This is a genomic window from Acinetobacter sp. SH024 (assembly GCF_000163635.1).
In the GTDB taxonomy this organism is placed as follows: domain Bacteria; phylum Pseudomonadota; class Gammaproteobacteria; order Pseudomonadales; family Moraxellaceae; genus Acinetobacter; species Acinetobacter pittii.
Map to the genome: position 1 here is coordinate 247,553 of NZ_GG753602.1, position 57,671 is coordinate 305,223.

Annotated in this window: 57 protein-coding genes and 1 pseudogene (1 of these 58 cut by a window edge); 23 read left to right on the top strand and 35 right to left on the bottom strand. The window is 39.5% G+C overall.

All coding sequences use genetic code 11. The features are described from left to right. Positions 1 to 28: 28 nt before the first annotated feature. Entirely contained in the window at positions 29 to 436 is a 408-nt protein-coding gene (locus HMPREF0013_RS17710) for a hypothetical protein (RefSeq protein ID WP_002115010.1), read from the bottom strand. Between the two features lie 169 nt (positions 437 to 605). Here HMPREF0013_RS17710 and HMPREF0013_RS17715 point away from each other — a divergent pair, with 169 nt between their 5' ends. Next, entirely contained in the window at positions 606 to 980 is a 375-nt protein-coding gene (locus HMPREF0013_RS17715; RefSeq protein ID WP_002114916.1) for a lysozyme inhibitor LprI family protein, read from the top strand. A gap of 51 nt (positions 981 to 1,031) precedes the next feature. On the opposite strand, the gene infA is transcribed toward HMPREF0013_RS17715, so the two are convergent. Then, positions 1,032 to 1,253, bottom strand: coding sequence for a translation initiation factor IF-1 (gene infA, locus HMPREF0013_RS17720; protein ID WP_001284370.1), 222 nt, complete (start codon positions 1,251 to 1,253; stop codon positions 1,032 to 1,034). 263 nt (positions 1,254 to 1,516) lie between these two features. On the opposite strand from infA, the gene HMPREF0013_RS17725 reads away from it, so the two are divergent. Continuing rightward, a complete protein-coding gene (locus tag HMPREF0013_RS17725; RefSeq protein ID WP_005066032.1) occupies positions 1,517 to 2,527 on the top strand; it encodes an AraC family transcriptional regulator in 1,011 nt (336 codons plus the stop codon). A 26-nt stretch (positions 2,528 to 2,553) separates the two neighbouring features. Here the strand turns inward: HMPREF0013_RS17725 and truA are convergent, their stop codons facing one another. From truA to asd, 5 genes are all read right to left on the bottom strand, one after another. Continuing rightward, positions 2,554 to 3,351, bottom strand: a complete 798-nt coding sequence (gene truA / locus HMPREF0013_RS17730) for a tRNA pseudouridine(38-40) synthase TruA (RefSeq protein WP_002114912.1) — start codon at positions 3,349 to 3,351, stop codon at positions 2,554 to 2,556. A gap of 20 nt (positions 3,352 to 3,371) precedes the next feature. After that, positions 3,372 to 4,337, bottom strand: coding sequence for an asparaginase (locus HMPREF0013_RS17735; RefSeq protein ID WP_002114731.1), 966 nt, complete (start codon positions 4,335 to 4,337; stop codon positions 3,372 to 3,374). Positions 4,338 to 4,395: 58 nt separating this feature from the next. Continuing rightward, complete coding sequence (locus tag HMPREF0013_RS17740; RefSeq protein ID WP_005804196.1) at positions 4,396 to 5,661, bottom strand: hypothetical protein; 1,266 nt, start codon at positions 5,659 to 5,661, stop codon at positions 4,396 to 4,398. 59 nt (positions 5,662 to 5,720) lie between these two features. Further along, positions 5,721 to 7,070, bottom strand: a complete 1,350-nt coding sequence (locus HMPREF0013_RS17745; protein ID WP_002114694.1) for a FimV family protein — start codon at positions 7,068 to 7,070, stop codon at positions 5,721 to 5,723. A gap of 148 nt (positions 7,071 to 7,218) precedes the next feature. After that, positions 7,219 to 8,337, bottom strand: a complete 1,119-nt coding sequence (gene asd, locus HMPREF0013_RS17750) for an aspartate-semialdehyde dehydrogenase (RefSeq protein ID WP_002114781.1) — start codon at positions 8,335 to 8,337, stop codon at positions 7,219 to 7,221. Positions 8,338 to 8,524: 187 nt separating this feature from the next. Between asd and HMPREF0013_RS17755 the strand changes: the two genes are divergently transcribed. Together HMPREF0013_RS17755 and gltP are read left to right on the top strand one after the other, a co-directional pair. After that, on the top strand, positions 8,525 to 9,634 hold the full coding sequence (locus HMPREF0013_RS17755; RefSeq protein ID WP_002114840.1) for an endonuclease/exonuclease/phosphatase family protein: 1,110 nt from the start codon (positions 8,525 to 8,527) through the stop codon (positions 9,632 to 9,634). 699 nt (positions 9,635 to 10,333) lie between these two features. Continuing rightward, positions 10,334 to 11,620, top strand: a complete 1,287-nt coding sequence (gltP, locus tag HMPREF0013_RS17760) for a glutamate/aspartate:proton symporter GltP (RefSeq protein WP_002114864.1) — start codon at positions 10,334 to 10,336, stop codon at positions 11,618 to 11,620. 55 nt (positions 11,621 to 11,675) lie between these two features. On the opposite strand, the gene HMPREF0013_RS17765 is transcribed toward gltP, so the two are convergent. From HMPREF0013_RS17765 to HMPREF0013_RS17780, 4 genes are all read right to left on the bottom strand, one after another. Continuing rightward, a complete protein-coding gene (locus HMPREF0013_RS17765) occupies positions 11,676 to 12,776 on the bottom strand; it encodes a glycosyltransferase family 4 protein (RefSeq protein WP_002115037.1) in 1,101 nt (366 codons plus the stop codon). Between the two features lie 265 nt (positions 12,777 to 13,041). After that, positions 13,042 to 13,977: a lauroyl acyltransferase gene (locus HMPREF0013_RS17770; RefSeq protein ID WP_002115058.1), complete on the bottom strand. Its 936-nt coding sequence runs from the start codon at positions 13,975 to 13,977 to the stop codon at positions 13,042 to 13,044. A 110-nt stretch (positions 13,978 to 14,087) separates the two neighbouring features. Further along, positions 14,088 to 14,720 carry a LysE family translocator gene (locus HMPREF0013_RS17775; protein WP_002114897.1) on the bottom strand — a complete coding sequence of 211 codons (633 nt, stop codon included), beginning with the start codon at positions 14,718 to 14,720 and terminating at the stop codon, positions 14,088 to 14,090. A 227-nt stretch (positions 14,721 to 14,947) separates the two neighbouring features. Continuing rightward, positions 14,948 to 16,858 carry an ATP-binding cassette domain-containing protein gene (locus HMPREF0013_RS17780; protein ID WP_002114959.1) on the bottom strand — a complete coding sequence of 637 codons (1,911 nt, stop codon included), beginning with the start codon at positions 16,856 to 16,858 and terminating at the stop codon, positions 14,948 to 14,950. A 32-nt stretch (positions 16,859 to 16,890) separates the two neighbouring features. Here HMPREF0013_RS17780 and HMPREF0013_RS17785 point away from each other — a divergent pair, with 32 nt between their 5' ends. Next, complete coding sequence (locus HMPREF0013_RS17785; protein ID WP_002115104.1) at positions 16,891 to 17,136, top strand: SlyX family protein; 246 nt, start codon at positions 16,891 to 16,893, stop codon at positions 17,134 to 17,136. 54 nt (positions 17,137 to 17,190) lie between these two features. On the opposite strand, the gene HMPREF0013_RS17790 is transcribed toward HMPREF0013_RS17785, so the two are convergent. Continuing rightward, positions 17,191 to 18,201 (bottom strand): zinc-binding alcohol dehydrogenase family protein, encoded by a 1,011-nt coding sequence (locus tag HMPREF0013_RS17790; RefSeq protein WP_002114797.1) that lies wholly within the window; start codon positions 18,199 to 18,201, stop codon positions 17,191 to 17,193. A gap of 99 nt (positions 18,202 to 18,300) precedes the next feature. Between HMPREF0013_RS17790 and HMPREF0013_RS17795 the strand changes: the two genes are divergently transcribed. From HMPREF0013_RS17795 to HMPREF0013_RS17840, 10 genes are all read left to right on the top strand, one after another. Then, the gene (locus HMPREF0013_RS17795; protein WP_002115061.1) at positions 18,301 to 18,678 is read left to right on the top strand and encodes a winged helix-turn-helix transcriptional regulator; all 378 of its coding nucleotides are present in this window, start codon (positions 18,301 to 18,303) and stop codon (positions 18,676 to 18,678) included. Positions 18,679 to 18,826: 148 nt separating this feature from the next. Next, positions 18,827 to 19,276, top strand: coding sequence for a hypothetical protein (locus tag HMPREF0013_RS17800; RefSeq protein ID WP_002114763.1), 450 nt, complete (start codon positions 18,827 to 18,829; stop codon positions 19,274 to 19,276). A gap of 35 nt (positions 19,277 to 19,311) precedes the next feature. Continuing rightward, complete coding sequence (gene topA / locus HMPREF0013_RS17805) at positions 19,312 to 21,948, top strand: type I DNA topoisomerase (protein ID WP_002115027.1); 2,637 nt, start codon at positions 19,312 to 19,314, stop codon at positions 21,946 to 21,948. Positions 21,949 to 22,037: 89 nt separating this feature from the next. After that, positions 22,038 to 22,796, top strand: a complete 759-nt coding sequence (locus HMPREF0013_RS17810; RefSeq protein ID WP_005066068.1) for a hypothetical protein — start codon at positions 22,038 to 22,040, stop codon at positions 22,794 to 22,796. 135 nt (positions 22,797 to 22,931) lie between these two features. Further along, entirely contained in the window at positions 22,932 to 23,504 is a 573-nt protein-coding gene (locus HMPREF0013_RS17815; protein ID WP_002114940.1) for an HdeD family acid-resistance protein, read from the top strand. A 114-nt stretch (positions 23,505 to 23,618) separates the two neighbouring features. Then, positions 23,619 to 25,598, top strand: coding sequence for an ATP-dependent helicase (locus tag HMPREF0013_RS17820; protein WP_002114708.1), 1,980 nt, complete (start codon positions 23,619 to 23,621; stop codon positions 25,596 to 25,598). A 73-nt stretch (positions 25,599 to 25,671) separates the two neighbouring features. Next, positions 25,672 to 25,911, top strand: coding sequence for an RNA recognition motif domain-containing protein (locus tag HMPREF0013_RS17825; RefSeq protein ID WP_002115113.1), 240 nt, complete (start codon positions 25,672 to 25,674; stop codon positions 25,909 to 25,911). A gap of 9 nt (positions 25,912 to 25,920) precedes the next feature. Next, a complete protein-coding gene (locus HMPREF0013_RS17830; RefSeq protein WP_002115036.1) occupies positions 25,921 to 26,283 on the top strand; it encodes an ASCH domain-containing protein in 363 nt (120 codons plus the stop codon). An 80-nt stretch (positions 26,284 to 26,363) separates the two neighbouring features. Further along, positions 26,364 to 26,867 carry a DUF6586 family protein gene (locus HMPREF0013_RS17835; RefSeq protein ID WP_005066079.1) on the top strand — a complete coding sequence of 168 codons (504 nt, stop codon included), beginning with the start codon at positions 26,364 to 26,366 and terminating at the stop codon, positions 26,865 to 26,867. 112 nt (positions 26,868 to 26,979) lie between these two features. Next, a complete protein-coding gene (locus tag HMPREF0013_RS17840; RefSeq protein ID WP_002114792.1) occupies positions 26,980 to 27,258 on the top strand; it encodes a hypothetical protein in 279 nt (92 codons plus the stop codon). Between the two features lie 35 nt (positions 27,259 to 27,293). On the opposite strand, the gene HMPREF0013_RS17845 is transcribed toward HMPREF0013_RS17840, so the two are convergent. The 4 genes from HMPREF0013_RS17845 to HMPREF0013_RS17860 form a co-directional block, all read right to left on the bottom strand. After that, positions 27,294 to 29,003: a cation:proton antiporter gene (locus HMPREF0013_RS17845; protein WP_002115151.1), complete on the bottom strand. Its 1,710-nt coding sequence runs from the start codon at positions 29,001 to 29,003 to the stop codon at positions 27,294 to 27,296. 147 nt (positions 29,004 to 29,150) lie between these two features. Continuing rightward, positions 29,151 to 29,306: a 50S ribosomal protein L33 gene (rpmG, locus tag HMPREF0013_RS17850; RefSeq protein WP_001205031.1), complete on the bottom strand. Its 156-nt coding sequence runs from the start codon at positions 29,304 to 29,306 to the stop codon at positions 29,151 to 29,153. A gap of 12 nt (positions 29,307 to 29,318) precedes the next feature. Further along, a complete protein-coding gene (rpmB, locus tag HMPREF0013_RS17855; RefSeq protein ID WP_000048256.1) occupies positions 29,319 to 29,555 on the bottom strand; it encodes a 50S ribosomal protein L28 in 237 nt (78 codons plus the stop codon). Positions 29,556 to 29,722: 167 nt separating this feature from the next. Then, a complete protein-coding gene (locus HMPREF0013_RS17860; RefSeq protein WP_002115149.1) occupies positions 29,723 to 31,171 on the bottom strand; it encodes a coniferyl aldehyde dehydrogenase in 1,449 nt (482 codons plus the stop codon). A 112-nt stretch (positions 31,172 to 31,283) separates the two neighbouring features. On the opposite strand from HMPREF0013_RS17860, the gene HMPREF0013_RS17865 reads away from it, so the two are divergent. The 5 genes from HMPREF0013_RS17865 to HMPREF0013_RS17885 all read left to right on the top strand — a co-directional run bounded on the left by HMPREF0013_RS17865 (position 31,284) and on the right by HMPREF0013_RS17885 (position 35,113). Further along, on the top strand, positions 31,284 to 31,976 hold the full coding sequence (locus HMPREF0013_RS17865) for a TetR/AcrR family transcriptional regulator (RefSeq protein WP_002114968.1): 693 nt from the start codon (positions 31,284 to 31,286) through the stop codon (positions 31,974 to 31,976). A gap of 74 nt (positions 31,977 to 32,050) precedes the next feature. Continuing rightward, positions 32,051 to 32,914, top strand: a complete 864-nt coding sequence (gene purU / locus HMPREF0013_RS17870) for a formyltetrahydrofolate deformylase (protein WP_019768007.1) — start codon at positions 32,051 to 32,053, stop codon at positions 32,912 to 32,914. Between the two features lie 381 nt (positions 32,915 to 33,295). Continuing rightward, positions 33,296 to 34,045 carry an energy transducer TonB gene (locus HMPREF0013_RS17875; protein ID WP_002114938.1) on the top strand — a complete coding sequence of 250 codons (750 nt, stop codon included), beginning with the start codon at positions 33,296 to 33,298 and terminating at the stop codon, positions 34,043 to 34,045. 43 nt (positions 34,046 to 34,088) lie between these two features. Next, complete coding sequence (locus HMPREF0013_RS17880) at positions 34,089 to 34,709, top strand: MotA/TolQ/ExbB proton channel family protein (RefSeq protein ID WP_001011664.1); 621 nt, start codon at positions 34,089 to 34,091, stop codon at positions 34,707 to 34,709. After that, positions 34,709 to 35,113, top strand: a complete 405-nt coding sequence (locus tag HMPREF0013_RS17885) for an ExbD/TolR family protein (protein ID WP_000885432.1) — start codon at positions 34,709 to 34,711, stop codon at positions 35,111 to 35,113. Before HMPREF0013_RS17880 ends, HMPREF0013_RS17885 begins: the two co-directional genes overlap by 1 nt. Positions 35,114 to 35,170: 57 nt before the next feature. Here the strand turns inward: HMPREF0013_RS17885 and msrA are convergent, their stop codons facing one another. From msrA to lgt, 7 genes and pseudogenes are all read right to left on the bottom strand, one after another. After that, a complete protein-coding gene (gene msrA / locus HMPREF0013_RS17890; protein WP_002114706.1) occupies positions 35,171 to 35,695 on the bottom strand; it encodes a peptide-methionine (S)-S-oxide reductase MsrA in 525 nt (174 codons plus the stop codon). A gap of 100 nt (positions 35,696 to 35,795) precedes the next feature. After that, positions 35,796 to 36,851, bottom strand: a complete 1,056-nt coding sequence (locus HMPREF0013_RS17895; RefSeq protein ID WP_002115155.1) for a DUF4105 domain-containing protein — start codon at positions 36,849 to 36,851, stop codon at positions 35,796 to 35,798. A 14-nt stretch (positions 36,852 to 36,865) separates the two neighbouring features. After that, on the bottom strand, positions 36,866 to 37,375 hold the full coding sequence (locus HMPREF0013_RS17900) for a dihydrofolate reductase (protein WP_002114723.1): 510 nt from the start codon (positions 37,373 to 37,375) through the stop codon (positions 36,866 to 36,868). A gap of 44 nt (positions 37,376 to 37,419) precedes the next feature. Continuing rightward, positions 37,420 to 38,262: a thymidylate synthase gene (gene thyA / locus HMPREF0013_RS17905; protein ID WP_002115009.1), complete on the bottom strand. Its 843-nt coding sequence runs from the start codon at positions 38,260 to 38,262 to the stop codon at positions 37,420 to 37,422. A gap of 146 nt (positions 38,263 to 38,408) precedes the next feature. Beyond that, positions 38,409 to 38,796: pseudogene (locus HMPREF0013_RS0105570) on the bottom strand (hypothetical protein); the annotation flags it as partial. A 9-nt stretch (positions 38,797 to 38,805) separates the two neighbouring features. Further along, complete coding sequence (locus tag HMPREF0013_RS17910) at positions 38,806 to 39,165, bottom strand: hypothetical protein (protein ID WP_002115133.1); 360 nt, start codon at positions 39,163 to 39,165, stop codon at positions 38,806 to 38,808. 80 nt (positions 39,166 to 39,245) lie between these two features. Further along, on the bottom strand, positions 39,246 to 40,064 hold the full coding sequence (lgt, locus tag HMPREF0013_RS17915) for a prolipoprotein diacylglyceryl transferase (protein WP_002114980.1): 819 nt from the start codon (positions 40,062 to 40,064) through the stop codon (positions 39,246 to 39,248). A 93-nt stretch (positions 40,065 to 40,157) separates the two neighbouring features. Between lgt and HMPREF0013_RS17920 the strand changes: the two genes are divergently transcribed. Continuing rightward, the gene (locus HMPREF0013_RS17920) at positions 40,158 to 40,937 is read left to right on the top strand and encodes an NRDE family protein (protein ID WP_002114777.1); all 780 of its coding nucleotides are present in this window, start codon (positions 40,158 to 40,160) and stop codon (positions 40,935 to 40,937) included. A 47-nt stretch (positions 40,938 to 40,984) separates the two neighbouring features. On the opposite strand, the gene HMPREF0013_RS17925 is transcribed toward HMPREF0013_RS17920, so the two are convergent. The 5 genes from HMPREF0013_RS17925 to HMPREF0013_RS17945 all read right to left on the bottom strand — a co-directional run bounded on the left by HMPREF0013_RS17925 (position 40,985) and on the right by HMPREF0013_RS17945 (position 47,087). Beyond that, complete coding sequence (locus HMPREF0013_RS17925) at positions 40,985 to 43,318, bottom strand: PhoX family protein (RefSeq protein WP_002115117.1); 2,334 nt, start codon at positions 43,316 to 43,318, stop codon at positions 40,985 to 40,987. A gap of 205 nt (positions 43,319 to 43,523) precedes the next feature. Continuing rightward, positions 43,524 to 45,476, bottom strand: coding sequence for a PhoX family protein (locus HMPREF0013_RS17930; protein ID WP_002114895.1), 1,953 nt, complete (start codon positions 45,474 to 45,476; stop codon positions 43,524 to 43,526). 175 nt (positions 45,477 to 45,651) lie between these two features. Beyond that, positions 45,652 to 46,422 (bottom strand): twin-arginine translocase subunit TatC, encoded by a 771-nt coding sequence (gene tatC / locus HMPREF0013_RS17935; RefSeq protein ID WP_002114673.1) that lies wholly within the window; start codon positions 46,420 to 46,422, stop codon positions 45,652 to 45,654. Beyond that, positions 46,419 to 46,856 (bottom strand): Sec-independent protein translocase protein TatB, encoded by a 438-nt coding sequence (gene tatB, locus HMPREF0013_RS17940; RefSeq protein WP_002114889.1) that lies wholly within the window; start codon positions 46,854 to 46,856, stop codon positions 46,419 to 46,421. Before tatB ends, tatC begins: the two co-directional genes overlap by 4 nt. A 12-nt stretch (positions 46,857 to 46,868) precedes the next feature. After that, positions 46,869 to 47,087 carry a Sec-independent protein translocase subunit TatA gene (locus HMPREF0013_RS17945; RefSeq protein ID WP_002114991.1) on the bottom strand — a complete coding sequence of 73 codons (219 nt, stop codon included), beginning with the start codon at positions 47,085 to 47,087 and terminating at the stop codon, positions 46,869 to 46,871. A 252-nt stretch (positions 47,088 to 47,339) separates the two neighbouring features. Between HMPREF0013_RS17945 and HMPREF0013_RS17950 the strand changes: the two genes are divergently transcribed. Further along, a complete protein-coding gene (locus tag HMPREF0013_RS17950) occupies positions 47,340 to 48,215 on the top strand; it encodes an AEC family transporter (protein ID WP_002114690.1) in 876 nt (291 codons plus the stop codon). 192 nt (positions 48,216 to 48,407) lie between these two features. Here HMPREF0013_RS17950 and rdgB read toward each other — a convergent pair whose 3' ends face one another. The 7 genes from rdgB to HMPREF0013_RS17985 all read right to left on the bottom strand — a co-directional run bounded on the left by rdgB (position 48,408) and on the right by HMPREF0013_RS17985 (position 56,863). Then, complete coding sequence (gene rdgB / locus HMPREF0013_RS17955) at positions 48,408 to 49,034, bottom strand: RdgB/HAM1 family non-canonical purine NTP pyrophosphatase (protein ID WP_002114893.1); 627 nt, start codon at positions 49,032 to 49,034, stop codon at positions 48,408 to 48,410. Between the two features lie 174 nt (positions 49,035 to 49,208). Continuing rightward, positions 49,209 to 49,796 carry a tetratricopeptide repeat protein gene (locus HMPREF0013_RS17960; RefSeq protein ID WP_005804213.1) on the bottom strand — a complete coding sequence of 196 codons (588 nt, stop codon included), beginning with the start codon at positions 49,794 to 49,796 and terminating at the stop codon, positions 49,209 to 49,211. Continuing rightward, positions 49,793 to 50,386 (bottom strand): methionine biosynthesis protein MetW, encoded by a 594-nt coding sequence (gene metW, locus HMPREF0013_RS17965; RefSeq protein ID WP_001217230.1) that lies wholly within the window; start codon positions 50,384 to 50,386, stop codon positions 49,793 to 49,795. The genes HMPREF0013_RS17960 and metW overlap by 4 nt, the downstream gene beginning before the upstream one ends. Then, on the bottom strand, positions 50,386 to 51,546 hold the full coding sequence (metX, locus tag HMPREF0013_RS17970; protein WP_002114709.1) for a homoserine O-succinyltransferase MetX: 1,161 nt from the start codon (positions 51,544 to 51,546) through the stop codon (positions 50,386 to 50,388). The genes metW and metX overlap by 1 nt, the downstream gene beginning before the upstream one ends. Positions 51,547 to 51,629: 83 nt before the next feature. Next, entirely contained in the window at positions 51,630 to 53,327 is a 1,698-nt protein-coding gene (gene leuA / locus HMPREF0013_RS17975; protein WP_002114718.1) for a 2-isopropylmalate synthase, read from the bottom strand. A 458-nt stretch (positions 53,328 to 53,785) separates the two neighbouring features. Then, complete coding sequence (locus HMPREF0013_RS17980; RefSeq protein WP_002114934.1) at positions 53,786 to 54,469, bottom strand: Fe2+-dependent dioxygenase; 684 nt, start codon at positions 54,467 to 54,469, stop codon at positions 53,786 to 53,788. Between the two features lie 105 nt (positions 54,470 to 54,574). Then, on the bottom strand, positions 54,575 to 56,863 hold the full coding sequence (locus HMPREF0013_RS17985; protein WP_002115056.1) for a TonB-dependent receptor: 2,289 nt from the start codon (positions 56,861 to 56,863) through the stop codon (positions 54,575 to 54,577). A gap of 415 nt (positions 56,864 to 57,278) precedes the next feature. Here HMPREF0013_RS17985 and tig point away from each other — a divergent pair, with 415 nt between their 5' ends. Then, positions 57,279 to 57,671, top strand: partial view of a trigger factor gene (gene tig, locus HMPREF0013_RS17990; RefSeq protein WP_002114878.1) — the 5' portion only. The gene runs 942 nt beyond the window's last position; 393 of the gene's 1,335 nt are visible here — the first part of the coding sequence; the start codon lies at positions 57,279 to 57,281; its stop codon lies beyond the right edge, outside the window.

Below are 57,671 nucleotides of genomic sequence, written 5' to 3' on the forward strand. Positions count from 1 at the left end.
TTGAGCTGCGTTTTTTTGTGCTGATGTTTTAACAGGCTTTACCTTCATATTGAATTGACTCGGCAATGTCATTTTTAAGCTGGAAAATCACTTTGCAATTGAAATTAATATCATAAGAATTACCGCTCAGATTTCCTGATTGGACAGGAATAGAGCTTCCTCTCATATCAACATTACTCACCATCGGAATTGGAATGCTTAAAGGACGCAAAATCGTATAGATGAGCTGATTGGATGTTTTTTGCGGTGTATTGGCGACTTGAAAACCAAGACTAGGTAGATTGATATCTTGTTGAATGGTCGCAGAGGATTTACCTAAAAAGCCTTTTAAATATTCCTGTAAATCTACGGATTGACGTGGGTGGCTAGCACAACCGTTAAGACAAATAATGATGAAAGATAATAAGCCAATTTGGCAGCGGGTATATATGTTCATTTTTCTCACTATATGAAATTATATTTATTATTAAAGAACAATAGGTTGTATTTACAAGCTTGTAAAGCAAAAAAGGAGGATTAAGATAAATGGAGAATAAGTTTATTTAGAGATTCATACTAATATTCAAAAGGCTTTATAATTATTTTGTAAAAAACTTAAGGAAAACATGATGAAAAAAATATTTTTTGCATTTTTATGCAGCTTTGGCGTGACTTCAGTCTATGCAGATAACTGTGATAGTGCCCGCAATACTTACGATGATATTTACTGTACAAATAAAATTTATGCGAGTGCTGATGCTGATCTGAATAAGAATTATCAAGCACTGCGAGTAAAGTTAAACACCGCGCAGAAAAATATTCTTAAGAAGTCTCAGCTTGCATGGATACGTCAACGTGATGCCGAGTGTACAGATTCAAATAGGAATAGTGTAGACGTGCAATGTCGTTTACAGACAACGCAAGAAAGAAACCATTGGCTGCAAGAAAGATTGCGTGAATGCCAAACGGTGGGATGTAAAACCAGTCGCTTAAGTGAATAAATAACGCAATAAAAAAGCCACATCATAAAGTGGCTTTTTTGCATTCACTAATTAGCGAGCACGGTACGTAATACGACCTTTAGTTAAGTCATATGGAGTCATTTCGACTTTTACACTGTCGCCAGTAAGAATACGAATATAGTGTTTACGCATTTTACCAGAAATGTGTGCAATAACTTCGTGACCGTTTTCAAGACGTACACGGAACATCGTATTAGGAAGCGTTTCGGTGACAACGCCTTCGAACTCAATGAGTTCCTCTTTATTGGCCATAGCCTACCTGATGATCAAATTGGAAAGGCGCAAATTATAGTCAATTTTTTTAAAAAAAACAAGATAGACACACTTCTGCTAAAGCATCTGGTTAAAGTATGACTAATAAAAAAAGATGTAATTTTTTTCACAAAAGAAGTGTAATTCTGTTGTCAGTTTGGTCAATCAACGCTAATCTAAAATCATAGTTATTAGGGACTGTTAATTGCATAAAGGTCAACAGCCCTAAATATCAATGAAGTATCTACATGGAAGGGCACTGCGTGGGTCAGCTAACAGATGCATCAGTTGTATTACGCTTTGGCTACCAAGCGATTCGTCGTGCGGGTTTGCCAACAGAAGAAATATTAACCAAAGCGGGAGTTGCTTTAAATCAGGTCGATACCAATGCACGTACACCGTTAAGTGCACAGTACGCCTTTTGGACTGCCGCTCAGGAAGTCAGTAAAGATCCAGACATCGGTCTGCATTTAGGTGAACATTTGCCTTTGTATCGAGGGCAGGTGATTGAACATCTATTTATTAGTAGTGAAACCTTTGGTGAAGGCTTAAAACGAGCCTTAGCTTATCAACGACTGATTAGTGATGCATTTGATGCAAAACTAGTCGTTGAAGAAGGACGTTGTTATTTAACCAATGGCGAACAGATTGGTGCTGACAATCTCGTCAATCGTCATTTCTCTGAATGTGCGATTTCGGGCGTGCTTAGATTTTTTAAGTTCATTACTGAAGGACAATTTCATCCTATCTTCATCGATTTTAATTTTAGCGAAGGAGCTTCTGAGGATGAATATTTCCGTGTATTTGGCTGCCCAGTTAGCTTAGGTCAGAAAGAGACACGTTTATATTTTGACCCAGCTATTTTAGATTTTCAGCTTTGGCAGGCAGAGCCTGAGTTATTGCAATTGCATGAGCAGCTCGCAATTGAGAAATTGCAGGAATTGGCCCGCTATGATTTAGTGGGTGAGGTTCGTCGTGCGATTGGTTCGACACTTGAAAGTGGAGAAACAACTTTAGAGACGGTTGCTGCTCAGTTGAATATTACGCCGCGTCGTTTACGTACTCAGCTCAGTGAGGCAAATACCAGTTTTCAACAAATACTTTCTGACTATCGTTGTCGTTTGGCTAAAAAGCTTTTGGCAAATACCAATGAGAGTGTTGAACGTATTGTGTATTTAACTGGTTTCTCTGAACCAAGTACGTTCTATCGTGCATTTAAGCGTTGGACGAATGAAACACCTGTGGAATACCGTAAGCGTAAGCAGCATCGCTAGATAAGTATATGTAAAGTTGGCTAAGCTTACTCAGGTAAGTTTAGCCAATGTGGTCCAAGTGGTGGCTGCGGCAAATCAAACTGCTCAGGATAATTACAATGAATAAAATAAAGGCCATCGGGTGGGGCGGTTACCCCAGCTGCCTTACGATCCTGCGCCGCAAACATTGCATCGATATGATCAATCTCATACATACCTTGACCAATTTCGAGTAAGCAACCGACAATATTACGCACCATATGATGTAAAAAACCATCTGCTTGAATATCTAAAACTAAATAGCGTCCATGTTCAAATAAACGGCAATGTTTTACATGTCGAACAGGCTGGTTTGATTGGCATGCTGCTGCGCGGAAAGTTTCAAAGTTATGCGTTCCTTCGAACTTACTAGCAGCTTTAATCATCTTTTGCACGTCTAGCTTTTGGTAAATGTACGTAACTTGCTTGTGTAATAGTGCTGGGCGATGCGGTGCGTTATAGATGATATAGCGGTAACGTCGAGCAGTCGCTTTAAAGCGGGCATGAAAATTTTCATCCATCAGTTTAATCCACTGAATGGAAATATCTTTAGGTAGTTGACTATTTGCCCCTCTTAACCACCCCGTTTCTGGACGAATAGCGTTCGTGTCAAAGTGCGCCACCATATTTGTTGCATGTACTCCCGCATCAGTACGACCCGCACCGTGAAGTACAATGGGCTCATCTGCAATTTTACTCAGTACACGCTCGATCGTTTCCTGAACGCTGGCAACGCCTGGCTGTTGTGTTTGCCAACCTCGGTATTGAACTCCGCTAAATTCAATACCGACCGCATAACGTTGCATAGCTTTACCTCTATTTAATGCTAATTTTCATTCCAATGGCTGAGCCATTGTTCTGGGCTTGGGTATTTTAAATAGATTTGAAGTGCTTTTGCATAGAGATCTGCATGGCTATGAGCATCACTGATGACAATTTTTGCAGTTTTGGCCCATGCACTAATCGCATAACGTTGATCAATACCACCGAATGTCACCTGAGTGGTAAGAATTGGAACACAGCCACGTGCGTAAAGCTCATCTAATGTTGCGAGTAATTCTTGGTTTACTGCAATATTGCCAGTACCAAAACCTTGTAACACTAAAAAGTGTGGTGGGGCTGAAAGTAAGTGACGTAATTGTTGTACTAAGTGCTGTGTTGCAATGGGTTGCATCATCCAGTTTAAAATCTGGAAGGAAGCAGCTCGTTCAATTTGGGCATCTTGTACGATCAATTCATTTTGCTGAGGCGTAAACTCAGCTTCACTATTTAACCCTGAAAATGCATCGAGTTCAGTCGTATGCGTTTTTAATGCAGTTTGCGCGTGGAATACTTGATGGTGGAATGCGAGATAAGCACCCACAGGTAAAGCAATCACTTGTTCTAATGCAAGATATAAGTTCTCAATTGCATCAGTAAATTCACGGGTGTTATCGCCTTGAATATTGAGTAACGGGTATTGGCTACCGGTAATCACAATATGACAGCTTTGGCCCAAAAAGCGGGCTAGGGTCGCAGCCGCATAACTGAGCGTGTCTGTACCATGAATAACAACGAAATGCTGATAACCTTCAAGTTGTAGTTGTTGTATACGTTGAATCAGGCGTAACCAATCAGGTGCCGTGCATGCACTGCTATCAACAATATTGGGTGCAGCAAAGCAGTCAACTGTTAAGTGTGGGGGAATCACTTTTTCAAGTTGAGGTAAGAATTGCTCATAAGGCATAGGAGCTAGAGGTTCACCAATGCAACCAAAAGTACCACCCATATAAAATAAGGCTATTTTTTTCATATTTTTGCAGGCATAAAAAAGCAGTCATCTCTGACTGCTTATGGTAAATCGAACAGTTCTAAGAAGCTATGCGATTAAGTAAGTTTTTCGCGCGTTGTTGTTGTTCTGTGTTGAATTTTTGCTCATTGCTTGCCAATAAGGCTTGAGCTGCTGGGTAGGCTCCTAACTTGATGTATTGCTCAGCTAGTTTTAGATCAAGTTCATTTTCATCTAACTGTTTTAATTCTGGAAAAGCTTCTACAAGGGGATCTTTGGTTTGATCTGGGGTAGTTTTTTCACGTACTAAGTCTACAAGGTTTTGAGTTTCAATCTCTGGTGCTGTAACTAATGCAGGCTCGTCTAGCGAAAACTCAAGAGGTGCGATTGAATTCGAGTCTAATGGCGCTTGTTCTACCAATTTAAGCTCATCTAATGATGAGATCTGTTCATTAGGTTTTACTTCTGGATCTTCATGGGTTAATTCAAGATTAAAATCCAAAGCATTGGTGTTCTCTTGAGCTGCTGGTGCCGCTATTGTCTGGTTTTTTTCCTCAGATTCATGCAGAGGTGCCAAGTCAAAAGAAAACTCTAGGTCAGCTAGCTCATTTGTTTCTTGAGATGGCGATAACTCTGATTTCTGTGTTGGTTGGCTGGTACTTTCGGTAGTCGTGGTTTGCTCAAATGAAAAGTTAAACTCTAAAGGTTCAACTTCAACAGCAGGTTCTTGCTTTACAGGGGTATAGTCTTGCTGCAATTCATCAAAAAAAGAAGTTTCAGAAGAACTTGTTGTTAATTGGTCAAACTGAGCTGTTGCATCAGATGTATTTTTTGGCTCTTGGTATGTTTGAGCTTGAGGAAAATCGATCGCATCTGGTTGTCTTGATGACTCATATTCTTTTTGTCTGGCTTCTGCTTGAATGGTTATTTCATTGAGCGCTAAGCTACGAATATGGCTAATCAGTTGAGTTATTGCAAACTCATCTTTTTGTGCAATATGAATCTCAAGTAGCAATAAATAAAGTTCATGTTGCGTATTATCTTTTTTGAGCGCCTGATTGACTTGAGCTTCAGCGGCTGAGAATTGTTTTTCTTGAATAAGTAGCTGAATCTTCTGACGAACAGCGTCTGGAACAGGACTGCTTTGTGGAGTAGAGGGAATAGATTCTTCAACTACATTTACTTTAGTTTTTTCACGCGAGTTTTTACTTGATTTAGAGTTCGCTTTTTTATTGGTTTTTCTATTTATTGTTTTAGGGGAATTCGACTCTTGCTTTTGGCTATTTTCGCGTTTTTTTAAAATGACAGCGACCACGAGCAATATGATGAATGGAATCACATATAACATTACTTTCCCCTTAAAAAATAAATATTTGCAATATAAAGCGAGCTGACTCTGGTTTTAACTTAATGCTTTTGCTTATGAGTCTGTTGCTGTGCTTGTAACTGCTGTTGTAACTCTGCCAAACGTGCATTCAGAAGTTGAATACGTTGGTCTTTTAAACGTAAAGTTTGATTTAGTTTGGTTACATTCCTTTGTAATGTAACGGTTTTTTCTCTTGTTGTCATAACTTTTACTGCTAACTCAGTATTGTTTTGACTTTGTTGTGTGCTCTTTTTAGCACTTCCATGTGTAGAATTTTGACTGTTTTCAGCCACAATACTCATTTCGGCTTGTTGTAAACGGTATTTTGCTTTGCCAGAAGTTGATTTTGCAGTATGTGCGATATCTGTTTTTGACTTGTTTTGATGAGGTTTAGCTGCAGGAGAGTGAGCTAGGTTAAGTGCGATTCCCTGACGCAAACGATTTACATCACCTTGAATAAAAGCATGTCGGTTTTGTGTTTGAATATCATGCATGACTTTCGCAACAGGTTGTTTTGTTTTCGCGGCAATACGATTAGCAATGCTCCATAAAGACTCATTTCGCTGTACCACATATTTACCTGATGATGCTGGTCCTTTGTAGGAACTTAACGATTGTTTCTTCGCAGGATTTTGGTTAAGCGCTTTTTGAGATACAGATTTCTTTTGCGCTGTTAGATTTTTGACCGGAGTTTTTGGTGAATTATTTGTAGCTGTCTTAGCGCTGGTTGGTTTAATTTCTGTCTGATCTGGAGTAGTAACTGTTGTAACTTGTTGAGCAACCTGAGTAGAAGGATTTGCACTAAGTGTATTGGATGAATTTGTGTTTATTGCTGGAGCAGTTCCAACGTTAATACTAAGACTGTGTTCACCATTTGAATTATTTGTAGTTGAGGCCGAAGTTGGTGATGCATATCTAGTACTTTCTGGCAGATTTAGAGCAATGTCTTTTTCATTGACAATAAACTGAGGTGACAAAGTACTTTCGTTATTTTCAGTCTTTTTTATAGAAGAAGGCTTAATTACGGTTTTGATATGCTGCAAACGTGTGGCAGAACCTTCACTAATTTTTACTACAATATTTAGTTCAGGATCAATCACAGGGCGAGATGAGGTAATTACAATAACCCCTGAGCCTTGACCGTTTTGGCGTGTATAAAAATTAAGATTTCCGGGCGGCTGATGAGTTACGCCTAACGCGCTTAAATCTTCAGGAGTCGCTAGACTGACTTGTAGATTAGCGTTGGGGTCAGCTTGTTGAAAATTCATTTCGGCATATAACAAATCGCCAGGTGCGGACTGAATTTGTATAGGGTCTAATGTAATCGCATAAATAGAAGGCGAAGACATAATGGTGAAAATGGCAATTTTTAATTTGTTATAAACAGTCATCTCAATCCATGACCTAATAAGTCGTAAAGTCATTCAAAATTATACAATAATGAAATGTAAATAAATTGTAAAATTTTCACAAACCAGTTACGAAAAAGCCGATCTAATGTGATCGGCTTTTTATTTTGACTGAATAATTCAAATCAAATTATGAGCTTTTGTATTCAACTAAAATACGTAACATGCGACGTAAAGGCTCAGCAGCACCCCAAAGTAACTGGTCACCGACTGTAAATGCACCTAGATACTCTTTACCCATGTTGAGTTTACGTAGACGACCTACAGGCACAGTTAAGGTACCAGTTACAGCAACAGGTGTAAGGTCAGTCATAGACGCTTCACGAGTGTTTGGTACAACTTTCGCCCATTGGCTTGAAGTACGAATCATATCTTCGATTTCATCAAGCGGCACATCTTTTTTCAACTTGATAGTAAGCGCCTGAGAGTGGCAACGCATCGCACCAATACGGACACAGTGGCCGTCGATAGGAACAATTTGTGAGTTACCCAAGATCTTGTTGGTTTCAACCTGACCTTTCCACTCTTCTTTTGATTGACCGTTTTCAAGTTGCTTATCAATGTAAGGAATTAATGAACCCGCTAATGGCACACCAAAGTTAGCAGATGGGAAACCTTCACCACGTTGTAACTCAGCAACTTGACGATCAATATCCAAAATTGCAGATTTAGGATCATCTAACAATGTTTTGGTATTGTTATATAAGTAGCCCATACCAGTAATTAGCTCACGCATGTTTTGTGCGCCAGCACCTGATGCTGCTTGATAAGTCATAGCAGTCATCCACTCCACCAAATTATTTTGGAAAAGTGAACCTACACCCATCAACATAAGCGATACTGTACAGTTACCACCTACGAAAGTTTTGGTGCCGTTAACCAAGCCGTCTTTAATAACGTTAAGGTTTACTGGGTCAAGAACGATGATCGCATCATCTGACATACGTAAAGTTGAAGCTGCGTCAATCCAGTAGCCATCCCAACCAGTCGCTTTTAACTGTGGGAAAACTTCAGACGTATAGTCACCACCTTGACAGGTAATAATGACATCCATTTGCTTCAGACTATTAATGTCTGTAGCTTCCATAAGTGCTGGGGCAGTCTTACCACCAAATGAAGGAGCTTCACCACCTGCATTACTGGTAGAGAAATAAAATGGCTCAATATGAGCAAAATCATTCTCTTCAACCATACGTTGCATAAGGACGGAACCGACCATCCCGCGCCAACCGACCAGACCTACTTTCATGTCATTTTGCCTCGGTGCGTTAAAATTATTAGGGGGAGTTGAGTGTATCAAAAGTGTCCACAACTGCAAGCGTTACAGAAACAAAACACCATCTTTATTGAGTAGAATATCTTGTTTATGTTACATACAAAATTGATAAAGATGACAAAAACTTTAAAAAACAAATCATCTTAAAAGAGAAAATTCAATGATTTATATCGAAGTTCTAGCTGGTCTGGTGATTTGGTTAAGTTTCTGGTCACTTATTCCTCGTGATGAGTGGTGGTTTCGTGGTGCCGATTTTCCTAGGTTGCAGATTCTATTTGTTGGTCTTTTAGCTTTTATAGGAATGCTGTTTTGGCCAACCGAATGGAATCTCTGGCGTGAAGTCGTGCTGGCTGCGCTCATTGCTGCCATTGCCTATCAGCTTAAAATGATTTTGCCCTATACCTTGTTTTGGAAAAAACAGGTTAAACAGGTGAAGACGTCTCAATTAGATCCACAAAAGCAGATTTCATTAATCGTATCGAATGTGCTCACTCCTAATGATAAGTATCATTTATTGCTTGAACAGATCAGGACATTAAAACCAGATTTACTACTTACATTGGAAAGCGATACGACATGGGAAAATGCTTTAAGAGAAATCGAAGGTGACTATCCTTATCGTGTTCCTGTGCCTTTAGATAACCTCTACGGCATGCATTTATATAGCCGTCTACCTTTATCGAATACTGAAGTTAAATTTATTCTCAGTGATGAAATTCCCTCCATTCATACAACTGTGACTTTAAGGTCTGGTATGCCAGTTCAACTCTATTGTTTGCATCCGAAGCCACCGAGTCCAACTGAGGCGAAGGATTCGACTTTACGAGATGCTGAACTTTTAATTGTGGGCGACCAAATTAAAGATCTAGATGAAAGCTGTATTGTGATGGGAGATTTAAACGATGTAGCATGGTCACGTACTACACGGTTATTTCAACGAATTAGTGGATTGCTTGACCCGCGTGTTGGGCGACATTTCATTAATACTTTTCATGCAGATTATCCATTGTTGCGTTGGTCTTTAGACCATATTTTCCATAGTACCGATTTCGGGTTGGTGAAAATGCAACGTTTACCTCATGTTGGATCTGATCATTTTCCTGTCTATGTGGTTTTGCAGACTGGTCGAATATTTGATCATATTCAAGAGGAACTGGAACAAACTCAAGATGATGAAGAAGAGGCACAAAGAGCCATCCAAGAAGGAATTGCAAAGGCTGAGGCTGAAGAAAAAATGGTGACTGATAAAATTGCACAGCCTTATAAATAGAAAGAATATAAAAAGCGATGTAAGCAATATCGTACAAAGATTTGAGTCTAGGGCGAATAGGCAGAGGGTTATAAAAACCTTATTCTACATTCATCGGCACATGGAACCGGGAATGGATAGTCCCACGTAAGGATACACAACGCTGATATGGAATAGCATCACGGATCAGATGTTGGAACGGAAACGATAAAAATAATTATTAACCTGAAAGCACAACCTCATTTACCCGAGTTTTGCAGGACGCAGAACTCGGGTTGATATTTTTATATACCTTATAAAATTTATTGCAAATCACATAAATATTTCCAAGATTATCTTATTTTTAAAATCTATTTAATTCGCGTTAAGCCTCCATACGTTTTCATATACATCTGCGCAATTTTTAGTGAAAAAAGATATAAAAATTTTTTTATCTAAGTTTTTGTTTTTATAGATTATTAAGGGATAAATATAGGCTTTGATTTATTTAAAGATAAATTGGGGTTGTTTAATTAATAAATCTCAATAGAATGTGCCGATCGTTGACATGTTGGATCGTCAACAGGCATTGTTTTTTTACTTCGCCGGATCGGCGGGTTGTGATTTGTTTGTACATTTAAATTTCTGTTTGGAAATTAGTGTGCATGTTGAGGTTTCACTCTTAGTTAGTGTTCTTCTCCCTCTCATATTTGATACTTTGCGGTGCATAAGGATTGTCTTATGAAGAATTTTAAATTTAGCCTTGCTTGGCAAATTTTAATTGCTTTAATCCTAGGGATAGTTGTCGGGGCTGTTTTACATAACCAGCCTGAAATCAAAGACAGTATTGTGAATAATGTTCTTACCCCACTTGGTAAGATCTTTATTAGCCTGATTAAAATGATTGTTATTCCAATCGTTTTCTCTACCTTGATTTTAGGTATTGCAGGTGTTGGCAGTACGAAAAGTTTAGGGCGACTTGGTTTTAAAACCATTCTCTATTTTGAAATTATTACGACTATTGCTATTTTAGTTGGCTTGGTTGCGGCAAATATTTTCCAACCAGGTGCTGGTGTAGATAAAGCGATGTTAGTGACGACTGATATTTCGCAATATCAGCATACAGCTCAAGAAGTTGGTTCTCAGTCACATGGATTGGTACAGACAATTTTGTCCATGATTCCAACCAATATTGTTAACTCTATGGCACACGGCGAAATGTTGCCTGTGATTTTCTTTGCTGTGTTGTTTGGTATTGGTCTGTCTTCATTGCCAGCAACCACTAAAGACCCATTGTTAAATGTTTTTCATGCAGTTTCAGAAACGATGTTCCGCGTAACGCACATCATCATGAAATATGCACCTGTGGGTGTGTTTGGTTTAATCGCAGTGACTGTTGCTAACTTTGGTTTTACTTCACTCATTCCATTAGCTAAATTGGTAGTGTTGGTTTATGCCGCTATCTTTTTCTTTGCTTTTGTGGTTTTGGGTATTACCGCAAAAATGTTTGGAATCAACATCTTTATCTTGTTTAAGATTTTAAAAGATGAATTGATTTTAGCATTCTCAACAGCAAGCTCGGAAACGGTTTTACCACGTATTATGCAAAAAATGGAAGCTTACGGTGCGCCAAAAGCAATTTCCAGCTTTGTGATTCCAACAGGTTATTCATTTAACCTTGATGGTTCTACACTTTACCAAAGTATCGCAGCAATTTTTATTGCACAGCTTTATGGTATAGATATGTCGATCGGTCAACAGGTAATCTTGGTTATTACTTTGATGATTACTTCTAAAGGTATTGCTGGTGTTCCTGGCGTATCATTTGTTGTCCTATTAGCAACTTTACATACTGTTGGTATCCCGCTTGAAGGCTTAGCATTTATTGCTGGTGTTGACCGTATTATGGATATGGCTCGTACTGCGTTGAACGTTGTTGGTAACGCACTTGCTGTACTTGTAATCAGTAAATGGGAAAAACAATACGACTCTGAAAAAGCTGCCGCTTATGAAGCAACATTTAAATAAGATAGCTTTCTTTTAGTTGTAAAAAACCCGCGAATATCGCGGGTTTTTTATTGGGTTATTTCAAAACGCGTTGGTAAAGTTCTAGTGTTTGATCACACATATCTTTTAAGCTAAACATAGTGACAGGAGCAACGATTTGAGGTTGTTCAATATGTTTTTTTACAGTCTCAATTAAGGCTTTTTCATTTTCTGCTTCAACAAGACCTTTTGGGTATACATTCGATAAAATCTCGGCAACACCGCCACGGTTCCAGCCAATTACAGGTGTACCTACTGAAAGGGCTTCTAAGGCTGTTCTACCGAATGTTTCTGCTTGGTTGGATAGAGAGAGCACAATATCGCTAAAAGCGAGCCATTCGCGAATATCTGAGCGATGGCCTACGAAGGTAATTTTATCTGCGAGTCCTTTGCTTTGAATGGTACTTTGTAATTCGCTTAAGTAGGCTTGCTTTTTTGCATCAGCACCACCGACAACAACCGCATGTAGCTGAGGATATTGCGACTGAAGTTGTTGCATCAGTTCAATTAAACTTTCATGCCCCTTTAAGCGTGTAATACGACCAGGTAAGCAAAGTAAAAACTTATTTTCAAGCTCAGGAAAGTCATTAAAAACTTGGTTAAACCATTGTGCTGAGGGCTGGTAATTATGTGGAAAAGCTGTTGGGTCAATGCCCCGATAAATTCGCACAATATCTTGCGGTGGACAGTTTTTATAATGGTCAGTGATGTATTTAACCACGCTGTCAGAAACAGCAATCACTTTTTCAGCTTGAGTCATAATCGCACTATAACGATTAACCGAATAGAAACCATGTACAGTGCTAATGAGGTGAGGCCGTTTATTTGCTGGTATTTTTCTCAAAGCGAAGTGAGTAAGCCAAGCTGGTACACGAGAGCGCACATGAACAATATCGGGTTGATGCTGTTCAATCAGCCGGCGTAAAGGACGAATTTGCCACAAGCTTGAAAGTGATTTTTTATGAATTGGTAGCGTTAAGTGAATAGAACCTTCAGCTTCAAGTTGAGACACTAATCGTCCGCCATTAGACACAACCATAGATTGATGGCCCTGTGCAACAAGTGCGCGTGCAATTTCTAGCGTGCCGCGTTCTACGCCACCGCTATTAAGTTCTGGGAGAAGTTGCATCACTTTCATTGTTTTTTGCCTTATACATTCATAAAAGATGGACCATCCATAGATACATCATTTCAAACTAAATCATTATCCGGAATTTACTATCGTGCTAGCGACATGGATGTCGCTGTTTCGCTGTGTTACAAGGAAGTAACATCAGCGGAACAAAGGATTTTTGCTTGCTTTTTATCCTTGAAAAGTAAGGTCTGCCTATTCGATAGTATTTGAATTTCACTTTAAATTGAGGCAGTGCCTACTATCAATTTAAAATTATTATAGCTTTATCTTAATAGATCTCTTCATATCCCTCAGGACGTGTCTTAAAACGACGATGGAACCACATATATTGAGTTGGTGCAATGCGAAGCTGATTTTCAATAATTTTATTAACTCGAGTTGCATCATCGACTTCATCTTCACTTGGCATATTGTCTACCGCAGGTTCAATCAGAACATGATATTTCGGGTTCTTAATATCTCCATGGCGATAGAAATATAAAGGAACGGCGACTGCTTTTGAGATTTTTAGTAAACGACGATGAGCAGTTACTGTGGCCGCTGGCACACCAAAGAAGGGTGCCATCACCCCTTGCTTGAGTCCAAAGTCTTGATCGGGGCTATACCAAATGGCATCGCCATCTTTAAGGTGACGAATTAAACCACGCATATCATCATGATCGATTTGTGCTTTATAAATGGTGCCACGGCAACGATAAATCAGCATATCGAGCAATGGATTATTTTGAGGGCGGTACACAACATCTGGTTCGAAATATTGAGCACAAACATAGCCACCCGCATCAAGAAGCGTACTATGAGTACCCAATAATAAAACGCCTTTGCCCTGAGCTTGAGCATTGGTAATGTGTTCTAAGCCTTCAATAGTGACACGGTTTTTAAACCAGTAAGGCTTATACCATGCGTTTAATGTCTCAAACACACCAAGCATCATATCTACAAAAACTTGCTTAGCTTGTTGTTGTACTTTTTCGGCTGACCATTCGGGAAAGCAGACTTCTAAATTACGAATAGTTGTTTTTCGGCGAGATTTTAAATATTTCCAAGCCAGATTTGCTAAGCCATGAGCTAGACGCCATTGGATTGCCCACGGCAAAATAGCCAAAAGCATTAAAAAAACAATGGCAATCCAAATACCCCAATATTTAGGCAATAAAAAGGACCATTGAAATTCACCGGGCGTATAAGTCTGCTTTTGGCTCATAACGATATAAAGAATTCAAAATTAAAACTGGCAAAAGTGTATCACGAACTGAATTTATCGTCGTAATACACTGTTGAATTGAGCGGTTAAGATGAGGAAGTGAAACGCGGTTATCGGCGATTTTCTAAAAGAATACGAACAGCAAGCCCAGCTAGTACCGTTCCCATAAGCCAACGTTGTATATTTGCCCAAAGGGGTTTTTGTTGAAGAAAAAGGGCAATGCCACCCGCAGAAAGCACAATCAGAGCATTTACCGAGACGCTAACAAAAATTTGAATAGTACCGAGCTGAATGGATTGCCATAAAATACTGCTTTGTTGTGGGTGAATAAACTGTGGCAATAACGATAAATACATAATCGCAATTTTAGGATTAAGTAGATTTGTAGCGAAACCCATTAAAAATAGTTTAGCTGGGGAGTCTACCGATAATTGTTTTATATCAAAAATAGGAGATGCATTGGGACGTAGTGCTTTCCATGCTAGCCAGAGTAAATAAATTGCTCCTGCAATACGAATGGTGTCGTAAGCATAAGGAACTGCAACAATAAGCGCTGTAATCCCGAAAGAAGCGCAAAGCATATAAAATACAAAGCCAACGCCAACACCGGCGAGTGAAATAAATCCCGCCGTTTTTCCTTGGCAAATTGAACGAGAAATAAGGTAAATCATGTTTGGGCCAGGGGTAAGCACCATCGCCAAGCAGATTAATCCGAATGCTAAAATTTGAGAAAGATCTAGCATGAAAAATACTCGAATATTATTATATTGGTAGATATAACATAATTATTTTTATAAGTCTTATATTCAATCAGAGCGATATTTTGAAATATTAATGCTGACTAAACTTAATCACTCATCAAGTGTTCTTTATAGATTTTTGTACTTTAAAAATTTATAGATATTCTATAAAAAGCCCCCTTAATTTAAGGAGGCTTTTTTGTTATTTAAATTGTAGAAAAGAACACAAATTAATTTCCTTTGCTCATTTGTTCAAGTTCATCCCAGCGTTCTAATTTTTCAAGTAATACCTCTTCAATTTCTGCAAGGCGTTGACTTGCTTTAGTTGCTTCATCGGCATTACTTACAAACCACGAACCATCTGCCAGCTTGTCAGAAAGCTCTGCTTGTTCAACTTCCAGTTTCTCGATTTCAGCAGGAAGTTGTTCAAGTTCACGTTGGTCTTTATAGCTTAGTTTGACCTTTTTAACGTTACTTTGTGCAGCGGCTTTTTCAGCTTCGGCTTTTGCCTGAGCTTTTTTAACATCAGACTTTTGGTCTACGACTTTATCATCTGGTCGTTGCTGTAAATAGTCTTGGTAGCCACCAATGTACTCTGCAATATTGCCTTTACCATCAAAGACCCAAGTCGATGTTACGACGTTGTCCATAAATGCACGGTCATGCGAAATAAGTAATAGGGTACCTTTATATTCAGAAAGCATCTCTTCAAGTAGCTCAAGAGTCACCATATCCAAGTCATTGGTTGGTTCGTCCATCACAATTAGATTCGACGGTTTAAGCAGTAATTTAGCAAGCAAAATACGGTTGCGCTCACCGCCAGAAAGGGCTTTTACTGGTGTACGTGCACGTTCAGGTGAAAACAAGAAATCTTGTAAATAGCTATAGATATGACGACGGTTACCATTTACATCAACGAAGTCAGAGCCTTCTGAAACGTTTGCCATTACTGTTTTTTCAAGGTCTAAGGCATTACGTAATTGATCAAAATAAGCAACTTCTAACTGAGTACCTGTCTTAACAGAACCACCGTGTTCGATTTCACCTAAAATGGCTTTAATTAACGTTGTTTTACCAACACCGTTATCGCCGACTAGACCAATACGGTCACCACGCATAACAAGCGTAGAGAAATCTTTGATAAGCGGTTTATCATCATAAGATACACTTAGGTGTTCAATATCAAATACTAATTTACCAGAGCGATTTGCTTCTTGAGTCGCCATGCTCACTTTGCCTTGTTGTGAACGACGAGCTTTTGATTCTTCACGTAAAGCTTTTAAGGCACGAACACGACCTTCATTACGCGTACGACGAGCTTTAATCCCTTGGCGAATCCAAGCTTCTTCTTCAGCTAATTTTTTATCAAATAGAGCATTTTGTTTCTCTTCTGCTTCCATTTGCTGAGCTTTAAGCTCTAAATAGCGTGAATAGTTGCCTTCGTAGCCACGTAGGATGCCACGGTCAAGTTCAACAATTCGAGTTGCAATACTGTCTACAAAAGAACGGTCATGCGAAATAAATAGTAGCGTTAAATTATTTTGATCGAGTAGAAATTTTTCTAGCCACTCAATACTTTCAACATCTAAATGGTTCGTCGGTTCGTCTAGAAGTAATACGTCTGGCTGCGTTAAAAGAGCACGAGCCAGTAAAACACGACGTTTACGACCACCTGAAAGGTCTGCCAAATCTGCGTTTGGGTCGAGTCCCATTTTACTTAACAGGGCATTGACCTTGTTTTCGAGTGCCCAGCCGTCGAGTTGGTCGAGCTTATGCTGAAGATTACCCATACGATCGCAGGCTTCCATATCTCCTAGCATACAAGCATCAGTTGCTTCATGATAAGCTCTGAGTACTTCGGCAGCTTCTCCTGCGCCATCAGCCACAATATCAGCAACCTTACCTGAATCCATTGGCACGTCTTGGGCTAACATTGAAACAGTTAAACCATTTTGAATAGAAACTTCACCAGAATCCGGTAATAGGCTTCCCTCGATCAGTTTAAGTAAAGTAGACTTACCTTCACCATTACGACCAATTAAACAGACTCGTTCGCCACGTTCTAGATTAAAGTTCGCGCCATCGAGCAGGGCAGGTCCGCCAAAAGCAAGTTGGACATCCCTTAGGGTAATATAGGCCATAATGTTTTCCAGAATCTCAAATGAGGATTTAAATGACTAAACCACCATATCATGATGATCAAGCGTCATTTTCCGCACCCATTGAAGATTTGCAAGTGCGAATTACATTTTTGGATGATTTAGTTGAACAATTAAATCAACAACTCGCTATTCAAACTCAAGAAATAGCTGATTTGAAAAAACAAATGCAATTTCTTTATCAACGTGTGGAATCTTCAGATTTATCAGAAGGCATTGCACCTTTTGATCCATTAACGAATAAACCTCCCCACTATTAATAAAAAGGCAAGTTCGATACTTGCCTTTTTATTTGGGAATATTTTCAATTTTGTTTAAAAACCTTGTAAGACGATCTTACCTTTTGTTGTACCACTTTCAATTTGCTGATGAACTCGTTTTAAATTTTCAGCATTAATTGGACTTATAACCTCGGTTACGGTTGTCTTAATTTTTCCTTCGTCAACCAGCTTGCTGACTTCATTTAATAGTTCACTTTGTTTTGCCATATCTTCAGTCTGGAACATTGAACGTGTAAACATAAACTCCCAATGCACCGATACAGACTTAGATTTAAACGGTTTGATATCTAACTGTTCAGGATCATCAATGAGCCCAAAACGGCCTTGCGGTGCAATCAACTCTACAATGTCTGCTAAATGCTGATCTGTTTGAGTAGTCGAGAACACATATAAAGGTGCAGTTAAACCTAATTGTTTAATTTGGGCTGCTAAAGGTTGACGATGATCTAACACATAATCTGCTCCAAGTTGCTTAACCCAGTCTTGAGTTTCTGCTCGTGAAGCTGTTGCAATAATTGTTAGGTTAGTCAGCTGTTTAAGAAGTTGAATGGTGATTGAGCCAACACCACCAGCTCCACCAATCACTAATATTGTTGTGTTTTCTGGCGCGTTCTTTGGAACTTGCAGGCGATCAAATAACATCTCCCAAGCCGTGATTGCAGTTAAAGGGAGAGCTGCAGCCTCGGTTACTTCTAAAGTTTTTGGTTTATGGCCAACAATGCGTTCATCAACGAGTTGTAATTCGCTATTACTACCTTGACGATTAAGAGCACCTGCATACCAAACGATATCGCCAATCTTAAATTGAGTAACTTTATCTCCAATCGCTTCAACGATACCTACTGCGTCCCAGCCAAGCGTTTTCCACTGATTATTCTCAGGGTTTACATTCTTTCGAATTTTAGTATCTACCGGATTTACTGAGACAGCTTGTACACGAACAAGTAAATCGTGTCCTTCAGCAATAGGTGCATCGAGTTCAATATCAACGAGTGCTTCTGGCGATGTAATGGGACCAGCTTTTTGATATGCCACAGCTTTCATAATTATCATTCCTCTTGTTGAGAGTTTGATCATAACGTAAGCTTAAAATAAGTGACTACAGACAAATAACGCTCATAGTGTCAAAAAGGATACTGTAAAATGGCAAAAGCAAGACACTCAAGTTTTGATTGCTCTCCAGGTTGTTCAGTGGAGGCTGCGATTAGCTTGATTGATGGGAAATGGAAATGCGTCATTCTTTGGCATTTATTTAATGAAGGCACCTTGAGGTTTAACGAAATTCGAAAGCGTGTTCCGAGTATTACCCAAAGAATGCTGACAAATCAGCTACGTGAATTGGAACAAGATGGAATTATTCATCGGGAAGTCTATCCTCAGGTACCACCTAAAGTAGAATACTGCCTGACTGATTTGGGACAAAGTCTTGAGAAAATTCTGTTTGCTTTAAAACAGTGGGGGGATGCTCATATTGACCAGTTTGGAAAGCTGACACTTGTTAATGGCCATCCGGATCCTTAATGATATTTGTATCAGCTCATCGCAATTTGCACTGTGAAATCTGACTATTTTGAAGCTTGCCCATGTATCGGGCATTATTTTCATGATGAAACTTGCGTTTTCTGGTCAGCTTATGCAACTCTAATAAAAGAGATTAATAGGTTTTGCTATGGACAATATGGGAATTTGGGTTACCGTTATCATTGTTCTTTTCGTACTAGGCTCCATTTTTGGTTTAAGAGTGAGCCCACGTGAAAAGGCACTTGGTATTATGCGTGATAAAGCTCGTAAAATGGGTTTACACCCGCGTGTAATCGTTGCACCTGAATGGACACATGTCCCAATGGCGACTGAAAAGCGTGCCAGCATGGTTGCTTATTATAGTGTATTGATTCCCGATGCCCGTTTATCTTTAATGCGTGCTCGTGTTGTAGACGGCAAATTAAAAGTGGTTCAGGGTGATGAGAAATTTAATGATTCTCCCATTGCATTAAAAGGGATTTATGCTATTGATATGCAGGCAAACTGTGTAGGGCTTTATTGGGATGAGGAATCAGACCTGAGAGCAACACAATTAGATGAGATGAAGGCTTATCTGTTGAACTTGGCTAAAGCCTGATTTTTAAATTTATTGGTATAGGAATAACATTTTATATGGCGAATACCTCGCGCTCTGCATCTCAAAGCACAGCATCTACTGCACCTGCTGCACATAAACGTGCCTTAGTGATTGTGGAGTCGCCTGCCAAAGCGAAAACCATCAATAAATATCTGGGTTCGCAATACATTGTAAAGTCTTCTGTAGGTCACGTGCGTGATTTGCCAACAGGTGGCAGTAAATCAACTGAGAAAAAGCCGGCTGCCCGGACGAAACTCACTGAAGCAGAAAAAGAACAAAAAGCCAGTCAGGCTTTAGTTAATCGTATGGGGGTTGATCCTGAACATGGTTGGGAAGCTCATTACGAAGTTCTGCCAGGTAAGGAAAATGTTGTTGCTGAACTAAAAAAACTTGCCAAAGATGCCGATGCAATCTATCTCGCAACGGACTTGGATAGAGAAGGGGAAGCCATTGCTTGGCACCTAAGAGAAGTTATTGGTGGTGATGACAGTCGTTATCATCGCGTGGTATTTAACGAAATTACTAAAAATGCCATTCAAGAAGCATTTAAACAACCTACGCGCCTAGATTTAAACCGAGTTAATGCTCAGCAAGCACGCCGTTTCTTGGACCGTGTTGTTGGCTTTATGGTTTCACCATTGCTGTGGGAAAAGATCGCCCGTGGTTTATCTGCAGGTCGTGTACAGTCTGTAGCGGTGAAACTGGTTGTAGAGCGTGAAAGAGAAATTCGTGCTTTTATTCCAGAAGAATACTGGCAAGTTTTTGCAGATACTCAAGCCAAGAAAGATGACATTCGTCTTGAAGCAGTTAAGCAAGCTGGTAAAACCCTTAAACTGAAAAATAAAGCTGAAACTGATGCTTTATTGGATGTTTTAAAAGGTGCTGAATATAAAGTTGCACAGCGTGAAGATAAACCGACTAAGGTAAATCCAAGTGCACCGTATATCACTTCAACGCTGCAACAAGCTGCAAGTACACGTTTAGGTTTTTCTGTAAAGAAAACCATGATGCTGGCACAGCGTCTATATGAAGCAGGTTTTATTACCTATATGCGTACTGACTCAACGTTCTTGAGTGATGATGCAGTAAGCATGGTACGTGCTCATATTGAAAGCCAATTTGGTGAGAAGTATTTACCTGCAAAACCAAACCGCTATGGTAACAAAGCCGGTGCTCAAGAAGCCCATGAAGCAATTCGTCCTTCAAATGTTGCACTTACAGGTGACCAACTTGCGGGTGTAGAGCGTGATGCTCAGCGTTTATATGATTTGATCTGGCGTCAGTTTGTTGCTTGTCAAATGACTCCAGCAGAATATTTATCTTCAACTTTAACGGTTGAAGCTGCAAATGTTGAATTAAAAGCAAAAGGCCGTACGCTTGTATTTGATGGTTTTACACGAGTGCGTGGTGCTAACAAGTCTGATGACGATATTATTTTGCCTGCAATTAAAGTAGGCGAAATTTTAAAATTAGAGAAGTTAGATCCAAGTCAGCACTTTACTAAACCACCTGCACGTTTTACTGAAGCTTCTTTGGTTAAAGAGCTTGAAAAACGTAGTATTGGTCGTCCTTCGACTTATGCAGCGATTATTTCTACGATTCAAGAACGTGGCTACGTTAAGTTAGAAAACCGTCGTCTTTTCGCCGAAAAAATGGGTGAGATTGTCACGGATCGACTTGATGAAAGTTTCAATAACTTGATGAACTATGCCTTTACAGCAGACCTTGAAGGGCAGCTCGATAAAGTTGCAACAGGTGAGCGTAACTGGAAAGAGTTACTTGATACTTTCTATGGTGACTTCAAGAAACGTCTTACCAATGCTCAGGGCGAGCATGGAATGCGCCGTAACCAACCAGTTGAAGTGCCCGCGGTACATTGTCCTGAATGTTCACGTCCAATGCAGATTCGTACAGGTACAACAGGCGTATTCTTAGGTTGTTCTGGCTACAACTTACCACCTAAAGAGCGTTGTAAAGGTACTTTGAACTTAACACCTGTTGAGTCTTTAGCTGCTCTTTCTGATGATGATGGTGCTGAAACCGCAGACTTGATGTCAAAACATCGTTGTGCAAAATGTGGCACAGCCATGGATAGCTATGTGATTGATGGTGGTCGTAAACTGCACGTATGTGGTAATAACCCTGACTGTGACGGTTTTGAGCTTGAAGAAGGCGAGTTCAAGATTAAAGGCTACGATGGCCCAACCATTCCGTGTGATAAATGTGATGGTGAAATGCAGCTTAAAACTGGCCGTTTTGGTCCTTATTTCGCTTGTACAAGCTGTGACAATACTCGTAAAGTCTTGAAAAGTGGTCAGCCTGCACCTCCACGTGTAGAACCGATCAAGATGGAACATTTGCGCTCAACAAAGCATGATGACTATTTCGTGTTGCGTGATGGTGCTGCTGGTTTATTCTTGGCTGCAAGTAAATTCCCGAAAATTCGTGAAACACGTGCGCCAAAAGTTGCGGAATTGCGTAGTGTTGCCGCTCAGCTTGATCCTAAATATCAATTTATTTTACAAGCACCAGACGTAGACCCTGAAGGTAATCCGACAGTTGTGAAATTCAGTCGTAAGAATCAATCACAATATGTAGGCTCGGAAACTCCAGAAGGTAAACAAACCAAATGGAGCCTAATTTATCAAAATGGTAAATGGGTTGAGGGCTAATTAAGTCCACAATAAAAAATGCTAGCTCAGCTAGCATTTTTTATATCTAAAACAATAAAAGAAAATTTTTAAATGTATGGGGAAAAAGAATGTGGAAAAACATTCGAGTTTTATGTTTGTTAATTATTTTATTGATTGTTGCTGTTCAGGCATGGCGAGATCAAAACCAAGACTGGAATCAACCTATTGTTGTCGTTTTACATCCTATTAATGCAGATGGTTTGCAGACAACGCAGAGCTATATCCATCAGTTAAAATACACTGATTTTGAGAGAATAAGAAATTATTTGGGAGAATGGTCGCAACACTATCGTGGTCAATCAGGAAACTTTGTAATTCGTTTAGGTCAGCCATTACAGCAACGACCTCCTGAGGTTCCTCAAAATGCCAATATCTTTCATGTGATGTGGTGGAGTTTAAAGTTCCGTTTTTATGCATGGCGACATCAACAATCTGAAGACAATGGGGCATCACTTAAACTTTATTTAAATTATTATGATCCCAATTATCAAAAAGTTTTGATCCATTCGACTGCTTTGGAAAAAGGTCGTATTGGTAGTGTGAATTTATTTGCGACTAAAACACAAGCTTCCCAAAATCAGGTTGTGATTGTTCATGAGCTATTACATGGCTTTGGGGCACAAGACAAATATGATTTAAAAACTGGTCAACCGCTTTATCCTCTAGGTTACGCGCACCCTGAAAAAGTGCCTTTATATCCGCAAACTGACGCTGAAATCATGGGTGGTCGAACACCATTATCTGAGCAGAGCAGTAAAATGCCGAATGGTTTACATGAAACGATAATAGGTTTACCTACAGCTCAAGAAATTGGTTGGGTGAAATAAAATTGTGGATAAATACTGCTTTATCCACATTAATTGATAAGAAACGATGCAGATCTTATACAGACAAAAAATGTGAAGTGGATCACTATTATTAGGTGGATGAAATTCTAATACCTGATAATAAGAGTAGCCATGATGAAAACTGTTGGTAATGATTTGGTGCGTAATCAGTTACATGCTGATCGTAAGTGGTATTTGATATTAGGCTTTGTGCTTATTGGCTTCGGTCTAATTTTGTTTAGTTCATTACCATTTGCGACCTTTTCTGTGGTTTTTTTATTTGGAATACTCATGATGGTCGGAGGTGTTTTACATCTTGTCGCGGCCATTAGTGTTTTTAAAGGTGCAAGCCGTTGGTTATGGGCACTTTTTGGTGTGCTTTATCTAATGGCAGGTTATTACGCCTTTTCTACTCCCGTAACAACAGCGGTAGTTTTGACGAGCTTATTATCAATAGCACTAATTATTGCCGGAGCTATACGTACAGTAAACGCGATTTTACTTAAACCAATTATTGGGTGGGGTTGGACCTTATTCTCAGGATTATTAACACTCGCTACAGGTATTTTGATCTTGGTTTCTAAAGATTCACCTTTTTGGGTGTTAGGCATGTTCCTTGCCATAGATATCTTATTCCAAGGAATTAATTTTCTAGGTTTGGCTTCTGCGATTAAGCATCTGCCATCTAGTTCAAAAACAGTATCTTAAATAATATTGTTGAATCAAAGAGCACTTTAGGTGCTCTTTTTGTTTTTAGGACGGGCAGACGCATCTGGGGTTGGGTCTGTTAAACTATGTCTTGGTGTTTTAGCGATATGTGTTATGAGTCTTGCAAAATTAATTAATGAACTAAATGCTCAGCAAAAAAAAGCAGCCACGACGTCTGCGCAGAACTGTTTAGTTTTAGCAGGTGCTGGCTGTGGCAAGACTAAGACGATTGTTGCCCGTGCTGCCTATTTAATTGATCAAGGCTTACCAGCAAACCAAATTCAGATTTTAACGTTTACTCGACGTGCTGCGAGTGAGATTGTTGCAAGAGTAGAGCAGCATGTAGGAGCACAGGCAAAAGGCCTAAGAGCTTCAACTTTTCATACTTTTTGTATGTATTTACTGCGCCGTAATCCACAAGCTTTTGGCTTAAATCAATTTAGTATTATTGATCGTGATGATCAGTTGCTGATGTTCCGTTTATTAAGAGGTAAAGACAAAGATAATGTTTTACCTAAAGCGGCAGAGCTGTGTGATCTATATTCCTATGCAAGAAATACTCAAACAAAGCTTTCTGAAGCATTAATCAAACAGCTTCCAGATGCATATGAGCATAAAACTCAAATTGCTGAGTTGATGAAAACTTATGAGCAACGCAAAAGAGAGCGTAATTTTTTAGATTATGACGATATCTTGTCGATTGTGGCTGTTCATTTACAAAACTCAGAAGCGTTGACCAATTGGGTTGCAGGTTTTTGTCAGGCATTGCTAGTTGATGAAATGCAAGATACAAACCCTTTGCAATGGGCTTTGTTGCAGCCCTTAATTGGTAAAGTGAAGTTGTTTTGCGTGGGTGATGACGCTCAGTCCATTTATGGCTTTCGTGGCGCAGACTTTGAAAATATTCATTCTTTTAAAGAACGAATACCTGATGCAGAAGTACTTACACTGGCTTTAAATTATCGCTCGACTCAAGAAATTCTAGATTTATCAAATTGGTTGTTGGCACATAGCCCAATCGATTATCAAAAACAGCTACAAGCGCATCGTGGCCAAGGGCAAAAGCCACAGCTACATTTGTTTGGTAATGAGTTTGAAGAAGCAAACTGGATTGCACAAGATTTAATAACGCGCCATCAGCAAGGTGCAAACTGGCATGACCATATGGTGTTAGTTCGTTCTGGTTATAGTGCCCGATATCTAGAAGGGGCTTTTATTGCTGCTGAAATACCTTATCGTTTTATTGGTGGGGTAAAGCTTCTTGAGTCGGCCCATGTAAAAGATGTACTGAGCCTGCTACGTATTGTGAGTAACCCTCACGATGATTTGGCTTGGATGCGCTTTCTAACCTTGTGGGATGGGATCGGTGATGTTGGTGCTAGTAAGTTAGCCCAAGAGCTGATGGGAATTGTTGATGTCGAGGAGCGCTGTCAGCGACTTGAACGCCATGGCAAGGTACCTCTACAAGCGATTTTAATTTTAAAACAGCTAGATGTATTACAGCAGCATGTCGAGGCAAGTATTGGCTTGGCTCTCGATGCTTTAGGTGAACAGCTAGAGCAAAATTATAAAACTAAAGATTGGTCACGCCGTTTAAAAGACTTTGATTTGGTTAAGCAACTTGCACGCAAACATGCGTCGTTAGGTGAATTCCTTGAGGAATATGTACTTGAGCCGATTTCAGTTTCTGAAATTGAAAAAGCTGCTGATCAAGATTTGGTAACTTTAATTACGATTCATTCAGCTAAGGGTGCCGAACAGAAAGTTTGTTATGTACCTCACGTATCGCCAAATCAATATCCTTATGCAAGAGCACAGGGTGATTTTGATGATGTTGAGGAAGAGCGCCGTGTGCTGTATGTCGCCTTAACGCGTGCTGAAAATGAATTAATCTTGACGAAGCAAAATCTTAATACGTGGTCGCAAGACACTTATGATGAGCAAGGTCGTAAAATTGAGAGTTATTTCTTAAATGATCTGCCTGCACACTTGGTTCAAGCAAAAATTCATAGACAAGTACCTCAGCAATTTACTAAAAAACAATGGAACAGATCTCCTGCAGTAAATTTAGGTTTTGGTATCGATCTGGACTAAACTACTGTATAAGACGCTGTGATTACTTAAATGTATATTGGCTCTCCCTTTTATTGCCAATTAAGGTTAGAAAATGAAAATATTAGTTCGTAATTTAGATCGTGCTGTAAGTGAAGCTGAAGTTTTAGAGTTGTTTAAGGCATATGGTAAAGTTGATACATGTGTTCTTGTGACTGATAAAGATACAGGTAAATCGAAGGGCTTTGGTTTTGTTGAAATGCCTAATCCCCGTGAAGCGATTAAGGCAATTAAAGGCTTAAATACGCTTAAAGTTAAAGGCTATGGAATTCGAGTTAAAGCAGCCGAAGAATAAGTTTTCCTGATGAAAAGACAATTTTTAGCTCTCTCAATTGTAACGCCGAATGGTACTCGTATTGCTAAAGGTATAAAAACACTTGAAGTACGTTCATGGGTGCCTACACAGTTACCAGTGAAAGATCTATTAATTGTCGAAAACCAGAACTTTCTGGTTAAAGATACTGATGAAGAGGAGGGAGTTGCTGTCGCTTTAGTTGATGTCGACTCAGTTCATACTTGGCGAAATGACGAGGTCAATTTAGCCTGTGCATCTGCTTGGAGTGAAGGGTATTTTGCTTGGGTCTTAAGTAATGTTCGTCCTATAAAACAGCCAGTGAAAATTTTAGCTAAACGTAAAATTTATCAAGTTGAGCTGGATTTACCATAAATAACGTTGATTTTATCAATGGAGTCGTTAAGCTAAGAATAGCTATTGCAATGGCGATTTTAGAACAGGAAAGTTTAGTTATGTCACGTGTTGCTCGTTATCATGCCGATCGTACCAATCAGAAGCTCTATTTTGCACGTCTAGCGTGTCAACAGGCAGAGCAGACCGATCATGTGCAGCAGGTACAAGCTTACCGTGAAGCAGCTGTATTTCATTTACATGGCGCAATGTTAGCGTTCTTACAAGAATTGGTACGTTATTACCGTTTAAATGATTTGCAACCCACCTTAAAATCTATTGAGGAACATATGGCGGCAAAAGGACAGGTTTCCCCTGAAGTGTCCGTTTTGCAGCAATTGGCAAAAGATGGTTTTGTTGCAGAGTTAAAACGAGCTTATCGTATGTGCCAATACGCCCCAGAACCAAAAGAACCGACTCCTGAAGAAGAAACTTCTTCTAACCTTATTATTAAAGTGACACAAGGGCCTCAGTCTTGGTTGCCAGATGTTAAAATCTTGCGTGAATGGCACCGAGAATTAAGTCATTTAATTGATGGTTTTCGTAACGAAATGGTCGAGTTCTAAAATTAAACTGCCTAGATGCTTGAAATTTCGACTAGGTGTGCCTATATAAATAAGACAAGAGATGCAAAGTGCAAGGGTGCTTTGCCACCATGTTGAAACATGGAGGAAGTATATGTCTATACAGCAATTGAAAGAGTTATTTGGAAATCAAGAAGCAGTGTTGGAATTAGTTCAACTCGAAGGTGGTGAACTCGCCTTGCGTAATGCAGGTTCTGAGAATGAACCCTTGGTTAAAATTCAATTTAGCGATGAAGTCAAAGCAATCTTGGGTGAGCAGACTCCAGTTGTTGCTCAGCATATGATTCAGGCTGCATTGTTTGGACTGCTGGAAAAGCAGGTAAACGAGTGGCAGGCTGAGGTATTAGACGAACAGCCTAAATTCTTGAGTTAAAAAAAGCGTACTCTTGAGTACGCTTTTTATATGGGTTAATGAATTGTTGACTGATGAGCAAGCTCGATCTGACTTAAGATGTGGTGACTCATATTCTTTGCCATTTCTTCTTTTGCATAGAACACTTCGCCAATATTTTCATCACGGATAACCGCTGCTTCTTCTTTGCTTTCTGCGCAAATTAATACCTGAATCTGAGGATTTAATTGCTTGGCAATCGCCACGATACGGTGAATATCTAAAATATCCATAGGTGAGATTACCAAGAGTCGTGCATGCATGATATGTGCTTGAATTAAAACACTTGGTTCAGTAGCAACACCACTCACAGCAGCAATATTTGCGTTACGTAGCTTTTCTACGATTTCACGATTCTCTTCTGCAATAACGACCTTAATATTCTCATTAATTAAATTTTCAGTAATACGTCGTCCTACACCACCATATCCCACAATCACGACCTGATCACGTAAATAAGCTTGATCAACTTCATCGGGTAACATTGCCAATGGGTCGCCGCTACGTTCAAGCAGTCGGGCTAAGTGAGAACGTTCACGAATCCAGCGTTGTACAGGTTCAATCGCTGAGAAGATGAAAGAGTTAAGCGTAATTGAAAATAAAGCGCCCGCTAGAATTAGATTTTGAGCTTCTAAGCTTAATAGGCCTAAAGAAACACCAAGTGTCGCCAAAATAAATGAAAACTCACCAATCTGTGCAAGGCTTGCCCCGACTGTTAAAGCTGTATTGATTGGATAGCGGAAGAATAAAACTAATGCCATTGCAGCAAGTGTCTTACCCACCATAATAATCGCGATAACAGCTAAAATATGGAGCGGGCTCTCAACAAGAATATGTGGATCAAACAGCATGCCCACAGAAACGAAAAATAAAATCGAGAAAATTTCACGTAGTGGAAGAGTCTCTTCCTCTGCACGATGGCTAAAGTCTGATTCTTTAACGACCATACCTGCAAAGAATGCCCCTAAAGCCATTGAAACCCCAAAAATGGCATAAGAACCATAAGCAATCGAAACTGCCGCAGCGACGACAGTCAGCGTAAATAGCTCTCTTGACCCTAAACGAGCAACAAATTGCATAATAATAGGCACAACGCGCTTGCCTACAATGAGCATAAAGGCAATAAAGCCAATCACCTTTAATAAGGTGATTCCAAGGGTTAACCAGATATTACCGTCTGCACCTGCTGGTGCTTTTCCACCGAGTAAAACAGCTGTAGCTGGAAGAAGTACTAAAACCAGTACCATCACTAAATCTTCGACTAACAGCCAACCCACAGCAATTTTGCCGTTAACTGAGTCTAAAAGACCTCTGTCTCCTAATGCCTTTAATAATACAACTGTACTCGCACACGATAGACTTAAGCCAAAAACGAGTGCAGACCCGAAACTCCATCCCCATAGCATTGAAACGCCAATACCAAGTAAGGTTGCAACAGCGATCTGTAAAATTGCGCCAGGCAAGGCAATACGACGAACTAGTAATAAGTCTTTTAATGAAAAGTGCATCCCTACACCAAACATCAGGAACATGACCCCGAGTTCTGCAAGCTGGTTGGCAAGGTGGATATCTGCTTCTATACCCGGTGTATTTGGGCTAATAATAATTCCGGCAATTAAATAGCCGATAAGAGGGGGGAGTCGTAATCGGGCTGCAATATAGCCAAAAATGAGGGCAACGCCGAAACCAACAGCAAGTAAAATAATTAAATCTACGTCATGCGGCACTAAAAACTCCTTTTACGTGAGTTAGGCTAAAAACAAGCATAAAAAATGCCAAGGCGGAATGTAGAGAAAGTTTAACAAAAAGGTGGGTATAAAAAAAATGCAAAAAAAAACGACTTCATAAAGAAGTCGTTTTTTTCGAGGCTAAAATTATTTGATTTTAGCTTCTTTGAAAATCACGTGTTGACGGATTTTTGGATCAAATTTTTTGATTTCCATTTTTTCCGGCATAGTACGTTTGTTTTTAGTCGTGGTATAGAAGTAACCTGTACCAGCTGAAGAAACGAGGCGAATCTTATCACGCATTGCTCAGACTCCTTAGATCTTTTGACCTTGAGCACGAAGGTCTGCAACAACCTTTTCGATACCCAATTTGTCAATAATACGCATACCTTTAGTGGTTAAACGAAGACGTACAAAACGTTTTTCGCTTTCTAACCAGAAACGGTGGTGGTGCAGGTTCGGCTCGAACCGGCGCTTGGTTTTGTTGTTGGCGTGTGAGACGTTGTTACCAACGACTGGACGCTTGCCGGTAACTTGGCAAACCTTAGACATGGTGTAACTCCATTGATTCAGCCAACAGCAAATCTGTGGCCAGTCATACTAAATGTAAACGGATGAATTCATTCAAGGGGCGTTTTATACCAAAAATACGATTAAAAGACAAGCGAAATTGGTAAAAACGAGGCATGATTTAGTATAACAGATCATGCCTTGATCAGTTAGCGCAACAAGGTTTTCGAAATGAATCGATGAATCGGCTTATTGAACGGTGGAAGAATGTATTTAAGGCTATAAAGTTTTGGATTTGACATCACCGAACGCTCATGAGAAAGGCTAAAAAAGCCCTCTGGTCCGTGATATTTACCCATACCTGATGCGCCAATTCCGCCAAACGGTAAATCATCTTGTGCAACATGGGTAATCACCATGTTAATTCCGAAATGCCCTGAATGGGTGTGCTGTGCAATATAGTCAGCACGCGCTTGATCATAATCAAAATAATACATCGCTAGAGGACGTGGACGACTATTAATGAATTCGATGACTTCTTCTATTTGGTCATATTCTAAAATTGGCAGAATAGGCCCGAAGATTTCATTTTGCATAATATCCATTGCGGTCGTCACGCCAGTGACTAAAGTTGGCGCAATTTTACGGACATCATCTAAAATTTCATTTTGCGGATTAATTTCAACAATACGTGCACCTTGATCACGGGCATTTTCAAGATAACCCTGAATGCGGTTGTACTGTTTATCATTAATAATAGAGGTGTAGTCTTGGTTGTTGCGGAAATGAGGATACATTCCAGCCACAATCAATTTAAAGTTTTCGATGAACTCGGCAGTTTTGCCTCGTGGTAAGAAAATATGATCTGGCGCAACACAAGTTTGTCCTGCATTCCATAATTTACCTACAGCAATACGCTGGGCAACATCTTTCATGTCCATTGATGCGTGTACTAAGGCAGGAGATTTTCCGCCCAACTCAAGAATAACTGGAACTAGATTTTGAGCTGCGGCTGCCATCACTGTTTTACCAACAGAAGTTGAGCCTGTGAAAATCATTTTGTCAAAAGGCAAATGACTAAACGCATCTGAAATAACGCCACCACCATTTACCACAGCAACTAATTCTTGTGGGAATGCTTCTGCCAATGCACTTTCAAGGACACGTCCAAAATTTGGAGAGGCACTAGAAATTTTGATCATTGCATGATTGCCCGCAGCTAGTGCGCAGATTAGTGGCCCCACTGAAAGCAATAATGGGTAATTCCAAGGTGTAATAATACCAATGACACCCATAGGCTGATATTGTACCCAACCTTTTGCTGGCTGATGTAATACACTGATGTGGCGTTTTGATGGTTTCATCCACGCAGTTAAATGCTTACTGTAATATTTAATTTGTTCCAAACTCGTGAGTAGTTCACCAATTTTTGTTTCCATAACTGCACGATTGCCATAATCAAGGTTAATTGCTTCGGCAATCTGATCTTGATATTTTACCAAGACTCTTTTAAGACGAGCTAAACGATCAATACGCTCTTTAGCAGTGGGTACCGGATGACGTAAATAAGCGAGCTTTTGTTGTTCAAGCAAATCATGTAAATGCTTAACATCATAAGGAAGCTGAGTCTCTGGATTTGTTTTTGTTTGACTGTTCATCGGTACTTACCAAATATACTGATATACTTATTTTTTAGAGTAAATACTCTAAATAGTCAAGTCGGTTTATGTGTTTAAGTCTTAACCATGTGAATTATTAAAGGTTATTAAAATGTCTCTACCTAAAGCTCTGAAGACAAAAGACCGGATTTTACAAATCAGTTTGCAGCTTTTTAACGAGCGAGGTGAACGGTCGGTTACAACCAATCATATTGCGGCGGAGTTAGGTATTAGTCCTGGAAACTTGTATTACCATTTCCGGAATAAGCATGAAATTATTAAAGAATTAATGTACCAATATCAGGTTGAGACTTTGGAAATGCTGTCTTTACCTGAAGACAGACCACTAACGACCAATGACAAAATCAACTATTTTCAAGTGTTAAGTGGTCAACTTTGGAGTTACCGTTTTATCCATCGTGATGTCTATCATTTAGTTGAAAGTAACGAAGACTTTAAAAAGATTTATCCGCGTTTTGCGGGGCAGGTCATGCAGCAAGGGCAAAAAATTTATCAAGCCTTTGTCGATGCCGGCCTTATGAAAATGACACCATCTGAAATTGAAGCGCTCATTATTAACTTATGGATTGTATTAACAAACTGGACAAACTTTTTATATATGTCTGGTCACATTAGTGACAATAACCACTTAGAAGAAAAATGGGTTTGGCAGGCATTACGTCAAATGGTTTTCCTTGAAGGTCCTTATCTTATGGGAGAAAGCCGAGCAACTTACGAGCAGTTGCTTGATTCACTGGGGCCTTCTGATCTATTCGCCAGCTTGTCGTCGTTAAAAGATGAATAGTTGTACTTGCCTATTTAGAGCGCTAGAATACTCGGCTTATTAAAAATTTGACTCAATTAAGTGATATTAACCAAATGAATATGACCACTGCCAATACAGCCCGTTTACTGATTACTTGTGAAGACAAGCCTGGGATCGTACAGGCCGTATCGAGCTTTTTGTACCACCAAGGTGCAAACATTACCGCGCTTGATCAGTATGCGACGGAAGCTCAGGGTGGACGTTATTTCATGCGTGTTGAGTTTGAACTTGACCATTTACAGTCACGTAAAGATGCATTAATTCAAACATTTGCTGCCAACGTTGCTGAGCGTTATGGCATGCAATGGCGTCTTGCTTTCGTAAACGAAATTAAAAAGGTTGGTATTTTAGTTTCTAAAGTCGACCATGCTTTACTTGAGTTATTGTGGCGTCATGCACGCGGGTCGTTACCTTGTGAAATTACACACGTGATTTCTAACCACGAAGATTTACGTGAATCTGTTGAGAACTTCGGTATTCCATTTACTGTAATTAAAGTAAATAAAGATAATAAAGCTGAAGCTTATGCACAAATTGATGAAATGATGCAGGGCAATGACTTGTTAGTTCTTGCACGTTATATGCAGATTTTAAGCGAAGATTTTGTTGCGAAATGGGAAATGAAAATCATCAATATCCACCATTCTTTCTTGCCAGCTTTCGTGGGTGCCAACCCATATAAACAAGCTTATGAAAAAGGTGTGAAGTTGATTGGTGCGACAGCTCACTATGTGACGGCTGATCTAGACCAAGGTCCAATTATTGAGCAAGACGTTGAGCGTGTAAGCCATGACTATAATGTTGAGCAACTTCGTGAGCTAGGTGAAGATGTTGAGCGTAATGTATTGGCTCGTGCAGTAAAATGGCATTTAGAAGACCGTATTATTGTTGATGGTAACAAGACAGTTGTTTTTTAAATAACGCTTATTTAAAAAAAGCACGCTTCATGCGTGTTTTTTTTATATCAAAAAAAATATTGAAATGATATAACGTAACAGTATTGAATGAGTTTATGGTAAGATTTGATCTCTTCATAGTGAAATTAGCCTAACTATATAAGTTAGATTAAACACTTTGTGAACAAGAGATACGCGTTCATGTAACTATGAGAAAACAAAAGCAAAGACACTCAACTGATACAAATTAGTGATATTGAGCAAATGTTTTTCTCAAAAAATAGTTGCAAATGAAAACACTTCTCATTTATTATTGTGGCACTTTATTGTTCTATCCGATGTTTGAAATCGTTTCTACAAATAGAAATCTGAAATCATCATCCATTAGGTAATTAGATTCTTATGAGTCAATCTTCCGCAGCCTTAAACTCTCCCAATCCGATGAAAAAGAAAGTCATCACGGCACTAATTGCGGTTGCAATTGGTCATATCGGGGTCTTATGGGCGGTCAGCCATATTAAGCCTGCTGAATTAAAGCCAATCGAGAAGAAGCCTTTACAGGTACGTTTCGTAAAAATTCAAGAGCAACCAAAACCATTACCTCCTAAGCCAAAGGAACCGCCTAAAAAGCCGGAACCTAAAAAAGAGGTAAAAGAAGTTAAAGTTGTTGAAAAGCCTGTGACACCACCTAAAAAAGTGGAAAAAATTCAACAGGTGAAAAAAGCTGAAACACCAAAAGAAACAGTAAAGACAGAACCTAAAGTTGAAACCAAAGTGGTAACAACAACTGTTACTGAAAAAGTTATTGAAAAACCAAAACCAGTGGTACAAGAAGCGCCTAAAGCTCAACCTGCCCCAGATCCATCACCGAAACGCGTTTCAATTGGTGGTTCGGGTGTACAGTGGAGCCGCTCACCACGTTTAACAGTTTCTTCAAAAGATTTACAAGGCGAAGCACGCTCTGTCATGGTACTTATTGAAGCCGATGAAAAAGGCAAAATTATTAATGTACGAGTGACTAGAAGTAGTGGTATTTCAAGTCTAGATGATAAAGTTGTACGTGCTGTTCGCGGTGCAAAATTTAAACCTTATATGGAAAATGGTGTTGCTTATCCAATTAAAGCAGAGCAACCCTTTGATTTAACCCCTTAAATGAATTTGAGTCCCAACGGCTAACCTTAATCAGGAGTTCAATATGAACTTTTCAATCTATTGGCAACATGCAGATGCAGTGAGTAAAACTCTGTATTTCATCTTATTGGCAATGTCGATTGCTACCTGGACAGTTTTCATCTTACGTTTGATGGGGACTCGCCAGCTAAAACAACAAGCTTATGCTCAACTTTCTCAGGCTATCACTTCGTTAAAAGCAAAGTTACAACCTTTGAGTTTTGAACAGCGTAAAGCGGTTGCAGAGCAGGCATTACTTCGTCAGATTTCTGCTGAAAAGGCCAATGCTGATAAAGGTATTTCTGTTTTAGGAACGATCGCTTCAATTGCACCATTCGTAGGTTTGTTTGGTACTGTTTGGGGTATTTTCCATGCGCTTGTTGCCGTAGGTAAAAGCGGACAAGCAGGTTTGGCTCAAGTGGCTACACCAGTAGGTGAAGCGCTTATTATGACGGGTCTTGGTCTTGCAGTTGCGATTCCAGCGGTATTGGCTTATAACATTTGTGTACGTGCAAACCGTGGTCTTGCTCATGACTTACAAGATCAAGCGCACAGCTTGTTAATTGACACGATGTTGCAGCAAGACTCAACTGTAAAGTCTGATGTTAAAACTGCACAGCAAAGTTACGTTGGAGGTCAAGCTTAATGGCTTTTCAATTGGGTGAAGACCACGATAGTGGCATGAATGAGATGAATCTCATTCCGCTAATCGACATTATGTTGGTGTTAATGATCATCTTTTTGGTCACAGCAACAGTTGCCAACCCATCGATTCCATTAACGCTTCCTAAAACAACTGCTGAAATTATTGATCCACCACCAAAAGCAATTACGATTAGTATCAATGCAAATGGTGAAGTGGCTTGGGATACTCAAGTAATTAGCCTAGATGAGCTTCAAAAACGTTTTCAAGAAGCAGGTCAAGGCGATGTTAAACCAACAGTTCAACTTCGTGCTGATAAAGAGTCGAAGTACGATACTGTTGCTCAGGTAATGTCTCGCGCCAGTGAAGCCGGACTGAGCGATATTGCCTTTGTAAGTGAAAACTAAAATTTAGTTTACTCAATAAAAAAGCAACCAAACTGGTTGCTTTTTTATTGCTCTGATTTACTGATCTTTCATCAGATGCTGGAATTTACTATATAGCTTGAGCAGTTTTGGTGGAATCGCAAAGTTGCAATAACCTTGTGAAGGATTCTTTGCATAGTAATTCTGATGATATTCTTCTGCTGGATAGAATGTCGGAACAGGGGACAGCTCAGTCACAATATCAAGATCGTCATTTTTTAGAGTCTGAATCGTGTGTTCCGCTGCCTGCTTTTGCTCTTCATTATAATAGTAAATAACAGAGCGGTATTGTGTGCCGATATCATTACCTTGACGGTTTAAAGTCGTTGGATCATGAGTCGCAAAGAACACGTCGAGTAACTGGGAGTAAGTTACTTGCTGTTCATCAAAGTCGACTAAGATCACCTCAGCGTGCTGGGTGTCTCCTTGACATACTTGCTCGTAAGTAGGGTTAGTCGTGTGCCCACCAGCATAACCACTCGTTACTTTTTCTACACCGCGTATTTGTAAAAATACAGCTTCGACGCACCAAAAACAGCCGCCGCCAAATAATGCCTGTTGCATTGTTTTTCCCTCTATTTCCTGCCTATTACAATAGGGTTTATGTATTTAAAATACAAAGTAAAGCATGTATAAAAAAGTAAAGAAAAGTGCATTACTTATTTCATTTAGCTTTAGGTAAACCTTGTCGAACGATTTGAGAGAAGTGCTCACTACTCTGATCTGAGAGCTGTTCAAAATTTTCAGTTCTTGGGTTGATATGCGCAATTTGATACCACTGTTTTAAACTGATATTTTGATTAAGTGCTTTAAGGTCATATAAATAATTAGGTAAGTAACCCGAAGCGATTAGACGATAATCTTTAGGAAGTTCATAGGGGTTAATCGCTTGAACCATATCAAAAATTAAAGTTGTACAGTTACTCGTAAGTGTGTTGTACCACTTCGGTTCTGCACGTAGCTCATCCGATTTCTTAAGATATTCTAAAAATAGCGCTTTTTGCTCGCTACGCGGCATATTGACAGGGAAATTATAAACCTGCTCTTTACGGATGTTGCTACGCGTATAGACAATATCTTTTTCATCAGAAGCAATTAAGCTAAGTTCATATTTTCTAAAAAAGCCACCAATTACCGAAAACTCTTCAGTTTTTTCTTTGCGAATCTCTATTGAGAAGACTAAAGGTTGCTGATTCTTAAATTCGAAGCTTACCAGTGTATGAGCAATTTGTGGTCCCATCCAGTAAGAGGCAATGATGTTTATGCCATTTAATTGCTTAAGATCAAATGTTCGGGTTTCCCATCGCACATCATAAGTTCCATCAGGATGCCAGTTGAAGTTACGAACATTGTGTAAAGTGATTACATCGCCGTGCTTTTCATAGCTCAGCATATTGGCAACTTCTGGATTCCAGTCACGATCTTGACGTGCAGTTATGGAAAAATACCAAACAAGAGAGCAGGCAAACGCTAAAAGATAAATCAGGATATCGGTACGGCGGTTAATAATATGGCCTTCAACATATAAGCCAGCCATGCTGAGTGCAAAAGCAATCCAGATGCCAATGAGTATGCGGCTGCCTAACCAGCCAAAAGGTTGTTGAACCCAAAGCGCTACGCATACCCAAATACTAGAGAACACAATAAACAGCGTGAATAAACTATGTAATAGCCCAAAAAGTAGAGCAGTAATAAATTCACGTGTTCCGATATTGTGCATAGGCATCCATAAAATTATTTTTTATAAGTGGCAAACTCGAATGAAGTTCCTGATTTTTCATCAACATGCTGTTCACTTGCGGTTTTATGAAACTCACTCGGTATTGTTGGATAATGTGCATCACCTTGCACATCTAAGTCAACATGAGTGAGCTCAAGACGGTCTGCAATCGATAAGGTTTGCTTAAAGATTTCACCGCCACCAATGATGAACAATGCTTGTTTTTCGGTATTTTTTACATCTTCTAAAGCTGCGTTTAAAGCATCTTCAATTGAATATGCAACTTTAACACCGTCAAATTGCCAGTTAATGTCACGGGTAATTACCCAGTTCACACGGTTTGGTAGAGCACGGCCCATAGACTCAAGTGTTTTACGGCCCATCACAACCACACCGCCTTGTGTGATTTCTTTAAAATGTTTTAAGTCGGCAGAAATATGCCATGGCAACGCATTGCCTTTACCAATACAGTGGTTTTTGTCCATTGCCACAACGTGGACAACTTCTACATTTTGCCATGCCATAATCTTATTCTCTAAACCGTAATTTAATGAAATTTAAGCCTTTGTTATACTGCAACTGGTGCTTTAATTGCCGGATGTGACTCGTAACCTACAATCTCGATATCTTCAAATTTGAAATCGAAAAGGTCTTTAACTTCCGGATTAAGTTTTAATTGGCAAAGTGGTAATGGTTCACGTGTTAATTGTAGTCGTGCTTGCTCAAAATGGTTGGCATAAAGATGCGTATCACCACCAGTCCAGACAAAATCACCTACACCTAAACCGCACACTTGAGCAATCATATGGGTGAGTAGAGCATAACTCGCGATATTAAAAGGCACGCCTAAGAACACGTCAGCACTACGTTGATAAAGCTGGCATGACAACTTGTTGTCTTGTACGAAAAATTGGAAGAGCGTATGGCAAGGCGGTAAGGCAACTTGTCCAGCTTCATTTGGGTTCCAGCCAGAAACAATTAAACGGCGTGAATTTGGATTGGTTTTAATTTCATTAATTAACCATTTAATCTGGTCAAAACCATCTTGATTATAAGTACCGTCAGCATTTTTAGTTGCGCCGAAATTACGCCATTGATGACCATAGACTGGTCCAAGTTCATGCTCTGGACGGCCAAAGCGAGCAGTTTGTTCTGCTGTTGCCCATTCGTCCCAAATTGAAACTTTATTGTCTTTTAGGTATTGGACGTTAGTGTCGCCTTTTAAAAACCAAAGCAACTCAATCACAATCGAGCGGAAGTGAACTTTTTTGGTAGTGAGTAAAGGAAAACCTTTAGAGAGATCAAAACGCATTTGATGACCAAATACAGAACGGGTTCCTGTGCCTGTACGGTCGCCTTTGTCACCGCCATTATCAAGGATATGTTGTAGTAGGTCTAAATATGCACGCATAACACTCTCGAGTTCGGATTAATTCCATAATATAGAAAGGGGGAGATAGCTCAGAAGATAAATAATTACTCAATAGAGCTGCTTCATCATGAACCACTGAAGATGATACCTGTTGTAGCTCAAGATGAAAATCTAAAATTAGTTCTAAGATATTTTTGCTGAATGTGTTTAGTTAAATCTTTTAGCACGATTTTGATAAATCGAAACAAGAAAAAAGCCAACCAGTACAAAGCCTAAAGCTTGTATGAGATGAATCCATTTATGCTGAAAAGGGAGCAAATACATCAAAATAATAATGATCAAAATAGGATAGATTTTGATTAAAACTCCCAAGCTCGATTTGCCTGATGTGTTGTTTGAAAGTTTGGTATTCAAGTAATGCTCAATATGTAAACCAAATCCGAAAATAAAGCTGAGTATTGTATAAATAGGAGGTAAGGGCTGAACTTGATTAGCAGCATAAACTGCAACACAAACAACGATAATGAAGATAAGTTTGATGTGACGTGGTGCGTTGTACCAATAAGCCAACATATATTGAGCCTATTTATTAAAAAGTGATTGAGGTGAAAAAATAAAAGCAGCAAGCGCCATAAAAGCGATTCCTTGCACACCCCAGATCAGCAAGTTCGGCATTGTTTTAACAAAAATAAGTGCAAATAACAGTGCGATAGGGATCCAAGTCAGCAGGCGATAAAGTAGGCCAGTTGGATTTTTTTGAGCAAAATGCAATTTAAAATAGCGACAGATTAAAAAAATAACCCCAGTTCCTGTAAACATTAGAATGGTATCTAAAGGCAGTGGTTGGTATTGATATAATCCAATACAGATCAACAGTGTAATAATTAAAATTACTAGTTTTTTAAATGTCGGGACTTGAGTGTTAAACCAGAATTCCAGCATGTCGTATCTTCATTTTTAGGAGAGTAAAAACTGTAGCATAAAAAAGAAAAGAGGAGCCGAAACTCCTCTGATTTATCATATTAACTGTTCTTTTGTGGGCCCCAGTCATAGATTTTCTTTTGGTAGGCATACCACATCATCCAAAGGCCAATCAGCAACATTGGAACGGTGAGGATCTGACCTTTAGTCATCCAGCCAAACAGAATAAAGCCTTGGTCGGCATCTGGTTGACGGAAGAATTCCATTACGAAGCGTGCAACACCGTAGCCCATTAAAAATAGGGCAGAAACCGCCATGCGTGGACGTGGTTTTGAACTAAACCACCACAAGACAATAAATAGAATTAAGCCTTCACAAATTGCTTGATAAATTTGTGATGGATGGCGTACCAGTTGTAATGGATCGGTCGGGAAGATCATACCGAATGGATAATTTGGGTCAGTTACTGCACGACCATATAACTCTCCACCAATGAAGTTACCAAAGCGCCCAAACATTAAGCCAGTCGGTACACATGGGGCAATAAAGTCGAGGGTTTGGAACCATGTTTTTTGATATTTTTTACACCAAAATAACATCGCAATCATGACGCCTAAGAAGCCGCCATGGAAACTCATACCGCCTGTCCAGACTTGGAATAGCCAAATCGGATTTTCAAGAAATTTATCAAACTCATAGAAAAGGACGTAACCGACACGACCGCCCAGAACGACACCTAAAGCACCGTAAAACACCAAATCGGAAACCATTTCTGATGTCCAGCCATCACGCTGTTTGGCACGGTAGGAAGCAAGTCCCCAAGCACATAAAAATGCCAATAAATACATGAGTCCATACCAATGGACTTGAAGAGGTCCTACATGTATTGCGACCGGATCGATATTAGGATAGGTCAGCATTGCTGCTCCTTGATCTTACGTTTTGACAGATTGTAGCGGAATGATGTGAAAAATGTTGTACATTCAATGTGTAAAGATAGGGAATAAGAAAAGATGTGTATTGTGGCTTTAGCATGGCATGTTCTGGATGATATGCCCTTATGTCTTATGTCAAATCGGGATGAGTTCTACCATCGACCAACAGCTTTATTACATCAGTGGCAACATACACCGATTATTGCTGGGCAAGATTTACAGTCGGGTGGGACTTGGATGGGCGTTACACCTCAAGGCCGATGGGCTGTCTTGACCAATTTTAGGGATGGACGAGATCAGAAATCATATGAAACCTCTCGGGGGCATTTAGTTCAGGCTTTTTTAGAGTCAGATTTATTGCCGATTCGATTTGCTCAACAATTAGAACAGCAGCAACAGAACTTCGCTGGCTTTAACCTGTTTATGGGAAATGCTGATCAAGCGGTTTATATGAGTAACCGTGGTGAAGCCCCGCAAGTATTAGCAAATGGTGTTTATGTGGTTTCAAATGGTTTGATGTCTGAACATTGGGAAAAAACCAGACATTTAAGAACACGTTTTACGCAAGAGTTTTTGCCTATGCTTCAGCACCAGACGGAAGAGTTAACTTTGCAACATGCTGCATGGGATATTCTTGAAGATGAACGTAAGGTCACAACGGCATTATTACCCAATACGGGCATTCAGCCAGAAATGGAAGAGTTATTATCATCGACTTTTATTCAAAGCCCTGTGTATGGCACACGTTGTTCAAATTTTTTAAGAATGACCAATAACGAATGGCTTTGGTTAGAAAAGACCCAACAAGGCGAGCATAGTGGGCAAATTGTTCAGCAACAGGTTCTCTTAAATCGATGATAATAAAAATGCCGATCAATTGACCGGCATTTTTAATCATCTAAGAATTAACCCACGATCACACCGCCATCTTTACGGGTAATCACAACAGTTGCTGAGCGTGGACGCGCAGTTTTGTTGCTTGGATCTTTCTGGGTTGCTGGCCAGTTACTTTCTGGTGTCGAGTAACTTGCAGAATCTTCGCCAGGGTGTTGAACATTAATGAAAATTGCTTTGTAGTCAGGTGTCATCGCAATACCTGTAATCTCACATTGCTTAGGTCCCACCAAGAAACGGCGCAAAGTTGAGTCTGTAACTTTAGCACCGACTAAAGTTTGCTGACCATTTGAGGTAGTTGCAGGAGCACCATCTCCAATCTGGCCTGGTAGCGCAGCAAGCATCATACAGTTAGTAACATCAGTGTATGCGCCATCATCTGTTTGAATCCAAAGTACGCCACGTGGGTCAAACCACATACCATCTGGAGATGACAAATCATTATTGTCTGTCAGACCCGATAAGTTGATGTTTGAAGCCATAGATGCTTCCGCACCGAATAGATAAATATCCCACTTGAAGGTTTCAGCAGTCGTTTTGTCATCCGTTTCTTTAAAACGGATAATATGACCGTTAACGTTACCCTTTTGCTCTTTAGTGCCGTTGTAGAGGTCTGTGTAGTTACGTGGGTTTGCAGCATCGGTCGCGTAATCTTTGCCACGATTTGAGTTGTTGGTGAGTGTGACATAAACTTCGCCGTTCACTGGGTTGACCGTACACCATTCTGGGCGGTCCATTTTTGTAGCACCGACTGCATCGGCAGCTAAACGTGCAAATGTGACAACGTCAGCTTGAGATTTAAATGGGTAGGTCGTGTTGCTTTCATTTAAGCCATTTTTGCCATAAGCAAGTTCAATCCATTGACCTGAACCATCGTTATTAAACTTGGCAACATACAATTTACCTGCGTTCATGTATTTGTCGCCAACTGCATAACCGCCATTTATATCTTTAGCATCCCACACTGCGGTAGAGACGAATTTATAGATGTACTCACCGCGAGAATCATCGCCCATATAAAATGCTAATGGTTGACCTACAACGGCACGGCAAGCACTGTCTTCATGTGCAAAACGACCAAGTGAAGTACGTTTAACTGGGTTTTGACGTCTATCAAATGGATCAATCTCGACCATCCATCCGAATGTATTTGGACCGTTGCGGTAGTCTTGGGTAGCTTGTGCAGCTTTTACGTCGGCATTCCAGCGGTCATATAAGTCTTGTGACTCTACTTGACCAATTGCTGTTTCCCAGCCGTAACGAGAACTTGCACCTAAATAAATTTGTCGTCCTTGTTCATCAACGTTAGGGATTAACTCACCATTTTTATCTTTTTCATAAATGATTTTGCCCTCGGTATCTTTTTTAGGGGCACCTTTCTCATCTTTCTCATAACGATAGAGCTCATCTTTTTTAACACCTAACCCATAACGCTTTAATGCAATTTTTTCTGCATCTGTACGTGCATATTCATCGCTACCTGAACGTTGGAAATAACCAATAAAGTTTTCTTCCGTGGTTAAGTATGTGCCCCAAGGTGTATAACCATTACCGCAGTTATTATGGGTACCGCGAGTTTTACGTGCATTAGGGGAGAAGCGAGTTGCGAGCAAGCCAGAACCAACTGCTGCACCTTCAAAATCCATCTCTGTTGATGCTGTAATACGACGGTTAAAAGCAGAACTTTTATCAATTGTTACTTGTTGAGTTGTTGGGTCTTTTTTAATGTGAACAATAGAAACGCCATGCGCATTGGTTTCACGAATGACTTCATCTTCAGGACGACGTCCATCAACTCTTGTTGGACCTTTTGGGTGAAGGAAGGTCTGGTTGATATATTCGTGATTCATGACTAACAAACCTTCAGCTGAAACACTTTCGTCAAAGCGGTTTGTTGAAGTATTTAAGCCAAAATAATGCATACCATCATGGCAGTCGCCAGAGCGAAACTGGAAGCTTGGACCAGATGGAATATTATTGTCGTCCCAGTCGCCAAAAGCAGGGTTGATTGAATCACCCAAAGCAAAAATGACATTCGCTTCATAACCTTCAGGTACAGTCACAAGATCATTATGGTTTTTCGCAACTGCGGTAAAAGTTAATTTTTCTGGTTTTTTATTTGGATCTACAGGTGTGGTTCCACCGTTGTTAGAACCTGAATCATCATCGCTATCATTACAGCCTGTTAATGTAGAGGCTAAAGTTAATGCTACAGCACCACTTGCTGCTTTAGTAATTAAACTACGGCGACTGATGTGTTGTTCTAAAATGTCACGAAAGTGGATGTTGTCAGAAGTATTATTGTCCAGTTCTTGGTCTTCATGATATGGCGACAGCTCTGTCATGGGGAATTCCTAAGTAAATAAAGAGATTGTTCTAAAATTCTTCATGAGCTTAGTTTGTGAATGTGACGAGGTGTTGACGTTTTGATGATAAGTTAATGAAAAGTTCTGTAATTTTTCATTTAATTTTCATAAAAAGTAAAAGTTGAATGTAAAAATATTAAAGCTGACCTTAGCCAGCTTTAATATTTAAAGAGGTTATGAAAAATTATTTAGTTGTGACTGAAGGGGCAATTGGGTCTGCTGTAATATAGCCGACGTTAGCACTATAACCATTGTTGTAATTTTGGTTAATTAATGCCTTAACATCCTCAGGTACACTACTACTGTCGCCTGGATGTTGGAAGTTGCTCATGATGTAAGTCCAACCGTTGATTGAATCTACAGCATGTAAACCTGTTGACTCTGCACCTGCAGGTGTAGAAAGCAGTCGTGTTAACTCTTTGGTATCTACATTGTATGCCCACAAGAAGTTGTTCACGTGGTTACCTGAGTCTTCACCAATGAATAATGTACGTAAAGTTTCAGAGAACTTCAGATTGTCTGGGCTAGCAATTTTGTCTGGATTCGCTGTATTACCTAAACTATCTTTCGCAGCAAGATCTTCACCCATGAGTAGCATATATGAGTAAAGAGGAACCCACTCGCTATTGATTGCGCTACCTTCGTTGTCTGTAAAGCTATTACCTAACTTGTGTGCAAGCACGCCACCAGCAGTAATCTTTTTAGAGAACCCTACATTATGTTCCGCAACATAACCTTTACCGCCAATGACCATTGAATCTTGAATATTAGCTAAAGCAGAGTAAGCAACTTTATCTTTAATATTTACGTTAGTACCTTCCATCTTGGTGAACGCCATACTTGCACCTTTTAGTGCTGCATAACGATGTGTTTCCAAGAAAGCTGCTGCTTTTTCCATACCTGGTTTAAGTTTGACCCAAAGCTGTTTCTTTGCCAAAGTGATTTCAGTATAGCTGGCATCATTTGGATTGGTTGTTAAACTTTCCATGATGTCAGTTGACTTAATCCCACCAGCAACTAAATCCTCAATTTCTTTACTAGTCGCATGGCCAAGTTTGATCCATTGAATGCTAGCAGTTGAGGTTTCAGTTAGCGTATTGATGTATTTAGCAACATATAGTGTCCCTGCCGATAAATCTTTTTCTTTATCAGCAACGAACATGAAGAAACCACCGTTGGTGTAGTCATCTCCCATAAGCGCTGTACGGTTGTCTGGCATAACATGGATAAGTTCGTGAGAAATACGCCCTAAACAATAGTGCTTTTTAATGCTACCTGTACCATCAAGGTTAACCGTTACTTCTGGCAAATGACCGTAGTTATATGGATTTGCTTTAGTTTCGTCACCAAAGAAGTATTTCCCAAGATATTTTGGATCTGTACCGCCAATGCCTTGATTGAATGCATCTGGTTCGTATTCTTCACTTGATAAGTGAGTGTTCCAAGGCGATAAGCTAGCACCACAAGTAATCCATAAACCGTGTACTGGTGCAGTATCAACATTGAAGTATTTTTTAAGTTCTAGGTGACCTGTTTTTTGGTCTTGATCTAAAGTCAAAATTGCGATTGGTGAAGGTAATTGACCGTAAGTATCACCACCTGCTTGGTCTTTAGAGTTGTATTCAAATTGAACAACATGGAACACTGGATTTGCTACACCATCAACTTTCGCACCTTCTAATTGAATTAGAGATGAACCATCTGGACAGTCTGAAAAGAACTGACGCTCTTTACCAGCAACTGACTTATCCATAATTGGATTGCCGTTAACATCAAAATAACCACCCGCGATAATCGTCCCACCACCAAGTTTTGGTACGCTATCACCAGTTTTAAAGAAAGGTTTATAAGCGAGTTGGTATTCAGTACTGGTTGAATTTTCCCAATCAATTTTTAATTTAGAATTCACTACAGTTGTTGCACGATCAGCTGCAGTTGTTGGCGCTGGCATTGCTGTGAATTTTGCATTTTTAAATTTGCTTGGTTGTGGTGTTGGAGTGACTACTGAGCTGTCATCACTATCATTACAACCTGCTAATGTTGCTGCCGTAGCCATCGCTCCTAATGGTAGAAAAGGAATCCCCGAAAACCATTTTAAAATTTCGCGACGCGTTGGTTGAGTAGAAGCAGTTGTCATAAGAAATCCGTAAATTTTGTGGGTATATTTGTTGATTTGATTCTATGGACTGAAAATGACACTTTTCTTACATTTTTAAGTCACTTTGAAGACAGTTTATTGCTTTGTAGATTAAAAAGTGCTCTACATAAAAAAGCCTGAACTTGTAGGCTCAGGCTTTTTCTTAGAAATCATTTTATTCAGCAGAATGGTTTTTTCTTTTCTCAAGAATTTTACCAAAGAGTAGGCCAAGTTCGAAAAGCAACCACATTGGGATGGCTAACATCACCATTGAAATTGCATCTGGTGGGGTAATAAACATCGCTACAAAAAAGCATCCAACAATGATAAAACGTCGCTTTTCAGCAAGGCTTTTTGTATTTACCACACCGATTAAAATAAGGAGGAGCGTCGCGATTGGAATTTCAAAAGTCAGTCCAAATACTAAAAATAACTTTAAGCAGAAGCTTAGGTAGCTATTAATATCCGTCATCGGTGCAACAGTTTCAGGCGATACACTAATAAAGAAATGTAAAATTGCCGGAAGAGTAATGTAATATGCAAAAGCAACACCCGCATAAAACAAGACAATACTACCGATGAGTAATGGTAGTGCTAAATGACGTTCTTTTTGATACAGCGCTGGACGAACAAATGACCAGATTTCATACAGAATAAATGGCATTGCCAGCACAAGTGCGACAAATAAATTGAGTTTAAAAGGCGCCATGAATGTTGCAGTGACATCTGTTGCAATCATTGACGAGGAGGTCGGAAGTTGCAGCCTCAAAGGTTCAGATAGTAATTGGTAAGTATTATTTCTAAATGGTAATAAGCAAAAAAATAAAAATAAGGTTACTCCGACAATCCTGAATAAATGACGTCGTAAAACGACCAAATGGCTCATGATTGGCATTTGGTCTAAATTTTCCTGATTATTTACAGTGGTTGAAGGCAGTTGGTTCATACGGCAATCTTCAATTTAACAGGTGATGTCTCTGAAATATCAGTTGATGATGCTAAAGGCATAAATTTTCTAATGTATGGGACTTTATAATGGCCTGATATAGGAAGACATATCCGAATAGGTTGGGGCACTGATTTGGTTGCCTCAGCCTTATCTATATTTTCAGAAATATTCTGCTTTTGAATTTCTTCAAGCTGTTGTTGTACTTTACGTTCTAGTGCTTCAATGCGGTTGAGTTCTTCTTGCATCTCTTTTCGAAACTCAGAAAGACGCAACTCTTGATCAATCTCATTTTGCAAATTGGTAATATAACGTTTTAGGCGAACATACCAACGACCAGCAAAGCGTGCAGCTTCTGGAAGTTTATCCGGACCTAAAACTAAAATTGCAATAATTGCAAAACAGAGTAGCTCTGTCATTCCTACATCAAGCATGGTCGAAAACCTTTAGCTTTTTACTGATGTGCTGTCAGGTGTTTTGACTTGGGCATCAATTGTTCGTGGAGTATTAAGAGCAGTGGTCTCATCTTCTTCACGAACTGATTTTTTAAAGTCTTTTACTGCACCGCCTACGTCTTTACCGATATTTTTTAATTTAGACGTACCGAATAATAAAATAACGACAATTGCAAAAATAACGACATGCCAAATAGATAAACCGGCCATGATCTTATACCTCTTTTCAGTTTGCTTTATATCAACAGGTTGCCATGACAGGAATGTGACATTTATATGTCATTTTTAAGACAATGAATGACTGTCAAAACCTAAAAAGTTCATTTTATAAACTGAATATCTTCTTTTTTTATTTATACATAGTTTGAAAAGAGTCACTTAAATTACTTGAAATGGAGAGTACATTTCATTTTGAAAAGGTGTAGCATAGCAAGCTGGTTTTAATGAGCAAGAGGAGAGAGCGTGGCGCTACTACTGCCTGTATTGGCATTTATCATAGGACTTCTACTTGCTCAGACTTCCATTGCAGAAACCATAAAACCTATTCTTTCAGCTTGGCTTGCACGACTCCTGATTCCAATTGTTATTATTTACAACATGGTATTTTATCAGCCAGGTAGTTTGAGTTTGATTCTGTTTAGCTTCGGTTCAGCATTTCTTATTTTCTTTGCCTATTTAGCTCTATTTAAAGATAGATTATTAGCGCTATGCGTGAGTTATACCAACATGGGGTGGCTTGGCTTTCCCTTTGCCATGGCTTTATTTGGTCCTGATGCTACGGCCCCTATTGTGGCTTTATATATTGGTATGTCTCTTTTTGGAAATGCATGGGCTGTTACGGCAGTCACCACTGCACCACAAAGTAAGCTCAACATATTAAAAAAGGTTTTAACCTCTCCACCGTGTATTTCAATATTCTGTGCACTTTTACTTAGGTCGTTAGGTGCTCAACATATCGAGCATCCTGCTATACATTGGGTATATGAAGTTGCCAAGTTTGTCATGACTTTTGCTGGTATGTGTGTGCTGGGAATGTGGCTACGCCGTACCCGAGTGCATTTAAAAGACTTAATTTACAGTACAAAAGCTCAAGCATTTAAAGTAGTGTGCGGGTTTATTCTTTGTGGCTTAACTTATAGATTTTTACCCATTCCAAATATCAGTCAGCAAATTGGAGTGATGTTTTTAATGTTCTGTCTGCCGCCAGCAGCCAATATTGTAGCGCTAGAAACACATTATCAAGGGACGGGAAGATCGGCGGCTTACATTGCCTCAGGGACGATTGTGAGTTGTATTTTTATTGCGATTTATGCGGTATTTTTGCATTTCCCACTATAATTAATTTAAAAATTTTTCCCCTACACCTGCTTGTGCGAAGGCGGCATGGATGCCGCCAGTTAGACTGTGGTACATGAACGTACCATCAGTCTAACAAAAGATTTTTGCTTACTTTTCATCTTTGAAAAGTAAGGTCTGCCTATACAAAGTTTAATATATTCTAACGCTGCATATTGTGGCCATGTGATCAGCTTACTTCTGTAAGCTCTCTTTAAATAACTGCATCGCTTGCCCACGATGACTAATCTTATTCTTGTCTTCTTTAGACAATTCAGCGCTAGACACTTGTAGCTCAGGCAACCAGAACAATGGGTCATAACCAAAGCCATTTTCGCCACGTGCAGCTTCTAAAATTTCACCGTGCCAGATGCCTTGGAAAATTTGTGGTAAAGGATCTTCAGCATGCGTCACTAAAGCAAGTACGCATACAAACATACCTTCAATTACTTCACCATTTTTACGATAGGGTAAAAGGTCATTTAATAATTTCGCATTATTTGCTGCATCGTCACCATGTTCTCCAGCATAGCGTGCTGAATAAATACCAGGTGCGCCGCCTAAGACTGGTACACAAATACCAGAGTCGTCAGCCATAGCAGGTTTACCTGAAATTTTAGAGGCATGACGAGCTTTAATAATGGCATTTTCAATAAAGCTTAAACCATCTTCAATTGCATCAGGAATATTAAGGCGACCTTGAGGAATAATTTCTACTGGTAACTTAAGCTGTTCAAAAAGTTTTTCAAACTCTGCGACTTTACCTTTGTTATTGCTGGCAAGAACTAAACTGCCCTGATCAAACCAATGTGGGGTAGACATAATAAAACCAAACTTTATAGCTAATATCGAACAGCAGTTATGTTACGTGTTTTTTGGAAGGGGATATAGAGGAAAACAAATAGAATATAAAATAGGATAACCTAAACTAAAGCCACCTTGTAGAGCATACAAAGTGGCTTTAGTCGAGTAAGGTTTTTTACGGATGAACCGTTATTATTGTGCTTGAATCCATTTGTCCGCACGGTCACGTGCTGTACGGATTTGTTCTTGAGTTAAGTTCGCTGCTAGAGCAGTTTTCTTACCTTCAGATAGGCTAATCACTTTATTGTCGAGCATGCCATCACGAGTTGAAAGCTCATACCATTGGTAAGCACCAACGTAGTTTTTCTTTTGCTCTTCCATCATCGCAAGGTTATAGCTTGCACGGTTATCACCATTGCTTGCTGCTTTTTCAAAGTATTTACGAGCCATAGACTCATCTTTTTTAACACCAATACCATCGGCATACATGCGGCCTACGTTTAATTGTGCTGGTGATAAACCTTGATCAGCTGCTGCTTTAAACCATGCGAAAGCCTGTTTGTCATCTTTTGCTACGTCTTTACCATATTGATAGTGTGTACCAAGGTAAAATTGCGCGCCTGCTTGACCAGCCTTTGCTGCTTTCTGAAGATCGTTAATCCCCATTGTTGAAAAACGTGCAGCCTGACTCGCAACCGATTGTGGCTGGGCGATATAATCTGCATGAGCCTGCATACTTAGCAGTCCTGCAAATAGTGTGCTAAATAATGTCTTTTTCATAGTGCACTCACTCGATAAATAGCGACTTCACCAAACAAATTCGGAACATGTTTGCTTAACAGGCTTCCCTGCTGATTTCCATTGACGGCGAGTCGATTAATAATTTGTATCTGATTTTCAGCACATAGTGCTTCGAAATCTTTAAATGTACATAAATGAATGTTGGGGGTGTTATACCACATATATGGTAGAGCATCCGATACAGGCATCATTCCTTTTAATGCAAGAAAAGAGCGAGTCTTCCAATGCGCAAAGTTTGGAAAAGTAATAATTGCCTGTTTACCCACACGCACCATGTCCCTTAATAAAACATCGGGTGCATCTACGGCTTGCAAAGCTTGTGCCATAACCACATAGTCAAAGGACTGGTCTGCAAAGCGGCTTAAGCCGAGATTCAAATCTTGTTGAATAATATTTAACCCGCGACTGACGGCAATTGCAATCTTTTCTTGATCAATTTCTAAACCATAAGCACGAATTTGATGCTTTTGGCTCATATGAGCGAGTAATTCACCGTCACCACACCCTAAGTCGAGTACGCTTGAGCCGGGTTTAATCCACTTTTCTGCCAGTTGTTGATCAATACGCATTAGCTTGCCTCCAGTGATGTCGATTTTAAGTGTTCTTCACCGCCTAAGAAAGCGCGCATGGTTTTGACATACAGTGGAATCGGGAATAAGAACGAGTCATGGCCTTGTTCAGCATCAATGTCGAGATAGCTTACTGGCTTATGATTGGTAATAAGTGCATCTACAATTTCTTGTGAGCGGCTTGGTGCAAAACGCCAGTCAGTTGTGAACGAGACAATAAGGAACTGGCATTTAGTTTTACCCATCGCTTCAGTTAAAGAATGACCGTACTCACGTGATGGGTCAAAGTAATCTAAAGCTTTAGTCATGATGAGATAAGTATTGGCATCAAAGTTACGGCTGAACTGTTCACCTTGATAACGTAAATAGCTTTCGACCTGAAACTCGACATCAAAACCGTACATAAATTTGCCAGATTTTAAATCACGGCCAAATTTTTGTTTCATGGCTTCTTCTGAAAGATAGGTGATATGACCGACCATGCGAGCCAAAATTAGTCCGCGTTTCGGATAGCTATCATTTTCTAAGTAACGACCATGATGGAAGTCTGGATCAGACAGAATTGACTGACGTGCCACTTCGTTAAATGCAATATTTTGTGCTGAAAGTTTTGGTGCGCTGGCAATAATCACACATTTTTGTAGGCGGTCAGGGTAGTCTACTGACCATTGTAGTGCTTGCATGCCTCCTAATGATCCACCGACCACTGCATACCAGACATCTACACCCAAACGGTCAGAAAGCATGGCCTGAGTTTTAACCCAGTCGCGTACCGTTACTAATGGAAAATCAGGTCCATAAGGACGGTTATCATTTTCAGGATTTGGTGAGGTCGGGCCAGTTGAGCCATTACAGCCACCAATATTATTTAGCGAAACTACAAAAAACTTATTCGTATCAATTGCCTTACCCGGGCCAATACAACTATCCCACCATCCAGCTTTTTTATCATCTTCGTGGTGATAACCCGCTGCATGATGATGTCCGGAAAGAGCATGACAGATTAAAATTGCATTTGATTTATCAGCATTTAAAGTGCCGTAAGTTTCTACCATTAGTTCAAAACGTGGCAAAACACGATCACATTCAAGGTGTAATGGTTCTTCAAATTGGAACTTTTGCGGAGTGACTAACCCCACTGAATCAGCTGGAAAAGACACGGGAACATTTCGCCTTTTAAATCTTTCAGGAATAAAAAGAAAGGATACCAAGCTAGGTATCCTTTCCAAAGTCTTTTTTTAAATTAAACAGCGGCGGCAACAACCTGATCTGTACTTAAAACACCTTGATCAATCAAACGGTTGGTACACGCAATAATTGCTTCAATGGATGAGGTGACTGTATTGTCATGAACACCGGCACCAAATGAACCTTTACCTGTACCTTTTACTTGAAGTTCAATTAAGGTTAATGCTTTGGCATTTGCACCAGAACTAATACTACGTTCTTCATAGTTCAATACGTCAATTGGTAATTGAAGTGCATTTAAGAACGCAGAGATTGGTCCATTACCTTCACCACGAAGTTGTTGTGTTTCACCTTCGACATCAATATCAAGTTCGATAATTTGAGTGCCATTAATGTCAGATAACTTGTAGTGTTTGACTGTGTAATGATGATTCTTCACATCAACATACGCATCTTTAAATAAGGTCCAGATTTCTTTAGCATTAATTTCTGTACCGTTCTCATCAGCATATTGTTGAACAACCTGACTGAATTCGATTTGCAAACGACGTGGTAATACAACGTTGTAGTTTGATTCTAATAAGTAAGCGATACCGCCTTTACCAGACTGGCTATTTACACGAATTACAGCATCATAGTCGCGACCCAAGTCTTTCGGGTCGATTGGCAAGTAAGGCATATCCCAGATTTCTTCGTTTTTCTGGTATTCGAAGCCTTTTTTGATCGCATCCTGATGTGAACCAGAGAATGCAGTAAATACCAAATCACCTGCATATGGATGACGAGGGTGTACAGGTAAACCAGTACATTCTTCAACCGTTGCAATCACTTCATTAATATTAGAAAAATCTAACTCTGGCGCTACACCTTGGGTATACATGTTCAATGCAATTGCTGCAACGTCAACGTTACCTGTACGTTCACCATTACCGAACACACAGCCTTCAACACGGTCAGCACCCGCCATAATGGCAAGTTCTGATGCAGCAATACCACAGCCGCGGTCATTGTGGCAGTGAACAGAAATGATTACGCCATCACGACGCGCCAAATTACGATGCATCCATTCAATTTGGTCTGCATAAACATTTGGTGTAGAAACTTCTACAGTCGCTGGCAAGTTTAAAATCACTTTATGATCTGGACGTGCATCCCAGATTTCTGTGACGGCATCACAGACATCTTTAGCGACTTCTAATTCAGTTGCAGAGAAACATTCTGGGCTGTATTGGAAAATCCAGTCTGTTTGAGGATATTGCGCCGCATACTCTTTAACTTTTTGAGCAGCATTAATTGCTAATTGTTTTGCGCCATCAACATCTACATTCAACACCTTTTGACGGAAGGTTGGAGAGTTCGAGTTATAAATATGTACAATCGCTCGTTTAGCGCCTGCCAAAGATTCAAAAGTACGTTCAATTAAATGGTCACGTGCTTGAACCAAAACTTCAATGTATACGTCATCAGGAATATGATTTTCTTCGATCAACATGCGAGTAAAATCGAAGTCAATTTGAGATGCAGAAGGGAAACCAATTTCAATATGCTTAAAACCAATTTTCACAAGCATTTTGAACATTTTGAATTTTTGTTCCATATTCATTGGTTCAAAAATTGCTTGGTTACCGTCACGTAAATCCGTACTCATCCAGATTGGCGCTTTTGTAATTTCTTTATTTGGCCATTGGCGATCTGGTAAATCCACACGCTGGTACATACGGCGGTATTTTTTGCTAGGGTCAGCCAACATCATGAGAAAACTCCTTGTCTCGTAGCGCGGTTGCTCTGGATATATTTAAAAGGCAACGTCTCTACTTAATATATGGTATCTAATTCAGAAAAATTAAAGGGAATTTCAAAGTGCTGCTTTAAAAAGCAGACAAAATTTTTATACGCGCGCTTGGCGCAGCATCAGGAGTTGCAGATGATGTCTTGCTTGAGTAGGCGGGGCAAACAAGTAATTCGTTTTCATCTCTAGACCGTGAAATAATAAGTTTGGTGGTTTGCAGGTAATCTTGTTATTTAGATATATCACATCTAAACAATGATTACACCTTGTGCAAAATTCTTATCATAATTTTAGTTAAGTTGTTTAGAAAATAATTTTCTAATTTTGCGCTGTTTTGTTTTTTGTGGGAAATAATTTTCATATTTTTGCCTTATTAAGGTAAAAAAGATTATCTGCTCTTAAAAAGGCAAAAATAAATATAGTTACAGTTCTGACCACATACGGATTAAATTATGATAAATGTTGGTCAGCTTCATGACTTCTGAATAGTTATCGCCGTGTGATTTACGTAGTTCTCGAATGCTCTCATCAAGATTAAATAAAAGATGACGTTTACTATCGTCACGGACCAAACTTTGTACCCAGAAAAAAGAAGCAAAACGAGTACCTGTGGTAATGCTACTGACTTCGTGCAGGCTAGTAGACGGGTAGAGCACGACATCACCTGCCGGTAATTTAACTTCGTGATAACCATAAGTGTCTTCAATCACTAGGTCACCACCTTCATATTCATCTGGTTCACTTAAAAATAATGTGCAAGATAAATCAGTGCGTAGCTGTTCAGAAGTTCCACGGATAAGGCGAATCGAGTTATCTACATGGAAACCAAAGCTTTCATGTTCATCATAACGATTAAAAAGTGGTGGAATAATTTTGTGGGGTAGGGCTGCGGCCTGAAACACTGGATTTTGCCAAATTGCTTTGATGACAAGATCACTTAAATGATGAGTAAGGGGATCTTGTTCTGAGAGTTGCTGATTTCTTTTCACAGAAGCAGACAAGGTGCCGGCAGTCACTTTCCCACCTACCCAATTGGCATCTTCCATGAGCTTACGAAACTCGGCAACTTGCTCTTTGCTTAAAACATTGGGGATATGATGAATCACGGCAAACACCTTTTAAGATATATTCTATTTGTAAAAATAGCCTCATGATGAGGCTATTTTATAGGAAACTAAATGAAATCCATAAAAATATTATGGGATTTAGGATTAATATTTAAAGTTAATTGCTAACACTGCGTTACGACCTTCACCCTCATTTGCATAATGAGCTGCATGGGCACTAGTAAAGTAACGTTTGTCAGAAATATTATTAACATTTAATTGTAGATCTACATTTTCATCAACTTTGTACTGAACCATTGCATTGTAAATAGTGAATGCAGGTAAGATTTTGGTTGAAGTCAATGCGGTATTTGGATTTGTGTTTGCATACACTTGGTCACGGTATTGTGCACCTGCACCTACGGTTAGTTTTGGTAGAACTTTATAAGTGGTCCATAAGCTTGCACTATTTTTTGCAACGAATGGTAGAGGTTTGCCTTCTTGAGCAACAGCATTGTAGGCAGCTTTTTCAACTTCACTATCAAGATAGCTATAACCTACAGCCATTTCCCATTTATCGGTAATATGACCAGTTAAACCAAGCTCAAAACCATCAACTTTACTTTCACCAGCATTAGTTGTGGTGTTTGCATCAACTGCAATACGCGTATTTTGCTTTTCGGTACGGAAAATTGCGGCTGTAACATTCGCGCGATTTTCCCAAAGGCTCCATTTTGTTCCCACTTCGTAAGTACGAGCTTTTTCTGGATCTAAAGCCTGATTCGATGCAGACAGGCCATCAATATCAGCATCCATACCTACTGGGTTAGCAGCGGTAGCATAGCTTGCATAAATACTGCCATGTTCAGTTGGACGGAATACTACGCCAGCTTGATACGAGAAGAAATCAGAGTCATTGGTATACACAGTTCCAGCAGGCGTAGTAGTGTTACCACTTATGTAGTCCTTATTGAACTTTAACTCTGAATCGAATTTATCCCAACGCGCACCTAAATTGAGCAACCAGTATTTATTGAATTCAATGCTATCTAAAGCATAAATTGATACTGTTTCATTGGTTGATGTTCTTTGTTTTGGATTCGTTGTTAATGAACCTAACCATGGGGCATTCCCAGATGGATTTGTTAAACTGGTACACCACCCATCATTATTTTTACACGTATTATCAAAGCCAGTTGTCGTTGTTCCCTTATAACCAGGGTAGATGATGTTATATGAGCCACGTTCAGTCTCTTCACGACTATATTCAGCACCTACATTAAAACTATGTGTAAGCTGACCAGTTTGAAGTTTCCCGGCTAAAGATAGTTGATCTGTGAACGCTTCTGTTTCACGAATAGATTGTGTAACACGGCGCCAAACTTGATTTTTATAAATGTTGCTCTTAGAGTCATCTGGGTTAGTGTAGATATAGTCTGCTTTAGAGCGGCTATAGCTTGCTGTGTTACTAAGTGTTAGATCATCATTAAAGTCATGTTCTAACTTCAATGAGCCAATATGGTTTTCGCGTTTGTCGAAATCACGCGCTTTCCAACCATAATATGCTCCTTGCTTAACAGCGACAGGCTTACCATCTCCTTTTTCTGCACCAGCAGGAACATTTGATTTCGGTGTACCATCATTATTAACAAGGTTTGGGTTATTGAATGGAATACCTGAATCAGGTTCATCATTACTTTTTAAAAAGTAATAGCTTAATGTAGCTCGGTTTGCAGAACCTAAGCCGAGCGCTAGGCTCGGTGCAATACCAACACGAGCGTATTCGGCTCCATTACTTTGACCAGGTTTGTCATTTTCATGGCCCATAACAACAACACGGCCAGCAACACCATTGCCAAAGTCTTTGTTGGCATCAAGCTGAATATGACGGTAGTTGTCTGTACCACCCGCAACAGATCCTTGATAAACATTACCTTCATGGGCAATTTTTGGAATAAGGTTAATGCTGCCACCAATCCCGCTTCCCCCAGTTAAAGCAGAGCTTGAGCCCTTGATGACTTCAACTTGTTCAATCGCAAACATGTCACGAGTTTGAGCTGTTGCATTACGAACACCATCAACATAAATAGAAGATTGGCCGTTATAACCACGAATATAAGGAATATCTGTATATGGAACGCCGCCTTCACCAGCACCAAGTGTAATACCTGGTTCATTGCGTAGAGCTTCGAGTAGGGTATTTGAATTCGTTTCTTGAAGTAGCTTTTGGGAAAGAATTGACACCGATTTTGGCGTATCTTTTAGCGGAGCTACAAATTTCGCGTTCGCAGACTGATCTATTTTCAATGATTCTGCTTGATTTGCTTCAGCATGCACATTAATAGTTTTTAATACTTCAACTTGTTCTTGTGCGATAGCAGCGGTTGCTATCACAGAGAGAGAAGAAGCAATTGCAGACGATACAATTTTCTTGCGGGTTTTGATGAAAGACATAATTTCAGGACTTTAAATCATAAAGGTTATGCGAATAATAATAATTCTTATTTATATGTACAGTTTGTGTTAATTGGATTTGTCGATAGAATTGTGAAGGAAATGTGAAAGGTTGGATGGGTTTTAGTATTAAAAAATAGCTAATTATTTGATTGTGTTTAATTGTTTTAAAAAGCGATAAATTTATGAAAAATGATTGTAAATTTAGATTTATAAAGAATAACTAAAAAATTAGTTTTACTTAAGTACTTATGAAAAATATTTAAAGAATCATAAAATTACTGTGAAATTTACTAGAATAATGTCCTTCACTTACATGAAGTGATCGGTTAATTTTGTATATCTTGAAAGTTGTCATATAATACAGCACTTTTTTAAAAACTGTTCCTACTAACTAATTTTTATCGAGGAAGCCATGCAAGTAACGACTGAAGCGGTTTCGGGCGTTGCCCGTCGTTTAAATGTGTCTGTACCGACGAGCCGTATTAACGAGCAATTTGAAGCTCGTTTGAAGCGCACTGCCAAAACTGTGAAGATCAACGGCTTCCGTCCAGGTAAAGTACCTGAAAACGTTGTTCGTCGCGAATACGGTGCAAGCATTTATCAAGAAGTTGTAAATGACATCATTCGTGATAGCGTTTTTGAAGCAATTCAACAAGAAAAAATCAATGCGGTAGGTATGCCGAACATTGAGAAAGTTGAACATAAAGAAGACGCTTTAGTTTTTGAAGCAACTGTAGAAGTTTATCCAGAAGTTGAAGTAAAAGCATTTGACGGCTTAGAAGTTGAACGTAAATCAGCTGAAATC

Coding starts and splice junctions, on each gene's coding strand:
- truA (WP_002114912.1), bottom strand. CDS start 3,351: ATGCAACGTTATGCGGTCGGTATTGAATTTAGCGGAGTTCAATACCGA.
- HMPREF0013_RS17775 (WP_002114897.1), bottom strand. CDS start 14,720: ATGCTAGATCTTTCTCAAATTTTAGCATTCGGATTAATCTGCTTGGCG.
- HMPREF0013_RS17830 (WP_002115036.1), top strand. CDS start 25,921: ATGAAAAGACAATTTTTAGCTCTCTCAATTGTAACGCCGAATGGTACT.
- HMPREF0013_RS17895 (WP_002115155.1), bottom strand. CDS start 36,851: ATGCACAATATCGGAACACGTGAATTTATTACTGCTCTACTTTTTGGG.
- msrA (WP_002114706.1), bottom strand. CDS start 35,695: ATGCAACAGGCATTATTTGGCGGCGGCTGTTTTTGGTGCGTCGAAGCT.
- HMPREF0013_RS17875 (WP_002114938.1), top strand. CDS start 33,296: ATGAGTCAATCTTCCGCAGCCTTAAACTCTCCCAATCCGATGAAAAAG.
- HMPREF0013_RS17880 (WP_001011664.1), top strand. CDS start 34,089: ATGAACTTTTCAATCTATTGGCAACATGCAGATGCAGTGAGTAAAACT.
- rdgB (WP_002114893.1), bottom strand. CDS start 49,034: ATGTCTACCCCACATTGGTTTGATCAGGGCAGTTTAGTTCTTGCCAGC.
- HMPREF0013_RS17710 (WP_002115010.1), bottom strand. CDS start 436: ATGAACATATATACCCGCTGCCAAATTGGCTTATTATCTTTCATCATT.
- HMPREF0013_RS17800 (WP_002114763.1), top strand. CDS start 18,827: ATGGACAATATGGGAATTTGGGTTACCGTTATCATTGTTCTTTTCGTA.
- HMPREF0013_RS17900 (WP_002114723.1), bottom strand. CDS start 37,375: ATGGCATGGCAAAATGTAGAAGTTGTCCACGTTGTGGCAATGGACAAA.
- rpmG (WP_001205031.1), bottom strand. CDS start 29,306: ATGCGTGATAAGATTCGCCTCGTTTCTTCAGCTGGTACAGGTTACTTC.
- HMPREF0013_RS17865 (WP_002114968.1), top strand. CDS start 31,284: ATGTCTCTACCTAAAGCTCTGAAGACAAAAGACCGGATTTTACAAATC.
- leuA (WP_002114718.1), bottom strand. CDS start 53,327: ATGATGTTGGCTGACCCTAGCAAAAAATACCGCCGTATGTACCAGCGT.
- HMPREF0013_RS17770 (WP_002115058.1), bottom strand. CDS start 13,977: ATGAGCCAAAAGCAGACTTATACGCCCGGTGAATTTCAATGGTCCTTT.
- tatC (WP_002114673.1), bottom strand. CDS start 46,422: ATGAACCAACTGCCTTCAACCACTGTAAATAATCAGGAAAATTTAGAC.
- topA (WP_002115027.1), top strand. CDS start 19,312: ATGGCGAATACCTCGCGCTCTGCATCTCAAAGCACAGCATCTACTGCA.
- thyA (WP_002115009.1), bottom strand. CDS start 38,262: ATGCGTGCATATTTAGACCTACTACAACATATCCTTGATAATGGCGGT.
- tatB (WP_002114889.1), bottom strand. CDS start 46,856: ATGCTTGATGTAGGAATGACAGAGCTACTCTGTTTTGCAATTATTGCA.
- HMPREF0013_RS17885 (WP_000885432.1), top strand. CDS start 34,709: ATGGCTTTTCAATTGGGTGAAGACCACGATAGTGGCATGAATGAGATG.
- HMPREF0013_RS17925 (WP_002115117.1), bottom strand. CDS start 43,318: ATGACAGAGCTGTCGCCATATCATGAAGACCAAGAACTGGACAATAAT.
- HMPREF0013_RS17985 (WP_002115056.1), bottom strand. CDS start 56,863: ATGTCTTTCATCAAAACCCGCAAGAAAATTGTATCGTCTGCAATTGCT.
- HMPREF0013_RS17715 (WP_002114916.1), top strand. CDS start 606: ATGATGAAAAAAATATTTTTTGCATTTTTATGCAGCTTTGGCGTGACT.
- HMPREF0013_RS17735 (WP_002114731.1), bottom strand. CDS start 4,337: ATGAAAAAAATAGCCTTATTTTATATGGGTGGTACTTTTGGTTGCATT.
- HMPREF0013_RS17810 (WP_005066068.1), top strand. CDS start 22,038: ATGTGGAAAAACATTCGAGTTTTATGTTTGTTAATTATTTTATTGATT.
- HMPREF0013_RS17930 (WP_002114895.1), bottom strand. CDS start 45,476: ATGACAACTGCTTCTACTCAACCAACGCGTCGCGAAATTTTAAAATGG.
- HMPREF0013_RS17745 (WP_002114694.1), bottom strand. CDS start 7,070: ATGACTGTTTATAACAAATTAAAAATTGCCATTTTCACCATTATGTCT.
- HMPREF0013_RS17785 (WP_002115104.1), top strand. CDS start 16,891: ATGACTAAACCACCATATCATGATGATCAAGCGTCATTTTCCGCACCC.
- metW (WP_001217230.1), bottom strand. CDS start 50,386: ATGCGTATTGATCAACAACTGGCAGAAAAGTGGATTAAACCCGGCTCA.
- HMPREF0013_RS17795 (WP_002115061.1), top strand. CDS start 18,301: ATGGCAAAAGCAAGACACTCAAGTTTTGATTGCTCTCCAGGTTGTTCA.
- infA (WP_001284370.1), bottom strand. CDS start 1,253: ATGGCCAATAAAGAGGAACTCATTGAGTTCGAAGGCGTTGTCACCGAA.
- HMPREF0013_RS17765 (WP_002115037.1), bottom strand. CDS start 12,776: ATGAAAGTGATGCAACTTCTCCCAGAACTTAATAGCGGTGGCGTAGAA.
- HMPREF0013_RS17860 (WP_002115149.1), bottom strand. CDS start 31,171: ATGAACAGTCAAACAAAAACAAATCCAGAGACTCAGCTTCCTTATGAT.
- HMPREF0013_RS17780 (WP_002114959.1), bottom strand. CDS start 16,858: ATGGCCTATATTACCCTAAGGGATGTCCAACTTGCTTTTGGCGGACCT.
- HMPREF0013_RS17820 (WP_002114708.1), top strand. CDS start 23,619: ATGAGTCTTGCAAAATTAATTAATGAACTAAATGCTCAGCAAAAAAAA.
- HMPREF0013_RS17790 (WP_002114797.1), bottom strand. CDS start 18,201: ATGAAAGCTGTGGCATATCAAAAAGCTGGTCCCATTACATCGCCAGAA.
- HMPREF0013_RS17825 (WP_002115113.1), top strand. CDS start 25,672: ATGAAAATATTAGTTCGTAATTTAGATCGTGCTGTAAGTGAAGCTGAA.
- HMPREF0013_RS17910 (WP_002115133.1), bottom strand. CDS start 39,165: ATGCTGGAATTCTGGTTTAACACTCAAGTCCCGACATTTAAAAAACTA.
- rpmB (WP_000048256.1), bottom strand. CDS start 29,555: ATGTCTAAGGTTTGCCAAGTTACCGGCAAGCGTCCAGTCGTTGGTAAC.
- HMPREF0013_RS17960 (WP_005804213.1), bottom strand. CDS start 49,796: ATGAAAAAGACATTATTTAGCACACTATTTGCAGGACTGCTAAGTATG.
- asd (WP_002114781.1), bottom strand. CDS start 8,337: ATGAAAGTAGGTCTGGTCGGTTGGCGCGGGATGGTCGGTTCCGTCCTT.
- purU (WP_019768007.1), top strand. CDS start 32,051: ATGAATATGACCACTGCCAATACAGCCCGTTTACTGATTACTTGTGAA.
- gltP (WP_002114864.1), top strand. CDS start 10,334: ATGAAGAATTTTAAATTTAGCCTTGCTTGGCAAATTTTAATTGCTTTA.
- lgt (WP_002114980.1), bottom strand. CDS start 40,064: ATGCTGACCTATCCTAATATCGATCCGGTCGCAATACATGTAGGACCT.
- HMPREF0013_RS17740 (WP_005804196.1), bottom strand. CDS start 5,661: ATGTTATATGTGATTCCATTCATCATATTGCTCGTGGTCGCTGTCATT.
- HMPREF0013_RS17920 (WP_002114777.1), top strand. CDS start 40,158: ATGTGTATTGTGGCTTTAGCATGGCATGTTCTGGATGATATGCCCTTA.
- HMPREF0013_RS17815 (WP_002114940.1), top strand. CDS start 22,932: ATGAAAACTGTTGGTAATGATTTGGTGCGTAATCAGTTACATGCTGAT.
- HMPREF0013_RS17945 (WP_002114991.1), bottom strand. CDS start 47,087: ATGGCCGGTTTATCTATTTGGCATGTCGTTATTTTTGCAATTGTCGTT.
- HMPREF0013_RS17840 (WP_002114792.1), top strand. CDS start 26,980: ATGTCTATACAGCAATTGAAAGAGTTATTTGGAAATCAAGAAGCAGTG.
- HMPREF0013_RS17835 (WP_005066079.1), top strand. CDS start 26,364: ATGTCACGTGTTGCTCGTTATCATGCCGATCGTACCAATCAGAAGCTC.
- HMPREF0013_RS17755 (WP_002114840.1), top strand. CDS start 8,525: ATGATTTATATCGAAGTTCTAGCTGGTCTGGTGATTTGGTTAAGTTTC.